Raw genomic sequence first — 56,451 nt, forward strand, 5'->3', positions numbered from 1 at the left:
CGTCGGCGTGATACAGATCGCGATTGATCAGACTCAGCATATAGCGGTCGCCAAAGGCATCGCTTTTGACGTGATCCTTTTCACTGATCTGCACATGCCGGCTGTGGCACTGGGCACATACCTGAGTCTGCTGGGTGTGTTCAATTTTTTCCGGTGACAGGGTGCTTTGCCCCTCTTTGGCCAGCCAGTTGTTTACCGCCTTGGCCAGCGTGCGATCGAAGCCCTTGTGCGGCAGGGCGCCGTCTTTATTATTGAGCCAATCCATATGGCCACTGGCCGGACCGTGGCAAGCCTCACAGCCAACATTGATCTCGCTAAAGGTGGTGTTGTAAGTATTGGTGTTTAAATCGTAATTTTTTTCCAGATTGGTGGAGTGGCAATCGGCGCACATGTAGTTCCAGTTCTGACCGGTGTTGGTCCAGAAAAATTCTTCGCGGCTGTCGGTAAATTCCGGATACAGATGGAACCAGCGCTGACCGCCTTCGGCTTGCGGGCGCGAGTCCCAGGCAAAGGGGATCAACTGCACCCGACCATCCTCAAACTCCACCATATACTGCTGCAATGGCGTATAGCCGAAGGTGTATTTGATTTGATAATCGTTGAACTGACCGGTCGGACCTTTGATATTGACCCAGTACTCTTTACCCTGACGATAAAAGCGATTGGCCTCACCGTTAAAATCAAACTCGACGTTATCAAAGTCACCCTGCACGGCATCCTCGCGAGCATGGCGCATGGACATATCGTGATGGGAACCCTGCCAGAGCTTATACTCCTGCTCGTGACACCCGGCACAGCTTTCCGTGCCCATATACTTGAGTTCACTGGCTTGCAGGCTCAGTGGCGCAAATAACAAACTGATGAAAAACAGGACTCTGGGTAAATTCATTTTTATTCTGCATCCTCTTGTACTTGCTCAGCATCCATTGCAAGTCGAAAACCGATATCCGGCATGCGGACATTACTGGTCGCGCCGTCGCGGCGATAAATCTTGGATTCTTCCGCGTCAAATTCGTAGCCACCGCCTCGAGTCACTTTCATGGCTTTGGCTTTCACGGGCTTACCGGCATCGAACATCGGATTTACTCGGGGTTGGTTACTGTATAGGCGCTGATTCATATCGTCGAGACAAAACTCCCACAGATTGCCCATCATATCGTAAAGGCCCAATTCATTGGGTTTTTTCAGCCCCACCGGGTGGGATTTGCGATCGGCGTTACCGGCGTACCAGGCCACTTCGTCAATATTGTCCGAACCACTGTAGGCATAGCCCCGAGACTGGTTGCCACCTTTGGCGGCGAAAGCCCACTCGGCCTCGGTGGGAAGTCGAAAATTCTTGCCGGTTGCCTGATTGAGCTTGTTCAGAAAGGCGTGAATATTCATCCAACTGATGTTATTGACCGGGCACTCCGCACAGGGATGGTAACTGACGTTCCAGCCCATCACCCGCTCAAACAACTGCTGAGTCACTTCGGTCTTGCCGATATAAAAGCTGTCCAGAGTCACCTGATGGGCCGGCTTTTCCCGAGCGTGGGCCTGCTCTTCATCGGACCCCATGGTAAAGGTGCCCGACTCGACCCGCACCATCTGTTGCATCAACTGTTTGATCTGCGCATCGGAGAACACCGTGGCTTCTGCGGTCTGCTTGGCCGTTTCGGCCAAGGTGGTAAAACTCAATGACGCACCCAGCGTCAAAGCCCCCATCCATGTTACGGTTTTTTGAAGCATTGTCCGGCCTCATCTGTTTTATGTGTGTGGTTGTTTTGTTTAGAGATATTACGCATCAGCATAGTTGTTTACCCAAAAAAAAGAGCCGCTATTGCGACTCTTTTTCGTGTTTACTTACTCTTACTTGTAAGTAGTGTTTTGCCAGATTTGCATTTGCTCTACAGCATCATCCAAAGACCAGGAGCCAGGCGCCTGAGTTGGCGGGAATTCTTTGAAGGTATTCAGGAATTCCATGGACTTCATTACCGCAGGGCCAAACATGTACATGCGATCCACGAACCAGCGATCAAACTGACCAGATTCTTCGTGAGCAATTTCGTATGGATCCTGACGCAGGTTGGTAATCAGCGGCATACGACGTGGTTGCAACTGACAAGCCCACACTTCCAGACCTTCACACTTCTGCTCCATGAACAGGAACTTCCAGTCATTGTAACGAAGAGCCGCTACATCACCGCTGTCGGTGGCGTAAATGTAAGTTTCACGCGGCCAATCGGGGTTGTTGTCGGCGGTAGTGTTCTTACCTTTCACCAGGTGTGGCAGCAGGTTATAACCATCCAGATGGTTTTTGTACTTGCGACCATTGATGGTAGTACCTTTTTTCAACTTGGCTTTGACTTTGGTATCGCCAGTCGCTGCCAGAATAGTAGGTACCCAGTCATTGTGTGCAGTCAGCTCGTTAACCACCTGACCCGCTGGGATCTTGGCTGGGTAGCGAACCATGGCCGGTACGCGGAAACCACCGTCCCAGGTTGTGTTTTTCTCACCTTTGTAGCGTGAAGTACCGCCATCAGGCCAGGAGAACTTCTCGGCACCGTTATCGGTGGAATACAGCACAATGGTGTTATCGGCAATTTTCAGATCGTCCAGTTTATCCAGCAGCTGACCGACGTGGCCATCGTGCTCAACCAGACCGTCACCGTAGAGACCACCGCGTACAGACAGACCTTCGCTTTCAGGCTTCAGGTGGGTCCAGACGTGCATGCGTGAGGCGTTAAACCAGACAAAGAAAGGTTTCTTGGCGGCGTGGGCCTTATCGATAAATTTCAGGGACGCAGACAGGAACTCTTCATCCACCGTCTCCATACGCTTCTTGGTCAGAGGACCGGTGTCCTCAATTTTGCCATCAGCCGTCGACTTAATAACACCGCGGGGCGCAAAACGCTCTTTCAAACCGCCAGCCATAAAGCTGTCATAGTCTCTGTTTTCCGGCTCTTCCTCGGCGTTCAAGTGGTAGAGGTTGCCAAAGAACTCATCGAAACCGTGGTTGGTTGGCAGATGCTCGTCCTGATCACCAAAGTGGTTTTTACCGAACTGGGCCGTCATATAGCCCTTGTCTTTCAACAGACCGGCCAAGGTCACATCGCGCTCGCGCATACCTTCTTTGGCACCCGGCATACCCACTTTGGTCAGACCGGTACGCATGGGGGTGCTGACCGGTAATAAACGCGGCACGACCCGCGGTACAGGAGTTTTCACCGTAGTAATCGGTAAAGATGGCGCCTTCTTTGGCGATGCGGTCGATGTTCGGCGTCCAGTGGCCGGCCTGACCCATGGTGTAGGCACTGAGGTTATCCATACCGATGTCATCACCCCAGATGGCGAGAACGTTTGGCTTGGATGGGTTCGTCGTCGCCATGGCGGCGGCCGACAGAGCAAAAATACTGGCACTCAGCAATGAGCGCTTGAGGAGATTATTTTTCATCGTAAAGATTCCCTGTTAGTACTTCTAAAAATGAATTTACTACCGTAATACTTACTTCTATTCAGCCGGTTCTAGATCACCAACTTGTGAGTGCAGTATTAACGCTACGGGCAACTTTGGATGTGTACTTTGTGTGAAAGTTTGTGACTTTACGAAAAAAAACGTTGCGGGTTTGCGCGCGCTGAAAAATCGTCTTCAGCCGCCAAGCAGGGCGCTACCCAACAGCCAGACAACGACAAAGGCGTCAGTCACTCCGACCCAAATAACCCAAGCTCATTGGGTATAGCACATAATGAAGGCACCATCAGACATCAGCTTTCAATTAGCGCCTCTCGACAAAGCTGCTGCAGCAGCTGCAAGGCATCTACACGGGAATAATTGGGCCTGACCAGAAACGCGATGCGGCGGTGAGGGCCGGGTTCACTCAGATGCACGGCACGCAACTGATCGTTTTCGGCAATCAGCTGTTCCAGCGCCATGGCCGGTACCAGCGTGGTGCCCAACTGACCTTTCACCATCTGGATCAGGGTGTTGAGACTGGTGGCGCCAAAGCCGTGATTGGCACTTTGAGCCTGCTCGAACTTACAGGCATCGAGAATGTGATCCTTGAGACAATGCCCCTCTTTAAGCAGCATCAGACTGGCCTGATCCAGCTCCTTGCTGGCAATTTCGGCTTGCCCCGCCTGCTGATTGCTGCTGTGAGCCACCCAGTAAAAATCTTCCTGCCAGAATTCAAACGACAACAGTCCCTCACAGGGATAGGGCAACGCCAGAATCGCAGTATCGATTTCGCCACGCCGAACCATATCCACCAGCACATGGGATTGCTCTTCCACCACATTGAGCTGAAACTCCGGATACTGCTGGTTAATGGCCGGTAAAATTTTGGGCAACAGATAGGGACCAATGGTAGGGATAATGCCGATGTCCATGGGATAGCCCAGCGGGCTTTCACCACTCTTGGCGAGGTTTTGCAGATCGTCTACCTGCAACATGATGGTTCGGGCCTGTTGCAAAATCTGACGCCCCAGGGGCGTTACCAGCACCTTTTTGTTGTCCCGTTCAAACAGCTGAACACCCAACTGCTTTTCCAGCTCATTCAGTGCGGTACTGAGGGCCGACTGGCTGACAAAACAATTCTCTGCCGCTTTTTTAAAGTGCAGTGTTTTTTCTACGGCCAATGCGTAGTGCAATTGCTTCAGGGTAATCACGACTCAATCTCTGTCATTAAATTTTTAGATCACAATAGCAATGACATCCTAATTAACCAAACAAAAATTGACCCTGTTGTGACTTAAGAACGTAACCGGATAACCGATATAATGTAGGGCTTTAACGATAAATCAGGAATTCACGTGACATCCAAGGCATCACATTCTCAGGGCTTACTGCTGTTTAAACTGCACAACGGCCACCCATTTGCACTGGGCACACTGAAAATCAGGGAACTGGTTCCCTATCAACCGGTGACGTCGATGATCAATTCCCCTGCGGGCGTGGTTGGCGCGGTCAATATCCGGGGCCAGACCCTGCCGATTCTGGATATGGCCGCCATCATTGGTTACGGCGCAATACCCGAAGATCGACTCAAGGATTCCTATATTCTGGTTACCGATTGTCAGCGCAAGACCGTGGGCTTTCTGGTGGATGGCATTGAGCGCATTGTCGATGCCGACTGGAAACACATTCAATCCCCACCCAAAAGCCTGGGCGGTCAGGTGTTTATCACCGGCACCACCGAAGTCAATGGTGAGATCATTCAACTGATGGACGTGGAGTTGCTGTTGAGCATGGTGTATTCCGGTGACACCAATCATCTGGATGTGGCCATCACCGACATCGAAAGGGAAAAGCTCAAGCCCCTCAAGATTCTGGTGGTGGATGATTCCGTGACCGCCCGCAAACAACTGACCGATGTCCTCAGCCACCTCAACATCCCCTTCGAGGTCACCGACAACGGCAGTCATGCACTGGAAATCATGCGCGAAAAAGCCAAGTGGGGAGAACCCATCGATCTGTTAGTGAGCGACATTGAAATGCCCGGTCTGGATGGCTACGAGCTGACCTTCGAAGTGCGCAACGATACGACTTTAAAAGACGCCTACATTATTCTGCACACATCGCTGTCGAGCGAAATCAGCGTGGGACAGGCCCATCAGGTGGGCGCCAATGAGGCCCTGGAAAAGTTCGACGCCCGCAATCTGATTGACGCCATGCTGGTGGGTGCCGACAGCCTGAACAAATAGCCGACAGCCTGAACAAATAAATGAGTCAGCAAATAGCCAGGCTCAACTGGATCCACTCGAGCGAAATTGTCCCGGCGCCATACCGGACCAGCGCTTGAAAGCCTGGCGAAAACTGCGCACATCACTGTAACTGAGGGCCTTGGCTACCGCCTCAAGACTCATGGTTTCGTCCTGAAGAAATTCCCGGGCCAGACCATAGCGATGATCATCGAGCAGGTGCTGGAAATTGCAGCCCAGAGCCGTCAACCGGCGACGCAGGGTTCTGGATGACATACTGAAGTGAGACGCAACCGCCTCAATGGAAGGTAGCTGCTCACAACTGTTCAAATAGCCGTTTACCGCCCCCAGTAAATCCTGCTCCTGAGCCAACTGCCGCAAGTGTTTTCTGCAAAGGGCTTCGAGCAGCGCCAGATGCTCCGGGTCGGCGTAGGGCAAAGGTCGCTGAACCAAGGCCGCCGCAAACTCGACACGATTGGCACCGGCCCGCTCTGCCACATCACAACAGACTGCCCCTTCGAAGTAATGCAGGACTTCAATAAAGACAGGCGTTGCGAATGCCAGTGCCTGAAAGGTCACCCGATCAACCAGAATGTCTTCCAACAGGGTGTGCAATGCCGCAAAACTGCTCTCCACCTCAAACTGCTGCGTTGTTTCATCCACCGGCGTGGGTAACAGGGTCAGTGCATAACCACCATGGTCCAGAGCTTGAAGTGATACCTGCATTTGCCAACTGAACAAGCCGACAAAGCGGGTAAACAATCGCAGTGCGTCCAGCACCGTCTGACTACTGAGCATCGCCTGCCCCAGTAACCCCCACTGACTCAAGCCCATCGAACGACCATGATGAAAGGCGAACAGCGGGTCGCGATTGAGATTGGCTATGCGGATATATACGGCCAGTTCCTGCTCCACCGTGACGCAACGGGTCGGGTCTTCAAGAAATTGCTGATCAACACCGGTACCCTGCAACACCGTTTCAACAGCCACCCCCTGCTCCCGCTGCAAACGCAGCAACAGCTTTTGTAACTCAAAGCTGTGCCAGGAAGGCGTGGAGTACTGCAACACATTCTGTTTCAACGCTCACTCTCGTCACTGTCCGAAATTATCCCCCATTGTCCGTTTTTCCCCCTGAATTTGCCACCACAGATTGTTTAAGCTGATGGCCACCGCCTTCGGGCACAAACCAATACTGACTATGACCCCAAAATACGACGCCATTGTCATTGGTGCAGGCCACAACGGCCTGACCAATGCCGCCTATCTGGCCAAGGCCGGATTGAACGTTCTGGTACTGGAAAAAAACGATTACATCGGTGGCGCTGCAGTCAGCCGCGAATTGCACCCGGGCTGGATTTACTCCAATTGCTCTTACGTTTGCACCCTGTTGCGCCAGTCCATTCATCGCGACCTCAACCTCAGTAAATACGGGCTGATGATTGTGCCTTACGGCAGCACCACCTTCCTTGGTGCCAATGGCAGTTATCTGGCCGAATACACCAACGAGGCCATGACCTATCGCGACATCAAGCGCCACTCGCCACGGGATGCCGATGCCTACGTCCGCTACCACCGGGATCTGATGCGCTACTGCAAACTGATCCGCTACTTTCTGCTGCGCACGCCCCCCGACCCGACCTCATTCAAACCCCGCGACATCAAAGAAATGATTTACATGGGTCGCAAGTTTCTGGATATGGGCGAAGAAACCATCTACGAATTTATCCGGTTTCTGACCATGAGTGCGGCCGATTTCCTCGACGAATATTTTGAGAGCGACTTGCTGAAGGCCGGATTGGCTTCAGCCAGCATCATCGGTACCGCTCTGGGAGTCTATTCACCGGGCACCGCTTACGTTTTGCTGCACCATGTCATGGGTGATGTGGATGGTAGCGTTGGCACCTGGGGGCTGGCCCGCGGCGGCATGGGGGCTATTTCCAACGCCATTGCCGGCGCCCTGCAGGACTTTGGTGGCAAGATAAAAACAAACGCCGAAGTGGCACAACTGCTGGTGCGCAATAACAGGACCTATGGCGTAACACTGACCAACGGCGATGAAATCCACGCCGACATTGTGGTTTCCAACCTCGACCCCAAGCGCACCTTCACCAAAATTGTCGACGCCAAAGACATTCCCGCCAAGCTGCGCAAAAAAGCGGAAAACTTTAAAATTCGCGGCTCTTCAGGAAAGCTCAATTTTGCCCTTACCGGCCGTCCCACCTTTCCGGCCCTGCCCCAGAACAGCGAACTGACCAAAGGGTCGCTGCAGTTTGTTGAATCACTTGAAGCCATGGAGCGCGGTTACGACGACTGGAAAAATAAACGCTGGTCACGCAAACCCTTTGTCGAGCTGACCCAGTCATCCATCTGGGATCCGACTCTGGCGGCCCCGGGCCATTACTTTGTCTCCACGTTTGTCCAGTACTGCCCGGCGGACGTTGAGGGCGGCTGGGATCAGAACAAAAAAGACGCCTTTGCCAAAAGCGTGATCGACACCATCGCGGAACATAGCCCGGACTTTGAAGACCTGATCGCCCACGTTGAAGTGCGCACCCCGGCCGAGCTGGAAAGCGAAGTGGGCCTTACCGAAGGCAATATTTTTCAGGGAGAACTGACCATCGACCAACTGCTGTTTAATCGCCCCTTCCCCGGTTACGCCCAGTACCGTGGCCCGATTCAGGGCATGTACCTGTGCGGTTCGGCTACACACCCGGGGGGCGGCGTCTCCTCGGCTTGTGGTGCCAACTCCGCGCGGGAAATCCTGCTCGATTTAAAACGCAGCAAAGTCAACGGCGCCGCCGTAGTGCCAGAGGAATTTGTCGATGACTGATATTTCAGCTAGCCATGACGTCATTATTATCGGTGCCGGCCACAATGGTCTGGTGTGCGCCAATTATCTGGCCCGTGCCGGCAAGCGGGTACTGGTACTCGAAGCGGCAGCACAAACCGGAGGGCTTGCAGCCAGCCGCCAACTCGATGGCGGCTTTCAGTGCGCCGTACCTCACAGCCTGCCGCAGCTGCAGAAGAAACTGGTTGATGATCTCAAACTCACCGATTTCGGCTTCCGCCTACCCGATACCACACTGCCCACCGTTGCCCTGAACCCCGACGGCAAGCACATCACCATCACCGCAGATCAACTGTGCGGCGCATCCGATGCAGACACTCTGGCCTACGGTGAATTCACCCGATTGCTGAATCGCTTTGCCAAAGCCATTGAGCCCTTCTGGTATAAGAGCCCGCCCCGTATTGGTTCGGGCAACTGGGCCGACACCCTGTCACTGGGCCAGTTTGGCTTGAATCTGAGATTGCTGGGCAAGCAAGATATGGCCGAATTTATGCGCATGATTGCTCTGCCGGCTCAGGACCTGACCGATGAGTTTTTTGACAGCGACCTGCTCAAGGCCGCCCTCAGCTGGGATTTTGTGATCGGCAATAAACTCGCACCCCGCTCACCCAACAATGCGGTACTGAATCAACTACTGAAACTCTCCGGCGATCTGGCTGGCAACAATCGCTATCACACCGGCGCGGTCACCCTCTTTCCCGGCGGTGCCAATTCGTTGATTCGGGCCATGGAGCAATCGGCACAAGCCGCCGGCGCAGAGATCTTGTGCAACGCCAGCGTAAAACGTGTTCTGATGCAGGATCAAACCGCTGTCGGCGTCGAACTGGACGATGGCCGAACCTATAAGGCCCATCATATTGTCTCCAATGCCGACCCCAAAACCAGCTTCTTCAAACTGCTTGGCGCGCGACATCTGCCCATCCAGTTTGCGCATCGAATTCGTCGCAACCGCAATCGTGGCATGGTGGGCAAACTGCATTTGGGGTTAAAAAACCTGCCCCATTTCAACCAGCTCAACAACGCCAATGGCCGTTTGTTGATCGCCCCCAGTCGCGAGTATATAGAGAGCGCTTTTGATCAGGCCAAATACGGCGAGGTCAGTGATCAGCTGGCCATGGAAATTGTGATCCCAACCCTGCAGGACCCGTCTCTGGCACCCACCGGACACCACCTGCTGTCGGCTCACGTGCAATATCTGCCCTATGACATCAAGGGTGGCTGGGAAGAGCACAAGCCCCGGGTACTGGAATCGTTACTCAATACCTTGCAGCAATACGCACCCACCATTCGGGAATCGATTGTCAGCGCCGAATTGCTCACCCCCAAAGACCTTGAACAGGAGTATCGGGTGGATGGCGGCCACTGGCATCACGGCGAATTCTGTATTGACCAATGGTGGGTCAATCGCCCCACCTATGGCGCGTCCCAATACACTACACCGGTGACCGGGTTTTACCTCTGCGGGGCTGGTTCTCACCCCGGCGGCGGCATTATGGGCGCGGCCGGGCACAACTGCGCGCAGCAGATATTGAACACCGGCAAAGGGGCAGCAACACCATGAACGTGAAAACCACCCACACGACGCCAGGCCTGTTGAAATCCCCATTTTATCCGCGCTTGGCGCCATTCAATGAAGCAGAGCAATGGGGTGACTGGAACGGTTACGCCAACGCCCTGTTTTACAAAGACGCCTACACCGAATATTTCACCACCCGCAACAGCTGTGGGGTTTACGACGTCAGTCCCATGTGCAAATACCGTATCCGGGGCGATGATGCCGAAGCCATGCTCAACCGCATGGTGACCCGGGACGTCAGCAAGCAGGGGATTAACAAAGTCGCCTACAACGTCTGGTGCGATGATCGCGGCAAGGTGATCGATGACGGCACTATATTCAGATTTGCCCAGAATGACTTTATTTTGATGTGCGCCGAACCGGCACTGGACTGGTTAATGCTTGCCTGTGAAGGCTTTACCGCCATCAGCGTCCATGAAGAGACCGAGGAGATCGCCGGACTGGCCCTGCAGGGCCCGACCTCCTGTGCGCTACTGAAAGCCCTGCAGCTGGCTGGAGTGGAAAATCTCACCCCCTTCGAGATTGGCCAGTTTGCCTTCCCGGCTGATAACCCCGTCACCCAACTGACCATTTCCCGCACCGGCTTCACCGGCGATCTGGGTTACGAACTCTGGATTGCTCCGGAGCACGCGCTGCTGCTGTGGGATCAACTGTTCGCCCGCGGCGAGCCCTACGGCTTGCACCCCTATGGCGAAGAGTCGCTGGATATGGCCCGCATCGAAGCCGGCTTTATTCTGCCCGAGGTGGAATTTCACGGCGCCCTGCACACGGTTAACCTCGATCACGATCACTCGCCATTCGAGCTGAGTCTGGACTGGATGGTTAACCTGAAAAAGCCCCACTTCAATGGTCGCGAAGCACTGATCAAAGAAAAGCAGCAGGGCTCCCCCTGGCGCCTGCTCAAGCTCGACATTCCCGGCGAAAAAGTGGCGGAGAACGCCATCCTCTACGCAGAGAAAATCTGTAAAACGGAAATTGGTTACGTAACTTCGGCACTCAATTCACCAGTAACCAAAGCCAATATTGCTCTGGCGATGGTCAAAGGCAGTCACATCGACAAGGACATTTTCGCCGAGATTTATTATCAGAAGGAGCTGCGCTGGAACCGCAAGGTGCGCAAATGCACCGTGCAGCAGAAACCCTTCTGGTGGCCAGATCGGGGACGGGCAACACCACCGGCGGATTACTGAAGCAGGCTGGAGCAAACAGGCTGCAATAACAGGGCGTCGGCGGCGTGGATGCCGACACCCTGCGATCTGGATCAGAAGTTGTAAGTCAGGCCCAGATTGTAGCGATCGCTGTCGTTTTCAATATCAAAACTGGCGGGCAGCAGAGTGGCATCCACCTCAACGTCGTCGCTGTTCCACTGGGTGTAATTGAACTGCACGTGCCACTGATCGGTGATGGCGTAGCTCAGGCCCAGCACGATCTGGTAAACCGTAACGGTATCGTCGTCATCGATAATGACCGTATTCGACGGGCTGTAGTCCACATCCACATCACTGGTCCCGAATCCCAAACCCACAAACGGGGTGACCGGCCAACCCAGATCGAAATCGTAATAGGCGCTCACCATCCAGGTATCGGATTCGATACTGCCCTGACCATCGGACACCAAAGCGCCGGTGGTAATACCCAAATCCGTTGCCCCGGTAATCAAAATGGCGGCGTCCACACCATCGAGAGCCAGACCCGCCGCATTCACGCCAGCGTGGGAATCCACATCGGTGCTGGAACTTACGTAGGCCAATTCAAGGCGCCACTGACCAAAGCGCTTGCCAAACGCGAGGGAGTAATTATCACCTTGGTCAAATTCTGTCTCCCAACCAACAGGAGAACCTGCCGGTATCAAGGCAGGACCGATTGGCACGGTGGTATCTGTACCGGTAGTAAAATCAGAAGTAAATGTGCCATCGTTACTGGAATCGTCCTGCTCGACAATCCCGTAGCCCAGAGACACGTAGTAGCCACTCATACCGTGACCATCGGCCTGCGCCATTGTTGAAAATGCCATGGCCGCCAGAGCCATACCCAGTGTACCGCCTTTCTTATAATTCATGATTGATACCCTTAAGTGAGGAAGACAAACTGCTGTTGCAGTGCCCCCTTTACGAAAGAGCGATCAAAAATGGATCAAATCGAACAATTAATAAAAACAAAGAAGTGTTAACGGCCTTCCCAGTCCTCAAAAATTCTCCCGTAAGCACTGCCCTCGAACTGCAGTTTTAACTCACGGTAATTGCGCAATTCCTGTTCCGGGCTGAGTGTCGCGATTTTCTTCAGTGCCGGCTGCACCCGATCAGGCACGGTGACACCCAGAAACCGAAACAGACGCGCCATGCAGCCGCTGAAGTCGGATTCAATAGCTTCATAATCGATAACCAAACGCCGTTGCGATGCCAGCCTGGCCAGCGCCGGGTGGCGATATTGAAACCGATCCGCCAAGCGCACGAATTCATCGGCCGTTATCACAAAGGTTACCGCAGCCTCTGGCGCCTTATTGGTGTGCCAGCACCGAGTCATACTGGCCCGGACAAACGAACAGATCACCGGCAACAAGTGACGGCGCCGGGTTTCGATAAACTTGACCTGTTGGTCTGCCACAAGACAATCCCAGACATCGCTGTTGCTGCCCCGCGTGGCCTGATCAGACAGCAACTTAAAACCCAGCGCCCGCTGCAGTGTCGGCTGCCCGAACAAGGCTTTGAGATAAGCTGCCGCCGGCATCTGCGGGGGGCAGCATTTGATGCCCTGCCCCGGGGGCGGATCCAGCTTCCATCCGGCCCCCAGAGTCCTGCGGGCAGCTTCTCCCGCCCTGACCTTGATATTGTGATGAAACAGCTCGCCATAAAACAGCACATCGGGATGATGCAACAGCGCGCCCGACAACACCGTGGTTCCCGTTCGGGGCATCCCGGTAAGGACAAATTTCTGCATGGGGCACTTCCTTGCTTGCCTGATTCCAATCTTCCAAGAATAGGCCAGACAGACTGGCGAGAGCGGGCGCTTCCCGATAAAATTGCTTCTTTTGCAAGAACACCGGACAGAGATCGCAATGGGAAGAGCCTACCAAAACCGCAAAGAATCCATGGCCAAAACCTCGGATGCCAAAGCCAAGGTCTACAGCAAATACGGCCGTGAAATTTACGTCTGTGCCAAAAATGGCGGCGTTGAACCCGAGGGCAATCTGGCCCTGCGCGGCATGATTGAACGCGCCAAGAAAGATCAGGTACCCGGTCACGTCATCGAGAAGGCCCTCAACAAGGCCAAAGGTGGCGGCGGCGAAGACTACTCTCCGGCGGTTTACGAAGGCTTTGGTCCCGGCAACTGCATGGCCATTATCGAGTGCCTGACCGACAACCCCAACCGCACCTTTGGCGATGTGCGTCAGGCCTTTACCAAGACCAAAACCAAAATCGGCACCCAGGGCAGCGTCAGCCACATGTTTGAGCACAGCGCCATTTTTGTCTTCAAGCACGACGACGAAGAGGCGGTACTGGAAGCGCTGATGATGGAAGACGTGGACGTATCCGACATCGAAAGCGACGACGGCATGATCACCGTATTTGCCCCCCACACCGACTTTTTCAAAGCCAAGCAGGCCCTGAACAACGAGTTTGGCGAGATTGATTTTGAAGTGGCGGAAATCCAGTACGTACCGCAAACCACCATGGCAATGCCGGAAGAAGCGCAACCCATGTTTGAGAAGTTTCTGGATATGCTCAACGACCTCGATGACGTCCAGAACGTTTATCACAACGTTGAGCAGTAATCGCCTAAAGCCGTCAATTCGCTGGTCATCCTGACGAACACGAAGCTCCTGTTAGCTTGTCATCCTGACGAGCACCGCGAGGAAGGATCTCTGCAATAACTCATGAAATTCCAGAGATCCCTCGGCGCTTCGCTTCTCGGGATGACTGAGTCAGCTAAGCGCTTCAGGATGACAGGGCTATGCGCCTTGCAATGATGGCGCCTGCTCAGGCAAACGCAGTGAAATCACCGCCGCCACGGCCACCAAACCACTGGAAATAAGCAGGCAGGCCTCCAGTCCATAGACCTGATAAACCCAGCCCGACAGCACCGTTCCCAGCAACCGCCCCATGGCATTGGCCATATAGTAAAACCCCACATCCAGTGACACGCCATCGCGATCGGCGTACTGCACAATCAAGAAGCTGTGCAGGGATGAATTCACCGCGAACACAAAACCGAATACCAGTAATCCCGCCAGTAAGGCCTGCTGCGCCTGCAACTCCCAGTAACAGGCCAGAGCGATGGCCAGTGGAACCAGCGCCAGCGCAGCAGCCCAGATGACCGCCTGATGGCGCCCCGGCGTTCGCCCCTGCTGGCCGGCACCGGTGAGGGCGGGGGCTATGCCCTGCACCACCCCATAGGCCATGACCCAGATGGCCAGAAAACTGCCTACGGTCCAGTGATCCCAACCCAACTGAGAGGCCATAAACACCGGCAGCGCCACCACAAACCAGACGTCTCTGGCTCCGAACAGGCACATGCGCGCCGCCGAGAGATAATTGATGGGGCCGCTCTTGGACAACATCTCGGTGAATTTTGGTTTGGATGTGGCCTTGCCCAAATCTTCAGTCAGAGTACAAACACTGAACAACCACACCAGCGCCAGACCAATCAGCATGGCCAGTACCGCACCACGAAAGCCCAGCAGTGTCAGCAACAAACCACCCAGAAAGAAACCGACCCCTTTCAGGGTATTTTTTGATCCGGTCAGCACCGCCACCCATTGATACAACTTGCTATCGGCGCCTTCCGGCACCAGCGCCTTGATGGAACTCTTGGCGCTCATCTTATTGAGATCCTTGGCAATGCCCGACAGGGCCTGAGCCGCCATCACCCAGGGTACGATCAGCAAAGACGGAGGCACCAGCAACATGGCCAGAGCCAGCACCTGCAGGAACAAGCCGATGTTCATGGTTTTGTTGAGTCCGATACGGGCACCCAGCCAGCCGCCTACCAGATTGGTGACAACGCCAAAGAATTCGTAAAACAAAAACAGCATGGCAATCTGCAGTGGGCTGTAACCCAGATCGTGAAAGTGCAGCACCACCAGCATCCGCAATGCGCCATCGGTCAGGGTAAACGCCCAGTAGTTACCGGTAACAATCAGATACTGACGGATGGCGGGGGAAAGTTGAGCAAACATAATCAATCAAACATCGGAGCCCGCTTCAAACGGGCGCCTGTAAACACGAATAGCCGGTAAATTAACCCACCCGTTGCACCAGTTCGGCGGTGCGATTGGCGTAGCCCCACTCATTGTCATACCACAGGTAGAGCTTCACCTGAGTGCCATTGACCACCATGGTCGACAGGGCATCGACGATGCTGGAGCGTGGATCGGTGCGGTAATCCACCGACACCAGTGGTCGCTCTTCATACCCCAGAATGTCTTTCAACTCATTTTCCGAGGCGGTTTTCAACAGCTGATTGACTTCCTCTTCCGTGGTCGCGCGGGACACCTCGAAGACGCAGTCAGTCAGAGAGGCATTCGCCAGTGGAATACGCACCGCATGGCCATTCAAGCGCCCCTTCAGTTCCGGGAAGATATGGGTGATGGCGGTAGCCGATCCGGTGGTGGTGGGAATCAGGCTTTCCCCGCAGGCACGGGCGCGACGCAAATCCTTATGGGGGGCATCCAGAATGGTCTGGGTGTTGGTGATATCGTGAATCGTGGTCATGGAACCGTGAACGATCCCCAGATTTTCATGGATCACCTTCACCGCCGGCGCCAGACAATTGGTGGTGCAGGAAGCCGCCGTCACAATCGGATGCTGCTCCGGATCGTACAGATGATCGTTGACGCCCAGCACCACATTGAGCACGCCCTCTTCTTTGACCGGTGCGGTGACGACAACCCGCTTCACGCCCTGATCGAGATAGCCTTGCAACAGCGCCTTGGTTTTCATCTTGCCGGAGGCTTCAATCACCAGATCGCAGCCCGACCAATCGCTGTCGGCAATGGCTTTATTCTGGGTGCAGATAATCTTCTGGCCGGCAATCACCATGTCAGCCCCGCTGGCTTCTGCCTGATTTTTCCAGCGCCCGTGTACCGAATCAAAATTCAACAGGTGCGCCATGGTCACCGCATCGGCGGCCGGGTCATTGATCTGCACAAACTCAATGTTCGGATTGTCGTAAGCCGCTCGAAAAGTCAGGCGGCCCATGCGGCCAAAACCATTGATACCTACTTTAATTGCCATTGCCTTAACTCCTGCTCAATTAACAACAATTGCTGAGACGCTCGGGCCGATTGCCCATATCCTGCAATCGCCCGGTCGCTTCGGCCACAAATGCGGCATTGGCCAAGGCCGCGTCATAAATGGTTTTGCGGCACCACTCCGGCAGCTCCGGGTTAATGCGATAAAACACCCACTGCCCCTGACGCCGATCACGCAGCAGACCACCGTTGCGCAACTGCGCAAGATGTCTGGAAATCTTGGGCTGAATATCGTCGATGGCCTCGACCAACTCACAAACACACAACTCCTGCTCGCGTTCAATCAACAACAAACTGCGCAGACGAGTCTCATCCGCAAGACATTTAAAAAACTGAACCGGATCCATAGGGGCGCTCACAACCAAATAATAATATATATGATATTTCATATGTACTACATCGTAAAACAATTTGTCACAGAGCGCACAGTGTCATTCCCTGCGTTGCTCTTTATAATGACCCTCCGGTAGCAGGGTTACCCCCTGAACAATAATAAAAATATCTGGAGAACGCGTTGTACCACCGTATATTCAGCCACCTGCTTTTGGCTGCCACAGCCCTGTTGCTGAATGCTTGCGATGACAAGCCGCCAGCTCCGGACAACACAGACACTGCAACCATCACCCAAGAACCCGCCAAAAAACCCACCATTCTCTGGGCGAAACCGGGTTTTGCACCGCTGTTTATTCACCAGCCACCCTTTCAGGGGCAAGGTACGGGCGACCTGATGTTCGATATATTGCAGCAAAAGTTGCCGCAATTTCGTCACAGCCAAACCAAGGCCAACTACGCCAGAATCATTGCCGAGATGCGCAAAGGCACCGAGATGTGTGCCCTGATGATTTACAAAAGAGAACGCGAGGCGTTTGCCTATTTCAGCCAACCGATTGCTGTGAACCCCAGCTACCAGCTGTACCTCAGTACCGAAGGCAAGCAGGCGATTGATCGAGCCTATGGTTATGACCTGAAAACCGCTTCATTTGATGAACTGCTCGGCAAGAGTCGTGACCTGACGCTGCTGATCACCCCCAACCAGAGCTATGGCATTGAGCGAGATGCCCTGATCGCAAAACACATCGACCATCTCAACATCAAACGAAACTTCAGTGACCAATCCGCCACCATGAAAATGCTGGCAGCCAACCGGGTGCAGATGTTGCTGGTACTGCCCTGGGTATTTAATTATGAGAAGGACGTCTCCGGGCTGCACGGTAAAGTCACCAAAGTGCAACTGACCGATGTCCCGGCAGACGACAGCTACACCATTGCCTGCACCCGAACCGAGCAAGGCAAACAGGTGGTTGATGCCATCGACCAAATCAAACCGGCAGCCCACACCCTGCTGAAGCAAGCCGCTGCGGCCTGGTTGGAACCCGAAGAAATGGGCAATTACCAGCGCGCCTACAACAAATATTTTCCAACCCGATAATCCATCCACGACCAAGGACGCATTGTAGATAAACGCGACTTCCCTATAATGCCCTGAAGGAAGCCCTGTAATGGAGAAGGATTTGTATCAGCAGACAACCCGAGTCCTGTGCCTGACACTGATCAGTCTGTTGATCAGCGCCTGCAGTCCTGATGGCAACAACAATGCGGTCAATGACAGCGCTCAACAAACCGCTGATTCATTCCCATCCCAGTCCTCACCAACACAGGCCGCGACAACACAGACTGCGATACCAGGGCAAGCCCCAGGCCAAGGCAGCGAGGAAAAACCCACTGTCATCTGGGCCAAACCCGGTTTTGCCCCATTGTTTATCAGCGAGGAACCCTTTAAGGGAGAGGGCACCGGAGACCTGATTTTTCAGACCCTGCAAACGCTGCTGCCCCAATTCAACCACGTCAACACCAAAGCCAATTACACCCGCATTATCGCCGAGATGAAGAAGGGCACCGACATCTGCGCCCTGCTGTTTTACAACGAGACCCGCGAGGACTTCGCCGTCTACAGCGACCCACTGGCGATCACCCCGAGCTACCATATTTACGCCAGCCTTGAGGGCAAAGCCGCACTCGACAAAGCCTTTGGCCGCAATCTGAGCCAAGCCCCACTGGATGAATTGCTGAGCAAAAGCGGGGACCTGTCACTGCTGATCACGCCACACCAATCCTATGGCAAAAAGCGTGACGACCTGCTCGCCAAGCACAAGGATTCACTCAATACCCAGCTGCACCTGACTGACCTGCCTGCCATGATGAAGATTGTCGCCACCAATCGCGCTCAACTGATGCTGGCCATGCCGTGGGTATTCAATTATGAGCAGGACAATCTGGGGCTGCATGGCCGCACCGCGAAAATCGAGTTAACCGATGTTCCGGCCTACCAGGCCTCTTATCTGGTGTGCAGCAAGAATCCGCTGGGCAGGCAGGTAGTGGCAACCATTAACAACATCGACCCGGCAGCCCACACAGTACTGAAAGACGCCATGGCCAGCTGGCTGTTGCCCGAAGAACATCAGGATTATTATCGGGCCTACCGGGAATACTTCGCCGCCTATGCGTCCGGGCAGGCGCCAAAGTAACGCCCCGGCTTGAGGCCTTTGGCGCATTTCTCTACAATCAACACCCCGACCGCAAGACCGCAAGACCGCAAGACTGAACAATGGGATACACCAAGCTTTGTTATCGCCTGATCAGGCTTACCTGCTACAGCCTGATATTCGGGCTTGTCACCGCATGCTCACAGGATGAGGCAACCCCCTCTCCAGCCATCGCTGCCAGTGAGCCACCGCAGACTTCAAACCAGCCCCAGAAATTACAGCAAGTGGCTCCACAGCAAGAGACGCCACAACAAAAACCCGTGGCGGTTTGGGGCACCTCCTTCCTCAAGCCGATGTTCTTTGTCGAGGAACACATGCAGGATCAGGGACTGGGCGATCTGATGTTCAAAAAGCTGCAGGACAACCTGCCGCAGTTTCAGCACACCCAAACCCGCGCCAGCTACCCACGAATGATCGCGGAGATGCGCAATGGCGTCGACATGTGCTCACTGCTGTTTTACAACACCGACCGCGCCACGTTTATGGCCTACAGTAACGCCGTTGCCATTACCCCGACCTACCAGATCTACACCAGCCTGCAGGGCAAAGCGGCACTGGATCAGGCCCTGGAGCGGGATGTCCGTGAAGCCTCTCTGGATGAGATACTGGCACACAGTCGTGAACTGACGCTGCTGATCACCCCCAATCAGACTTACGGCCCGGTCCGGGACAAAATTTTTGCCAAACACGCCAAGCAGTTAAAGATTCAACACCATCTGGGCAATCAGGCGGAAAAGATAAAGATGCTGGCCGACAATGAGGCGCAGATGCTGCTGGCCATGCCCTGGGTGTTCAATTACGAACAGCGAGTTCAGAAACTGCAGGGCCAGACCGCCAAGATTCACCTGACCGACGTGCCCACCTACCAGACGTCCTACATCGCCTGCACCGACAGTGAGCTCGGCAGAAGCGTGGTCGAAGCCATCAACGCCATCAAGCCGGCCGCCCATACCCTGTTGAAAACAGCCGGCTCCAAGTGGTTAAAAGTTGAAGAATTGCACTCTTACCATCAGTCCTATCTGGATCACTTTGCGCCCTGACCCCTGCGCCCTGACCCCTGTCACTGATTAATCGAACAACCCCGCCCACAGCATCTGCAGATAGGTGGCGGCGATACGCCACACGGACACCTCCGCCACCTTATCGGTGGCGGCAAACACCCGGCCTTCGTGCACCGTACCCCAGACCTTGATATCCCGGATGGCCATGGGCGCCACCGTCAGCGGATCGGCGTCGAGAATGGTCAGATTGGCCAGCTTGCCAACCTCAATAGAACCAATGCTGTGTTCCTGCTGCAGCGAATAGGCGGCATCGATCGTCACAGCCCGCAGCGCCTGCTCGACCGAGATCCGCTGCTCGGGCCCCACCAGATTGCCCTGCTGAGTCACCCGATTGACCGCTGACCACATCAGAAACAACGGTTTGCCCGGAGCCATCGGCATATCCGAGTGCAGCGAGAAAGACACACCGGCATCGGCTACCTCACCCAGACGCACCATTTGCTGCGCTCTGGCCGGGCCGATACCGCGCAGACTGTAGTGATCTGCCAGCACCACCGGATAGTAGGGGTTGGCACTCACTATCAATCCCAGATCCCGTATCCGCTGAATCTGATCAGAGGTTGAAAAGCCGAAGTGAACAATCACCGTGCGGTGATCCGGGCGCGGATTGCGCCGCATATTCTCTGCCACAACATCGAGCAACAGCTCCAACCCCAGATCGCCGTTCTGATGCACGTGAATCTGATAGCCGGCGTCCCAGTAATCGGCAAACGCCTTTTTAAAGCGCTTTGGCTGCATCAACCATTCACCGTGATGACCATCCAGATAGCCGTCCTGCATCTGCATCAACTGACTGAACATGGCACCGTCGGCAAACAACTTCACCTGTTTGGGCAAGAAGCGGCTCATGCCCTCACCCCAGGCCAGCATTTTTTCGGTTTCAAGTACCATCTGCTCGCCACTGAATTGGGTCGAGAAGGTTTTGCCGTCGGCGATGTAATCCATATGAAACGGCGTCGCTGCCGGCGCAAAAATCTGGTTTTGCATAATCTGCAAATTGCGATTCACCATACCACCCGGTTCTACCACATAGGTGCTACCGGCCGCCTGCCAGTAGGCCTTGACCATCTCAAGCGCCGGCAGATAGCGCTCCGGGGCGGCCAACTCCCGGAACAGTATGGGGGCCAACGCCAGTGCGCCCTGCTCCCAGAAATGACCGCGCTGAATATTGCTTTGCTGTTGCGCGTAGCGTGACCAGGCAGAAAGAGTGGCCGGGGTAATGTCGAAATACTCCAGCGCCCGGCTATTGAAAACAAACTCATGGGCTGAGCGCTGCCAGATTACAATGGGAAACTCTGAACTGATGACATCCAGATCGGCGCGACTGAGCTCGCCATGCCAAAGACGGTGATACCCCCAGGAAAATATCACCTGCTCGGGATCCGTTTTGGTAGCAACAATCTCCCGCAGTCGCGCTCGATACGCTTGCTGGGTTTCCGCCCGGGGATGAAATACTCCGGGCATAGACCAGTCTTCGATGGATACCACATCGGTAGCAAGCGTCAATGCCGCCAGCCACGGGTGATCGTGCTGGTTGATAAAGCCCGGCACAATCACCTTGTCCGCAAAGCGTTGGTCAACCTCTACCTGCGCCCCGGCCAGCTGCTCACGCAATGACGCCAGAGTCCCAACGCCCACGATTTGCTTGCCTTTGACCGCCACAGCCTCGGCGCGAGGCAGCTTGCGATCCAGGGTAATCACCGCAGAGGCGGGATACAGGGTCACCGTATTCTCGGCCCTGTTCTCGCCCTCCTGCCGGGCACACCCTGCCAGCGTCAACACCAGCAACACACAACTGCCCATCAAGGCTTGCTTTAACCAACCATTCATTCTGACCAACCTGTTTCTTTATGGCTCATTACAAATCGGCTGCAGAGGCTAACACGTTTAGCATGAGCCGGGCGAAGACATCTGCCCACGATATTATCTTGTACACAAAATAAATTTACGGCAAGATCCGGGTATGGAATTGCTATCTCCCGATGACTGTATTTTTCACCTGCTGGCCAAAGCCAGCCAGGCCGGCACCCGCTACTGGAAATCGGTGGTGGGGGATCTGGGTGTCACCGCCGTGCAGGCCAAGGTGCTGGTGCAGCTCAATGGCATCGAATCCATCGGCACCGGAGATTTGAGCCGGCTCACCGCGCTCGACAGTGCAACCCTGACGGGCGTGCTAGATCGGCTGGAAAAAATGACACTGATTACTCGAACCCCCAAACCGGAAGACCGCCGCGCCCTGTCGATTCAACTGACCGCCAAAGGGGCACAACTGGCAACAACCCTCTACCAGCGCATGCCACAGGCCAATGCCGATTTTCTTGAACCCCTGTCCGACAGCGAAAGTGCTCTGCTGCGCAACCTGCTGAAACGGCTTTAATTTTTTAACCATTTGTTTTGCGTGCAAAATATTATGAGGTAACCCCACATGAATCTGACCCAGCTACTGCAAGCCGTGCGCAATGGCACGCCCACCATCATCAATGAATCCTGGGCTCAGGGGCGCACCGCCTATGGCGGCATTACCGGTGCCGTCCTCTGCGAAGCCTGTCGCAAAGACGTCGACAGCACACGCCGGCTGCGCAATTTTGAAGTGGGCTTTTTAAGGCCGGTTGAAGCCAACAAAGCCTTTGAGATCGAAGTAGAGACACTGGCCAGTGGCAAGACCGCCACCATGAAAAGCGCCCGATTGATTCAGGAGGGTAAACTGCGCGCCACGGCCAAAGCCGACTTTGTCGCGCCACTGCAATCGGAGATTGAAATTAACACCTTCAAGCCACCTGCCATGAAATCGAAAGCCGATTCCATGTCCATGGCACTGGATTTCCTGCCACCATTTATGCAGCACTTTGACAATTATCTGACCACCGAGGCGCCGCCGTTTGCCGGCAAACCGATTGCCGAAATGGGCGGCTGGATTCGTCTGGCCGATGACATTGATGGCCTCACCGACAGCCATTTGGTGTGCCTGATCGACTCGTGGCCTCCCACCGCTTCCGTCCACTACAGCGGTTTCAAGCCGCTGTCGACCATCAGCTGGGGGATCCACTTTGCCGAACCGGTTGACCGGATCAATCCGAAGGATCATCTGGGCTATCTGGCCAAGGTTAACTTTGGCAAAAACGGTTTGAGTTCTTCCGAAGCAGAAATCTGGTCACCCAAGGGCCAATTGCTGGCTCGCAGTTATCAGACCAATATTATTTATGGCTAAAAAATGGGATCCCCCGCCAATTCGGGGGATCCCAAACTGAGTCCATCAACTGACTGGAATCAACCGTACCGGCAATTCACTGAAGCCCTTCACAAAGTTGGAGCGCACTCGCACCGGCTCACCCACAACCTCAATCTTTTCGAAGCGCTGCATGATCTCTTCCCAGAGAATGCGCAACTGCATCTCAGCCAGGCGATTACCCATACAGCGGTGCACACCAAAGCCGAAGGAGATATGACGGCGGGCATTTTTGCGATCAATCAAAAACTGGTTGGGATTTTCGATACTGCGCTCGTCGCGATTACCGGAGACATACCACATCACCACCTTGTCGCCCTTTTTGATGGTTTTGCCGCCCAGCTCAACATCCTCTGTGGCAATGCGGCGCATGTGCGCCAGCGGCGTCTGCCAGCGGATAATCTCTGACACCATATTGGGAATCAGGCTGTGGTCAGCTCGCAGCTTGTCGTACTCGGCCGGGTTTTCATTAAGTGCCAGCACACCGCCGCTAATCGAATTGCGGGTGGTGTCATTGCCGCCGACAATCAACAAACCGAGATTACCCAAAAATTCCATGGGGCGATCGAGAATATCCTTGGTGGCCTCACTGGCCTGCATCAGGGAAATCAGGTCATAGCTCATCTCACCGTCCTTGTTTTCCGCCAGACGCTGATGCCACAGTTCACTGAACACCCGGGCGCAATCCATTAACTCCTGAGTCCGATATTCCGGATCAATATCGGCACCGGTCATTTCCGGCAGAGCCGCCATCAGATCCGACCAGTGAATCAATTTATGACGATCTTCAAACGGAAAACCGAAGATGGTGGCCAGCATCTGAGCGGTCAATTCCACTGACACCTTTTCTACCCAGTTAAAGCTCTCACCCACCGGCAGACCATCGAGAATGGTGATCACCCGCGAGCGAATTATGCCCTCCAGTTCGGCCAGATTTTTCGGTGCCACCACCGATTGCACCGCGTTGCGTTGCTCATCGTGTTTGGGAGGATCCATGGAAATAAACATTTCAACCGGCAGATCTTCACCCCGGTCACCAATCACGACAAACGGCTCGGATGAGAATTGCTGATGGTGGCTGTCCACATAGACGATGTCATCGTAGCGGGTGATCGACCAAAACGGACCGAAGGGACTGTCCTCGATATAATGCACCGGGTCTTCATCGCGCAACCGGGCAAAGTAGGGCTCCCACAGGTTTTGCTCAAACAGACGCGCATCGCTGACATCAATTCGATCCAGTGGCAGTGTGTCTACGGGCGGTACCGCAGGCTCGGCAGAAGACGGCGTAAAAATAGCGTTCATGGCTCCCTCCTTACATCTGAAATTCAGGCAGTGACACACGGATACCGCTCAGCTCATCACTGAGCGATACCTGACAGGAGAGGCGGGAACCGGACTGCTGCTCCGGCGTCATGCCCAGCATCGAATCTTCCATGGCATCGGCCGCCTCCAGCTTACCCAGCCAGGCCTCGTCGACGATCACATGGCAGGTGCCACAGGCACAGCTGCCACCGCAATCGGCATCAATACCGGGGACGCCATTGTCCATCGCCGCCTGCATCAGGGTCTGGCCCGCTTCGGCCTCCACCTTGTGCTCGGAGCCATCGTGCTCCACATAGGTTACTTCGATCATTCTCCACCTCTCTGATGTCTTGTTATCGCTTGTGTTGTTATAGATTGGATTGTTATTAATTGGGTCATGCACCACTTGGCATGTACTCAGAATAGGAAAAGCCGACGCAAAGTCTCAGGTCATTAGAAGACATTATAGGGTCATTACAGGACACCAGAGAGTCATTAGCAGACACAACTCCAGTAACCCTGCTAGGCTAGCGCCATGAACGCCAACAGCAGCCACAGCAGAGACCTCACCATTCCCTCACTTCCGGTCAACTACACCCGGCTGATTGCCCGGGAGTTGCACCTACAGGAACGGGAGCTGGATGAACTGTTGCGCGGTACCGGATTGAAGTGGTCGGAGATCCTCAACGACGACACCCTGATCAGCACCGCCCAACAGGCCCAGATTGCCCGCAATGGCATTCGCATGTCGGGCGCTCCCTGGATCGGGCTGCGCATTGGCCATCAACTGACCCCACCGACCCACGGTCCCATCGGCTTTCTCGCCAACACCAGCCCCGACCTGAAAACCGCGCTAGAGGGGTTTCGCGATTTTCTGCCCTCAAGGGTCAGCTTTACGGAACTGAGACTGGAAGTCGAAGGCGACCAACTGGCCTGTTATCTCAACACCGATCTCGGCGATGAGCTGATCAACCGCGCGGTCTTCGAGGCCTTTGGCCTGTCGCTGATCACCTTGATTGAATACGTACTGGGGCGCGATTTTATCGAGGGCGAGTTGCACTACCCCTACCCCAAACCGGATTACGCCGAACGCTTTGCCGACTACAGCCAGTGCCCGGTTACTTATGACGCCCCACGCGGCAAAATCACCATCCCACTGGCCCTGACCGACACCCCCAACGCCACCGCCGATCACGTTGCCTACCAATACGCCCGCCAACAGTGTGAAGAACTGCAGCAACAACTGCCGCTGGACTCGGCCAGCACCAAGACCCGGGTGATGAGCATTCTGTTGTCGCGCCCACCCAATCAATGGTCGGAAAAAACCGTCGCCGCCAGTCTGTTTATTTCAACCCGCACACTGGCACGCCGACTGAAGCAGGAAGACACCGGTTTCTGGGCCCTGAAAGATCAGCTGCTGGCCTCCATGGCCGCCAACTATCTGCGTGACACCCAACTGTCGGTCGAGGCCATCGCCACCTTGCTCGACTACCATGACAGCCCCAATTTTCGTCGCGCCTTCAAGCGCTGGTATGGCATGCCCCCGGCCGACTTCCGTCAACGCAACGGTGTTGAGCGAAACCATTAACCGGTATGATGCGTACCCTTTTTTTAAATCAGCCTGACTTTTAAATCAGCCCAATTAGGTCAAACCATGCTCAAAGCCCTGTTTCTTGATATGGACGAAACCCTGTGTGATACCCAGGGAGCCAACCGCAAAGCCAAACAATTGTTTGCCGAGGCGGTGCGCCGCGAGTTCGGGCAGAACGTCAATGGTGCCGCCGTGGCCGATGCCTACGTCAGCGGTATTTACCGCGAGTGGGATGATCAGCAAAAAGCGCGCTACCTGCCATTGGCCCAGCGCAGCGAAGGCGCTTTTCGGGTGCAGCTGATACGCGATCTACTGAGTGCCCAAGGCGTGCATGAGGTGACCGCAGAACAGGCCCAAAGTCTGCAGGATGGCTTTGACAAGGATCGCCTCGATCATTTTGATTTTTACCCCGGCATTGCCGAGTTTCTGGCCGAAGCCCGCAAACTGTTTACTCTGGTGGTGATCACCAATGGCCCGGAATTTTCTCAGGTGCCCAAGGTGCGCGCTGTCAATCTGGCCGCCCATGTGGATCACATCATCATTGGCGGTCAGGAACCGGAAGAAAAACCGCACAAATCCATTTTTGAAAAAGCCATGAAACTGGCCAACTGCGAAGCCCACGAAGCCATTCATGTGGGCGACAGTCTGGCGGCGGATATCGCCGGAGCCCACAACAGCAACATCACGTCGGTATGGATTCAGCATCAACAACCCTTAGACGCCGAACTGGGCATTAACCCGCACCACACCCTGATGCACCCGTCGGAGATTCCCGAGCTGGTCCGCAGCCTGAAGCCATCCTGAAGACCGGACTGACATTAAAACCGGCTTGATTCAAATCAGGCGCGCGCCATAAAGCTCCGCTATGATTAAGGCTTTGAACGTTTGCAAAGCGGAGCAGTCGAGTGGCCGACATCCTCAGAAATATGTTGAGCTTTTGCGTTAAAAGCGAAGGCTCGGATCTCTATATCTACAGTGACGCTCGCCCCATGATCAAGATTCATGGCGAGTGCCAGCACCTCTCCACCAGTCCGTTGTCTCTGGCTCAGGTGGGTCAGATTGTCTCCCGCTTGCTGACACCACAGCAGCAGGAACAGTTTGAAGAAGAGATGGAATTGAGCACCTCGGTCACCTTTGAAGACATCGGCCGTTTTCGCATCAATGTTTTCAGAGAACGGGGCAAACCCACCGTGGTTGCGCGTCTGATCAAGGGCGACATCCCTGCCATTGAAGAGCTGGATCTGCCCAGTGTATTGGGCAAACTGTCATTGGAAAAACGCGGTCTGGTGCTGGTGGTTGGTGCCACCGGTCAGGGCAAGTCCACCACCCTGGCGGCCATGATCAAACACCGGGCGGCCAAGAAAAACGGCCACATAATCTGCATCGAAGACCCGATTGAATTTATCCATAGCCACGATCGCAGCCTGATCGGCCAGCGGGAAATCGGCGTCGACACCCGCAACTACAACACCGCCCTGAAGAACGCCATGCGCGAGAGCCCGGACGCTATTATGATCGGTGAAATCCTCGACGAGGAAACCATGTCCAGCGCCATCAAATTTGCCGACACCGGCCACCTGTGTCTGGCCACCCTGCACGCGGTTAACGCCAATCAGGCACTGGACCGCATCATCAATATGTACCCCGAATCCCTGCACGATCACGTACGTCAGGATCTGGCCATGAACCTCAAGGCCATTATTTCCATGCGCCTGCCCAAGGGCGTGAACGGCAAACGGGTTCCTGTGGTGGAAGTTATGCTCAACACCCCCCACGTTCAGGATCTGATTCGCAAGGGGCACATTGAAGAACTGAAAGAAGCGATACTGGAATCCATTGACGACGGCGGCCAATCCTTTGACCACGCCCTTTATCAGATGGTACGCGAGGAAAAAATCGACCAGCACGAAGCCCTGCGCTGGGCCGACTCGGCCACAGACCTCAGCCTGCGCCTGCGCTTTGATTGAGTTGGCGGCGCCGATCAGAGCTCTTTACTGAGCGTAAACGCTCCGCGAATATCGCCTTCGGCATAACCGCGGGCCTGATCCTGCGGATAGAGCTGATCCAGACGTGCGGCAACCGCATCACTGATATTGGCGCCGTGACAGGACAGACACAGCGAGCCCGTTGGAATCGCCTTCATAAACCGATAGGTCCCCTTGTCAGTACGGCTGGCCTGCAATTTGGCCATGGGCTCGCCCTTGGCCAAACGCGCTTCAAACGACTGCAATACCGACAGCTCCCAATCGTCTGGAGCATTATCACTATTGCGCAATTTCAATGAGGTTCGCCCCACCGTCCAGCCATCCGCCGAAGCAGCCTCGGCAATTTCCGGCGCCTGTTCATTACAGGCGGCAATCGCACCTTCGACACCGTCGCTCTGCATCCCCTGTTGCAAGGCGCCCTTGAGATTTTTGGCGAAGCCCGCCATGTGCTGTCTGGCCTCAAGCTCCAGATCACTGGCCAACACCGGCAGCACCCAGACGGCAGCCATACTCGCTGCAATGATTTTTTTCATGGTCACTCCCTTTTGCTGCATAAGCGTCATCATACTCACCAACCGTCGACAATCCATTCTTCAATAGTCGAACACTTTAGCGCTATAGTTAGGTAACTCGAAAGCCACCCAGATCAAATCCGGACCCGATAATGAGCGAAAAACAAAGATTGGATCTTGCCCACGCCATTTTTTATGTGGAACTGAAAAGCAACGCCCATCGCTCCCTGTTCACCGACCGCGAATCCTTTTTGCAGTTTGAGGCTCTGCTGCAACAATTGTTTGAAGAGACCGGCGCCACAACCTTGGGCTATTGCCTGTTGCAGGAAACGGTTCATCTGGTTTTAAACGCTGGCGACGAGGGCATCAAAAACGACAGTCGCTGGCTGACTCAGGCCTACACCAAATTCTACAACGATCATCATCAACGCAATGGCAGCGTGTTTAACAACCGCAGTCACACTCTGCTGCTGGAACCAAGGCGCTACCTGCTGGCGGTAATTCGGCAACTGCACCAATTACCCGTCACCGCCCAACTGGTGGCGGCGGCCAGCATTTACCCCTGGTCGAGTCATCATCATTATCAGGAAGATCGGCACGCCGATTGGTTCGAGAGTCAGCCACTGATCAATTTGGTGGGCAACCAGCGCCACAACTGGCGGCGCCGCTATGAGCAGGCCATGACCACTGCAACCGGGGAATTTCTGGATTGGCACGGGGGCAACCACGATCAGGTGATCGCTCTGGCCAGCGACCACTACGTCACTTCATTACTGGCAGCACAGGATCCTCAGGTGTACCAGGCTCCGACGCTGGAATGGCTGAAGGGCAAGGTCTGTGACGAATACACTTTGGACGATCAGGATCTGGCGCTGTGGCGGCGTCATCGACTGGCCGGCGAAGTCAAAGCCGTGATTGCGGCACTGGCCATTCAGTTTGAAAGCAGCGATCTGCCAACCGCGGCGGAGTTTCTGCAGGAAGACCCGGATGTTCTCGAAGGCGGCATTCGGGCGCTCAACACTCACCGCAGCCTGTTTTTACACAACCTGCAGTTACAGTTACAAACGGAGCTCTACAGCCGGGTCAATCCGGAGCAAGAGCCACCCTTGCTGCAACCGGCAGAATCCTGAATTCAGAAAACGCTGATCAGCCCCAGCACACACAGCCACAAAATCAGGGTACGTGACAACAACGGCTGCACCACCTCAACTTCCTGCTCGGTAATGCCCTCCTGAGTCAGTTCGCTGCTGTTGACGTTCAGGGCGCCGTGCACCATCGACTCCAGTGCATCTTCCGACGCGCAGTCAAAACTGAAGCAGCGATTACTGAGCGCATAATAACCGCCCATATAGTTTCCGGTAAGCGCCAGACTCAATCCCAGAACCCGGATAACCGGCCACTCCATCAGCCAGCACAAACGCGCCGCCAGCAGGCGTACAGCCTCGGAATTATCCGGCTCATCGCGGGCGAAAACCGCCAGGCGATACAACAGGGCACCGGCAATACCCAACAGAAAGAACCAGAAGATGGCGACAAACATCCGCTCCAGTGCGCCATAGGCAATCCTGCGCAACACGGCGCGATGCAAATCAGCCCAGCCGTTAAGAGGATCGGTATCCACACCCAGACGCTGAGCGTACTCTGCCGCCACCTCGTTATCCTGGCGGCGACTGGCCTCGAGATAACCTTTAACCCAGGGGGTAAAATCCCCGCGCCCCAGACAGTAGAGCAACATAGGAATGGAGATCAGCAACAGCAGCCACGATGACCAGCTCTCCACCAAAGCCAGCAGCCACCACACCAGCAATACCGGAACCAGTACCTGCAACAGCAAACTGATCTCCGCGGAAAGTTTCCAGCCATTGACCTGCCCCGCCCAACGCTGCCACCACTGATCGCGATGTAATGACGTCACCGGCCCCCAAAACTGCACAATTGCGAATACCGCCACGATCACCAAAAAACTCACCACCGCCTCCTTTGCCTGATGACAGCCTCTGCAGATAATTTATTGCGGCTGTGTCACCAGCATCTTTTTATAAAGTGACCAATCAAACGCTTCACCGGGATCGGTCTTGCGCCCCGGGGCAATATCACTGTGCCCTACAATTCTGTCGAAAGTGATCGCCGGATACTGCTGCTGAATAGCCCGGGTACAGGCAACCAACGACTGGTATTGAGCCTCAGTGTAAGCCTGATCATCGGTCCCTTCCAGTTCAATACCAATAGAAAAATCGTTGCAGTTTTCCCGGCCATCAAAACACGATTGCCCCGCATGCCAGGCCCGCTGATCCAGTCCCACAAACTGGGTCACCTGCCCTTGCCGGTCAATCAACAGATGGGCCGACACCTGAAGATTCTCGATCTCCCGAAAAAAGGGGTGGCGCTCGGTCTCCAGCTTATTACAGAAAAAATCTTCTACGCAGCCGGTACCGAATTCCCCGGGAGGCAAACTGATATTGTGAATCACCAACAGCGACACCGACTCACTGTCGGGGCGCTGATTGAAATTGGGAGAAGGCTGACAAGTGGCTGTTGCGAGCCAACCGTTATTCACAAGCTGTGTCATTCACACTCACCGTCCACTGTGATTAATTTCAACACCACCGCGATCAGATAGCACCTCACCTGATCTGCGGATAAATTATCATCCGACAGCCACCGAACCATCAGCCGATACGCCGAACCCATTAACACTTCATTGAGAATATCCGCCGGCAGCTCGGCCCATACCTCACCTTGCTGCTGACCATCGGACACGCGTTGATACAGCGCATCGTGCAGAGCCGACTGCACAAACTGTCGCTCTCCGACCCAGTAAGCCAATGGAATATTGAGAAACACAATGCGGGCCATGCCGGGGTTATCAAAATAGAAATCGCACCACACCGTCATGATCGCCCTCACCTGATCGGACAACTGTTGATGTTCTTGGGCCGCTGCAATCATGGTGGCATTGAGCCGGTCCAGATCCTGTTTAATACAGGCGTACAGCATCTCTTCTTTGTTACCAAAATATTTATAGACGGTCTGCGGGCTCACTTTGGCCCGACTGCAAATATCCCGAATCCCGACATCCTGATACAGCCCTGAGGCAAACAGTTCGAGAATGGTCACACGCAGCTTATCGAGTGTTTTGGCACTGATGGCACGCCGATCTGTGGCGGCTTCAGTCTGAGGAGTGGGTTGTTTACTGACGGCATTTTTATTCATGCCGTTATGGTACCCCAATCGGAGCAGCGCCAACAAAACCTCAGACCAACAGCACCTTATTCCAACAATCTCTCACTCCAACAGCAAGGCTTGACCCCACCAGAAAATAAACGGTAACATTGTTTCCATATTTTCCAGCACCGACAATAATGACTATGGAACTTGCCTCTGTATTACCCATTTACGCCCTGTGTGTGGCGACCCTGTTAACCTTTGGTGAAACGCTGGTGGTTATCCGCACCCGAAAATACTGGCCACTGTCGCTGGATGATTATCTGGCCTGTGCCCTGCTGGCCTATTGCGCCCTGACCTTTGAGCAACCCGCCAGTCAGCTGCTGATGCTGATCGCCTGGGCGTTTATGAGCGGCAACCTCTACGCCATGCTGTTTACGCGGATGGACCCCAACGGCGGCAGCCGCGAACGTCTGCCGGCCCTGAGCATCATGCTGCTGTTGAGCCTGATCGGCATCCTGATCAACGCCATCGTCATCTTGAATTAACCAGTACAGAGAAAGGCCATCATGAAAAAGACTGCCCAACAACCAAGTCCGTTAGACAACTCACAGATTCAACACTATCGGGAGCAGGGTTATCTCTGCCCGATTGATGTGCTCGATCAAACCGACGCCATTCGCCTGAGAGCGGCTCTGGAAGGAGCGGAAGATTTGCAGGGGCATCCCCTCGATCGGCTGCAATGCAACAAGAGTTATCTGTTGTTCGATTGGGCCGATGAACTGGTACATCACCCGGCCATTCTCGACGCGGTGGAATCACTGATCGGGCCCGACATTCTCTGTTACATGACCAACCTGTTTACCAAAGAAGCCGGCAGCCAGAGTTACGTCTCCATGCATCAGGATGCCGCCTACTGGGGTGTCGATGCCGATGACGTAGTAACGGCCTGGGTGGCCCTCAGCCCCGCCACCAAAAATTCCGGCGTGATGAAAATCGAGCCCGGCAGCCATAAAAAAATCCTGCCCCAGGTAAACACCTACGCCAAAGACAACCTGCTGACCCGCGGCCAGGAAATTGCCAGCGAGCACCTCGACAGTGATCGCCAAATCTATATGGATCTGCAACCCGGCCAAATGTCACTGCACCACTATCTGCTGGTGCATGGCTCGGACGCCAACACCACCAGCGATCGGCGCATCGGGTTTGCCATTCGCTATGTCGCCGCCAGCGCCAATAAAATTGGCCAGCCAGAATCGGCACTGCTGGTTCGCGGCAAAAACAGTGGTAACTTTATTATGGAAAAACGCACTCGCCATCTCAGCCACAAAGCCCGGATTCGAGAGCATACCCGCGCCCTCAGACGCCAGATGCAGAATATTTTTGAACCGGAAGAAAACGCCGGATTAAAAGAAAAGCTGCGCCTGCGCGCCACCAAAACACTGGGCACAGGTTTGAGCTACTGGAAAGAATTAACAGCTCGATAAAATTTCGCACAAGATGTGTCAGGCACTTAAAAATGATGTACCTTGCTCGCTCTGATTACTTTACAACAATAATTGAGCTTCCCCTGTTTTATGAGCCATACAACATCATCCAGCATTTCATCTTTATTTCGCGACCCGCTGGGCCACTTCCTGATTGGTGGCCTTCTTATTTTTTTTATCGTGGCCGCACTCAGCCCAGACCAAAATGAGAGTGACGACCCGCACACAATCGTAGTAGATCGCGAAGTGCTACTGAACCAACTGCAATACCGAGCCAAGGTGTTTGAACCAGCACTGGCCGAGCGCAAACTCGACAGCATGAACAAAGACGAACTGGAAACCCTGATCAACCAGTACGTTCACGAAGAGGTACTGTTTCGCGAGGCTACCAGTCTGGGCTTTGGTGACAACGACTACATCATCAAAAAGCGCATGATCCAGAAAATGGATTTTATTATTGATGGCGTGTCATCCCAATCGGCGGAATTTACCGACGCCGACATTCAGGCGTACTATGACAATAATCGCAATCTCTATATTGAGCCGGGCTATGTGACCTTTACCCATGTCTTTATTAACGGTGAAAATCGTGAAGAAACCGACATGGAGACTATGGCCGCGGCAACGCTCAAACAATTGCGCCGAGATCAGGCCGATTTTATTGATGCCCCAAAATACGGCGAGCGCTTTCCCTTTGGCCTCAACTACGTGGAGAAAACCCGCGACCTGATCGGCAGCCATTTTGGTCATGCCATGGCCGACACACTGTTTCAGTTAACCCCCGATACCGACAAATGGCAGGGACCATTCCGCTCCGACTACGGCCTGCATCTGGTGATGATGACCAAGCGCACCGAAGATCGCCAGCAGCCGTTGGACGAAGTGCGCACCCTGGTGACTCGCGAAGTCCAGAATGAAAAACGCCAGATAGAACGCGAGGCGGCCATCGATAACATTGTCGCCGACTACACCATTGTGCGCCGCCCGCTGACCAAGGACTGATCCAATGAATACGTCCTTGCTGTATCGCCTTGTCGCGCCACTGCTTATGTTGCTGCTGAGCAGTGTTTCCAGTCAGGCCCATGAGAGCCGTCCGCTGTATATTGAAATCAGCGAGCGCTCAGTCAATGGTTATGCCGTCAGCTGGCGCATCCCCCCCTCTGCCGCCAATGTAGCCTCGCCCAAAATCAACATGCCCGATGACTGTCAGGCTCGATCCAAGCCACGCGGCACCGCTATCTTGCAGCAGCAGTTTTTCCAATGCCAAAGCGACTTATCCGATGCCACACTGACCATCCATTGGCCCGAGTACAACCCCTCGATTTCGACCCTGCTGCGGTTTGAACGATTGTCTGGCGAAAACCACAGCGCCATTCTGGGTCCCGACACACTGCAATGGCAAATCCCAAACCGGGAAGACAGCGCCAGCGTTGCCTGGGAGTATCTGGTGTTAGGGGTAGAACACATCCTGCTGGGGCCGGACCACCTGTTGTTTGTCGCCTGTCTGGTGTTTATCGCCGGCAGTTTCAGACGGATATTGTTGACCATTACCGGCTTTACCCTGTCTCACTCCCTGACCCTGATACTGGCGACACTGGAAGTGGTAACGGTGCCCATCGTCGCGGTAGAAACCGTAATCGCCCTGTCGATTGTGTTTCTCGCCACCGAGATTGCCAGAGGCTATACCGGCGAACAGCCCGCAGCCCGACGCAACACTCTGACCTGGCGCTATCCGGTTCTGGTAGCCTCAAGCTTTGGCCTGCTGCACGGTTTTGGCTTTGCCTCGGTACTGACCGAAATCGGCTTGCCACAAACCGAACTGCCCATCGCCCTGTTGTTTTTCAACCTCGGCGTTGAACTGGGACAAATTCTATTTATTCTGATGCTGGTTATCACATTTAAGCTATTGATCAGGCTTGGCCAAACACAGGAACATAATGAAATCGTGGCTGGTTCAGACCATGACTTCTCCGCAATCGAAGCCATACCCCAACCGCTATTGATGGCCACCATTTACAGCATTGGCCTTCTGGCCTCTTTCTGGATGTTTGACCGATTGATCAACGGGTTATTATAAATACGAGTGAGACGGGGTCTGCAAAATAAAAAAGCCAACTGCATCGCAACAGTTGGCTTTTAGGTTCCGAACATTTCGATCACCAGGGATTGGCAACAATCACCATACCCACTACCAGCAGGGCAATGCAGCCTAAAACCATCAAGCGATCGGACATTTTTTCGTGGTTGAATTGAACATTCATCTTACACCTCCAAACAATTTATTGATTCTGGTGTTGAGGGCCTCTTTGCTCTCAACGTGGTGTCATTATTGGCGAATATCGTAATTCTGTATGTGTCCTGTTGTGTGGTCTTTGTGCCATTCCCGGCGGGGCATTGTTCTATTGCTGAGTTACAACCCAACAATCACTTATTGGGCTCATCAGTAACCCGTGAGCTTCGACATCAATTTATGACGCACGCGATCGGGTAAGTGCTTATCCAACTGCTGCCAGAGTTTGGCTTTTACGCCCAACACCTGGCTGCTGCCATTCGTTTGTGATGCCTTCCAAATGGCATTGGCCACATCTTCCGGTACCAGATCGACGGTTAAAAACTTCATCAGCTGTTCCGGCATGCCATCGACCATTGCCGTTTTTACAAAGGGCGGCTTCACCGAGACCACGCGAATATCATCGGCTTGCCACTCAAGGCTGAGCGCTTCGGTCAAACCATTGACATAGAACTTGGTGGCACTGTAAACCGCCAACAATGGCACGCCGTGAATACTGGACGCCGAACAGAGATTGACCATTACCGCATTCTCGGTTTGCTTCAGATAGGGGTGGGCCAACTGTGCCAGATGGGTAAAGCCTTTGACGTTAATGTCGATCATCAAGTCGTGTTTGACTGGATCCACATCGGCAAAATCGCCTGAGCTTAAAACGCCTGCATTATTGACCAGAACATCGAGGCGACCGCCGGTCTCCGATGCAAAATCTGCCAGTGCAGCCGCAATGGAATCCCCTTGAGAGACGTCACAGAAGCCACCACAGGCATGGGCGAATTCACCACTGATCAAAAGCGCCTCGATACCTTGTTGATTAATGTCGTATAAGCCAACAAAGTAGCCTTCTTCGGCAAAACGTCTTGCGGTTGTCAAACCGATGCCTGCAGCGGCACCGGTAATAAAAACGGTTTTCATACTTTTTATTTTCCTGTCATCTCGGTAGTAACCCATTGTTTGCTATTAATCACTATAGCGACAAAGCAACAGCAGAGAATGTGACTTGCGGCCAGCAATTATGAATTTCGGCCGTAAAGCCACCGCTGTATCTCGGCAGGACCAAAGCCAAAATATTGCTGCAGAACATCGGCCAACGTCTGAAACCGGGCCGGCAACGCCCGACCTTTCTTTTTCAGTAGATACAGCGGCTCCATGACCTTTTTCCTGGGTTGATATATGCGCAACCGTTCAGATGAGTGGAAACTGTCGATGGCACTCATGGGCAGCACAGTAAAGCCCAATCCTCTGGCAACCGGTTCAAGAATCTGACTGATCTGATTGATGCTTGCCGTTACCAGCAGCGCTTCAATGTTCAGATGTTCAAATAGCGGGTCTCGACTTTGGGCACAATAAATTGAGAGATAATGCAGCGCATCCGGGTGCCCCACCAAGCCGATATCAGACAAGGCTTCAGCGGTTAGCTGTCGAACATCGAATGCCGCGGGCAGGATCAGGCATAACGCCTCCTCGCCCAGTGTCAGACAATCATAGATCGTGGAGGCAGGTAACTCCGTCACCACGGCAATATCCAGCAACCCTTGTTTTACCTCTTCAAGGATTTGCCGATTGGGTGCCGCCTTCAGCGTCACCGACAGATCCGGATGGGATACTTGCAGATCCAGTATTTTCGGGTACAGGGATAACGCCATGGCCCCCGAGCAGGCCATTGAAATAGCACCGGCAAACGGGTCATCGAATGCCAGATTCTCCAGCAACTGCTGTTCGCTCTTTAGCAACTGTCGCGCGTACTCATACACCAGTTTTCCCTGCTCGGTAATCTCAAACCCTTTGTTTTCACGCTGTATCAACGCATGCCCGCAGGCCTGCTCCAGCTTATTGAGATGCTGACTGACACCGGGCTGCGTCATAAACAGCTTTTCAGCGGCCCGGGTAAAGTGCCCGGTATCAATCAGGGTAATAAAGGTTTTAAGCCACACAGGATTCAGCATCAAACAACCATAACGGAACATTATCATTTTCATTATAGATGATAATTTCACCTAATATCTTTGCGTTCATATACTGGCCACATACAAACACACACAACCGAGACAGAAGATTCTGGAGCAGATTATGAAGATGAATCACGTGGGCATTATGGTCGGCGACATGGACCAAGCCGTCGAGTTTTACACCAAGGCACTGGGGCTCAAAATCGTTATGGACAACACCCCGGTAATCGAAGAACGGGAAACCGCTATTGGCCGTATGTGCATCGCCGTATTTGGTGAAGGTTTCAAAGGATTCAATATCGCCCACCTGCTGACCAGTGACGGCATTGGCGTTGAATTATTTGAAATGAAAGAACGGCAGGCACGTCACAAAGTGGACTTTACCCGACTGGGCATTTTTCATCTGTGCCTGCAAACCGATGACTTCGATGACGTCATTGCCAAAACCGAACAATACGGCGGCAAGGTTCGCATGGACATCATGCGCTACCACCCGGAAGACGACAGCAAACCGGCGAAAATGGTGTACCTGGAAGACCCGTTCGGCAATTTGTTTGAACTCTACTCCCACTCTTACGCAGAAACTTACGCCTCAGAGTACGAATAAGCCGTTACTGCAGGGCTTAGTAAAATCGAAATCAAAGGGGTGGCCCATCTGCAACTCAGACAGGCTCAAACTGCACCTGATTGCGGCCACCCTCTTTGGCCTTGTACAACAGGTCGTCAGCTCGGGTCAGGGTGCGCTCGATGGGCTCATCCACCTCACGCATGGCCACCCCCAGAGAGATGGTAAAGCCATTGGGCAAAATATCTTTGCAGACGTCCTGAGTTTCAACCACATGGCGCAATCGTTCTGCCAGTTTTACCAGCGAATCCTGAGATTCTCCACCGCATAAAATAATGAACTCTTCACCACCAAAGCGATAAACCAACTCACTTTTGCGGGTTTCATTTTTCATCATGGTTGCCAAGGCTTTCAGTACTTCATCGCCAACGCCATGGCCATAGGTGTCGTTGATCGATTTAAATTTATCGATATCAATGGCGATCACACCGATATCGCTCACCCTTCCGCGATTGTGCAATTCCAGCATACCTTCAATATTGGCAACAAAATGGCCACGATTTAACAGCCCGGTCAATGGATCAATGTGAATCAGCGATTGCACTTTGAAATGGTAGTGAAGCAACAGACTCAGCACCGCCAGTGACACCAGCGTCATCAAGATCGACGACAAACCCTCTTCCACCTCCACTTCAAACTGATACTCAATCATTGAGGCGTCGGAAAACAGCAACATGCGCATCCCGGTACGCAGTCGGTATTCAAACATCAGATAGGGAATATGATTGCCTTCAAAGTACAGATATTCGAATTGGCCATCGGCTTCAGAGTGTAATGAAAGCGTTTCCGCAGGATTGTAATTCAGATGTTTTTTTATCTCGGCCATATCCGAGTTCAATGTCAGCCCCTGATACTCAAGTAACATGGGCTGGAGTAACTGGTCCTGAATGCTGATGGCAATGTTATTGCTTTCAATAAAAACAATCTTCTGACCGGGCACCTGATACTGCTGAATATTAACGGGAGTATCGACACGCACAATGACGTGAAACAGCTCTCCCGCTTCCGACTGCTGCTTCATCAGTGCGTATATACCCAGGTGATTGGACTGATCGGTAAACAATGCCTCCCAGTGAAAGTCCTGCTCGTAATCCGCCTCAACCCAGCTCAGGTAGCGATCCAACTGGTAAGCCCAGCGCTCATCCGAATCCGTTTCGTGAGCGTGAATGTAGTTTGTCGCCGTGCCAATAAAGACAATTTCCACCCCCAGTGCCAACTGAGACTGGCTGTTCTTGCGAGTCATCCAGGGCAGCAGTTGCGCTTGGATATCGGCGGTGCTTTCCAGCAGCGGCAGATCCGCCAGCACCAGCTCGGATTTCTGTCGTACGCGCTTGACGTCGAGGTGCACCCGATCATCGAGTCGCTTGGCCAGCAGATCGGCTTCGTGCTCAATAAGATAAGCCTGCTTCGTGCTTTCCGAACTCAACTCAATGGCAACATCGACACAAACAGCACCGAGAATACCGATCGCAATGACCACCCAAGTCCTGATCACCGTGACTTTTGACGAAAACTTCATTAACTCTCACTCCCGGGAGTTCTGATGACACAAGGATTAAAAGGCGTAGTCCAACAGGATTTCAATTTCACCCGAATGATCCACCCCTTGCTCCACCAGATCATCGGCAAAAAACAGGCGCCCAAAATTCAATTCAATTTCAAACCGTTCACTCAGTTCCCACTCGCTAGCCACCGCGAAGGCCACGCCCACAAAAGCGTCCTCCAGATCCGCGGAAAAAGCCTGCCGGCGTCCCGGGTTATAAAGTGTGTCATCCTCGCTGTAGCGCCAATACAGACTGGATTCCAGCTTCACTTCGAGCCCGCCACCCAGATCAAACTGCAGATGAGGATTCAGGGTAATCAGATTACTTGCCGTGAACGATGACAACTCTGACAGAAAACTGCCTCGCATGTACATCGAATCAAAGGTTTTAATTTTGTCATCGCTGATACCACCACTGGCAACATCCAGGGCCAATACCAGCTCGGCATCATTGCCCAGGTCACGGACCAATTCACCACTGTAGCGCCAGGCCTGGATATCTTTTTCAGCATCCCGTCCCCATTGCAAAAACACATGGGTATTCAACTGCCACTGCACCAGTTGTTGTTCGTGCGCCAATGTCAGCATATGCCGATAGGCGGTACCCTCGCCCACAAACGGATCGTCATTTTCATAAAAATAATACCCGCCCTCCAGATCCTGATACTGCCAACCGAGATGGTAATAGCGCTCGTCATGGTTGACCTCGCTCTCCCATGAGCCGCGGCGATTATCGATGGGCGAACCGGCCATTAAACGGTAGCGATGCCCAGCGGACAGATATTGACCTCGAAACGCCATATGAGTTCGCCGCACATTGGTCCCATCGCGGGCACTGAACAGGCGTTTGCCGCCGAAGATGATTTCCTGCTTTCCCAAGCGGATTTCGAGAGCGTCAGTCAGATATTGATAGATACCCTGATGCAACTGCAGATTGCTCTCATCCACCGGTGACGGCCGGACGTTGGCATCGAGTTCGTCGGCATAGATCAGTTGCAAAAACAGTCGCGAGCGTTCGCTGGCATACCAATCCAGATGAGCGGTGTAGCGTTGCAGCAACTTTTCCTCATGGCGAACGCCATCCTCGGGCTCAAATAACTCAGTGTATTCGTACTGCAGACGGGCATTGCCGCCAATCACCAAAGGCACAGATTGCAGGGGCTGTTTCCAGACGGGCAGTTCAATACCCTGTTGAAAATGCTGCCGGTAGTCTTCATCGAAGCGCAGATTTTCCCACAGCAGGCTGGGACTGGCGGCCACAGGCATCATCGAACACAGCCCTACAACCACAACAAGGCAACCCGAGACAGACTGCTTCATAGACGTTCACTCAAGCCTTTAAAAATATGCCGCAAGTATAGCTTGTAGTGATTAATGGAAAGAATAATTGTGAATCCGTTCAGCCCGGGAGCCACTGCAGCCTGAACGGATTCACTTAGGGCTTAACCCTTGGCCAGCTCCTCGCGAATAAAATCGAGGCGATCCTGACCAAAATACATTTCCTCACCAATAAACATGGTGGGCGCACCGAAGCAGCCTTTTTCCACGGCTTTGGCGGTATTGTTCTTGAGTTTGTCCTTGATGGCCGGGTCGGCGATCAAGCCAATCAGGGCATCGGCGTCAATCCCCTTCTCCTCAAGCACTTGTTTGAAGATTGATTCGTCACCCATATTCAGGCCTTTCACCCACATGGCATCAAAGATGGCATCCACATACTGATCAAACACCCCCATTTGCTGAGCCGCATAGCAACCGCGCATCATGGACAGGGTATTCACAGGGAAAAACGGGTTCATCTGAAACGGCACGCCATAACGACGGACAAAGCGAGGCAGGTCCTGCAGCATCATGTACTTGCCTTTTTCCGGCACCAACCCCGGAGGAATATTATTGGTGGCCTTGTGTACGGCACCCAACAGCATCGGCTCATAAACCAGCTCGGCGTTGTATTCGCTGGCAATTTTTGGCAACTCTTTGTGGGCCAGATAGGCCGTGGGGCTGCCCACATCAAAATAGAATTCAAGGGTCTTGCTCATAAGGTTCTCCTTTATCAATGTTTACCAGTTCTCGACCCAGGGCCGCACGTCCAGCTCAAAGGTCCAGGCGTTGCGTGGCTGCTCGTGCAGCATCACATAATTTTTGGCCAGATCGCGAGGCTGTACCACCCCATCGCGCTCGGCCAGCTCTTGGTATTTCGGATGATTGTCGCGAATCCATTGTGTCTCCACCGCGGCATCAATGATCACGTGCGCAACATGAATGTTTTGCGGCCCCAACTCCCGCGCCATGGATTGCGCCAACGCGCGCAAGCCGTGTTTGGCACTGGCAAAGGCACCAAAAATGGCCCCGCCGCGGACACTGGCCGTGGCACCGGTAAACAGGATGGTGCCCCTCTGTCGTTCGACCATTTTACGCGCTGCCTCGCGCCCCACCAGAAAGCCGGCAAAACAGGCCATCTCCCAGATCTTGTAAAACTTTCTGGCCGAAGTATCGAGAATGCTCATGGGGACGTTGGCGCCAATATTGAACACCACCACCTCAATCGCACCGATCTCGGCTTCAACCCGGGCAAACAGTGCCTCGACCGCCTCCTCATTGCGCGCATCGACACCAAAGCCATGGGCCTCAAAACCCTCGGCACACAGCTGCTCGGCATAGGCCTCTACCGGCTCGGCATTGCGGCGCACCATACAGACGCTGTAGCCCTTCTCGGCAAACTCTCTGGCAATAGCGCTGCCAATGGCATCGCCCGCACCTACAATCAGCGCTACCTGTTTCTCACTCATAACCCCGAACCTCCCGTTGCTGCGCAACGCTTAATCAAACACACAGATAAGTTAAACTAATCAAACGAGCTTTAAAATTTGCCATTTATTAATCTAAAATAAGATTTACTTATCATAAACGAGAGCTTTCAAGTTCGTGAACCCGCCCCCCATTCAATGGCTACCCGCCTTCGCCCGCGCCGCCGAAGCACTCAGTTTTCGCAAAGCGGCCGAGCAACTCAATGTCTCACCACCGGCCATCAGCCAGCAGATCAAGGCACTGGAGGATTATCTGGGGGTTTTGCTGTTTAAACGGCATGGGCCGCGACTGGAGCTCACCGAAGCGGGCGAGTTTTACTACGGCCCGGTACAGGACATGCTGAAGATCCATCAGACCGGCTTTGAGGAACTGGATCGCCGCTTTAATCGCCGCGCCCTCACCCTCAATACCCCTCTGTTTATCGCACAGGAAATTCTGATCCCCAACTACATGGACTACAAACAGCGCCAACCGAACGCCGAACTGAGAATCACCACCGGTACGGAATACATCGACTTTACTGCCAATACCGCCGATGCCGCGATCCGCTTCGGTAGCGGTGACTGGCCCACACTGGCGTCGCGGCTGCTGTGTAAAACCCTGACGACGCCGGTCTGTTCACTGGAATATTATCAACGCCATATTCCAGACGATGGCGATCTGTTCAGCCGGGTCAATCAGCAAACCCTGCTGACCACCAACGAAGCCAACAGGGAGTGGCTGCAACTGTTTCCCGAAATCGAAGCCCGCGAGGTGATTGTCTGCGACTCCTATTTTTCGGTCATAAAATCCGCAGAGAAAGGTCTGGGCATTGGCCTGGGGCTGTTCCCGGCCATCAACAACTGGGTCAACGATCGGCGCCTGAAGACACTGACAACAGACATGTTTGATACGGGGGCCGGCTACTGGTTAGTGCACCCCAAACAACGGGGCAGTAGCGAACTGGTAGAGTCTTGCTTTGAGTGGGCCAAAGATTTGTTCGAGACGCTCCCCGAGCTGTCGCTGCCCGGGTAAGCGTCACCATCAACCTTTGATAATCAGCTTTCCATCTGGAACGTCAGGCCGGCATTTTGCTGTAATCGATCAATCAGCAAACTGCCCAGCGCAGACGCAGGAGTCCAGATACCACCGCTGGCAGCCTCCGGATTTTTCAGCAAACACACGGCACTTTCACTGATCATTTTGCAGGTTGAACCGTAACCGGGATCCTTATCGCCCTGAACACTGGCCATCAGGGTCTTGCCCTCGGCATTAGAACCCACAAACAACACATCGTAAAAACCGGTTTCGCGCTCTTCTTTGCTGGGGCCTTCACCCGGCTTGGTCTGATCCTGCGCCATGGACTTGTCCTCGGCCACGAACTTGGCCATGGCCTCGCCCTGCTCACCGGGACCGGTCAGCATCATCTCGTCGTAGACAAAATCTTCGCCGTACTCATGGCCCAGCAATTTATTGGAGCGATGAATGTTTTTGGTGTTGATGGTGGCCATCACAAACGGTGCCGACCAGCTATTGAGATCCTCTTCAAAGATCGGGCTCATGCCATCGGGCTGCTGTGGCCCGGAAAAACCTTCGGCCAGAGAAAACGGATTCATCAATCGCTCCACCAAACCCGGCGTCTTGGCGGCCGCCGCCATGGTGGCCTTGAAGCTGGCCAGAGTGCCGCCGGAGAAGGTTCCCTTCATGGCCCGCACCCGCCCCTTGATTCGGGACATGGGCGCACCCAATGTGGCTTTGGCCTGCTGCTGCAGATAGTAGGCGCCGAGATCAAAGGGCACTGAATCAAAACCGCAGGAAAACACAATCCGGGCGCCACTGGCCTGAGCAGCGGCCTGATGCTCGGCGATCATGTCGTACATCCAACCCGGCTCGCCGCACAGATCCACGTAATCGGTACCCGCCTCGGCACAGGTCTTGACCAGATCCGAGCCATACAACTGATAGGGGCCTACCGTGGTGAGCACCACGCGAGTGGACTCCACCATCGCCTTGACCGATTCCGGATCGGACGCATCGGCCACCACCAGCGGCACCGCTGCATCGATGCCCATTTCATCGCGAACCTGCTCCAGTTTGGCCTGACTGCGCCCAGCCATGGCCCAAACCACCTCACCGTTAACGCCGTACTGTTTATTCAGGTATTCCGCCACCAGACGCCCGGTGTAACCGGTCGCCCCATATACGACGATGCCGTACTGTCTCTGTTCGCTCATGTGATCCTCTCCGAGTGTTATTTGGAAATTTTTTTCTGGAAACACTGATCAAGGTAGCAAACCCACACAGGGCGACCAATTACTTGGCAGGTAATAAAACCATTTCAGATCTCGCCGAACATATGGTTTTAGAAACTTTGAAAATTATCGGTTAAGAGTGCTGACCCACTGCGGGTTAGACGGAGTGATTAACCGAGTGAGATGAGTGCCATCCCCCGTTAATGGGGTAGAGCCCGTAAACCAAATTCCGAGCATTAAAAAAGGGCTGACTCTTACGAATCAACCCTTTTGAAATATGGTGCCTGGGAGAGGGAGGTTCTCACCGTTTGCAAAGCAACGCTTTGCGGTGAGGTTCTCGACAGCAGCTAGGCTGCTGGCCGGAGTAGTCCTCTCGGCGCTTCGTAGAAGCGGCGCAAACTGAATCCCAGAAATAAAAAAGGGCTGACTCTTGCGAATCAACCCTTTTGAAATATGGTGCCTGGGAGAGGACTTGAACCTCCACGGGGTTGCCCCCACTAGCACCTGAAGCTAGCGTGTCTACCAATTTCACCACCCAGGCTAGGTAATGAACAACAGGTGTTGCCTGCTGAGGACGCGCATAATAGGGAGGTCTCCCCACTTTGTCAAACCCTTAGCGGGACTTTTTTTACAATTTTTGCTTCTCCCAAATCCACTCTTAAAGCGAGATGCGCTTGCAAGACGACACCAGATTAATTTTGCTGAAATTATAGCCAGTCAGAACGCTAACCGGGCTCTCCTTACCCAGCAACCGATGGGTGATTTGTCGATCCGACATGCCCTCGCGGTGCAGCGCCTGTACCTTACCCGCAAACTCCAGAATATAGTCGCGCTTATCGGTCAGACGTTGCTTCCCGCCTTCAACCACTCCGCGATGGAGGCAAACAATCACCTCAAAATCCTGCTGCAACACCTGATTGATGCTATCGACAAGAACCTGGGCATTTTCGTCAGAGCGCAACATTTTCAGGTAACTGGCCAGATACAGATCGGCACTGAACAACCAGCCACGCTCAGGCAGTAAATAGCAATGCATATCCTTGGCATGACCGGGGGTAAAAATGGGGGTTACGGCTTCGCCGTTGGCCAATTGCAGCTGATCCGGCAAGGGATCACAACTCAATTTTCCGGACTTACCCCACATCATTTTTTGCCAGGGCGGAATTTTAAAACCCCGCTTGAGAATGTCACAGGTGGTTGCCGGCGCCAGCGGCGTGATACCCGTCATGCGTTTGATGTTGGCAGCGTTACCACTGTGATCCTCATGGTGATGCGTAATCAGAACCTGCTCTACCTGCTTCTGTTTTACAAAAGGCCGCACGTACTTCCACTGATTGGAAGGCGCACAATCGATCAGAGTGCCCCCCAGACGATACAGAATAAAAGACGCCGTCATGGCGCCGCCGACGCGACCCACGCGAATGGCTTCAAGGTCTTGATAAGTAAAAGTTTCGTGGATGGACATAACACACTACCGCAAAAAAATGACTCATTTTACCGACCAAGTCACAGGTAAGTACTGACAAAGCGAGAGGCTTTTCCATGTCACAAAACTTTAATGTGACGGAATCTTGTCTATTATTAATAAAACAAGAAAAAAAGCGCCACAGAGCGCCAAACAGACAATGCCTCCCATCCGACTACTCTGCACACTGTACCTGCTACTGAGCTTGCCAAACTGGGCCGGCGCAAACTCATTTACAGAAAAGAGCAAAGTGAATAGCGGACACAATGAGATGCAATCAATTCGAGTCGCCGTAGTGCAATCGGCCCCCTGGGGCTGGACTGATGCCAGCGGCACTCCCCGGGGCAGCATTGTGGAAGGGGCCAGACGTCTGGTCAGCCATGTGGCACCAGACCTGCCGATCAAGTTTATCCTTGCCCCCCTTGAAAGAGTCACCCATCTGATGACAACCGGCGAGGCCGATCTGTCCTACAGTCTGAATGATCCAAGGCTCAGCGAAGGCGCCGTCAAGGTAGCTAATTTGGGCGACTTTCATATGGAGGTTTGGCGACTGCCGTCACAATCAGAGCCACAGCCGTTCACTATTGAAGAGCTCCGAGGCGCTAAAGTGGGCATCGCCATAAAAGCCCTGCAACAAACTAATGTCCTCGAACACTCGCAGGTCGTGGCATTGAGCCGCCCCAACCGTCTGCTGCAAATAATGATGGCCGGCCGTATTGATGCCGTGATGGAGTTCGATGTACTGCTGAACTATTCTGCGGCACAAATCGGACTGCAGCGGCGCGATTTCGATATTTTACAAACTCAGGCTCTAACAGCTTTTATATGGATGAGTAAAAAATCTCCGTTGATTGACGCCCGTCAACTGTGGGCAGAAGCCGCCGCCGCAATTGGCGCTGACCAACACTTTCAGGAGAGCACTCGCAAAAGTAATTATCGGGCACGGCAACAGTATGCCGCCACACAAACCAGCCACAAACTTGGGAGTGCACTGATCGAAAACTGACGCACAACACAGGCAAACAGCAACCGGTATGAGTTAACAAAGGCCGGCAAAATACAGGTTTTGGGTCTATGATGATTGAACCCATTCAACCTTAATCGTAATATGCGCTCCTTCTAATATAATAAGAAAAAGCTTTACTTAAAAAATGATAATAAACAGTTTCTTTGGTGTGGTTGGCTTGGTTCTGAGCATCTATGCATCAGCACAAACCAGCACCACACCATCCAGCCAGACAAATAATTCACTGATGGATCTGACCCCCATCAGAGTCGCCACGGTTGATTCAAAACCCTGGGGCTGGGTTGACGACAAGGGACAGGCACACGGAAACGTGGTGGAGAGCATCGGCCATCTGATTGCCGCAGCCGCACCGGGCCGACCCATCATCCACATGCTGGCGCCGGTTGAGCGCGTCACCCATATGATTCTAACCGGCGAAGCGGACTTGGCGTACAACATCATCGACCCAAGACTTATGGAAAGCGCGGTCAACATCGGCTCTATAGGCCCCCTCAATCTGGAAGTGTGGTCATTGAAACAGCCAGAACCTTTAACTCTGGAAGAGTTGAATGAGGCCCGGGTCGGGATCGCTTTGCGCATTCTGAAAAACTATCCGTTTATCGCCAACAGTCAACTGGTGCAGTTAAGTCGCCCCAATCGCCTGTTCCACATGATGATGGCCGGACGCATTGATGCCGTGGTCGAGTTTGACACTCTGCTGAACTACTTTGCCGCCAAAGTTGGCAAAACCCGCGACGACTTCGATATCCTGCTGGTCGACAAAATCCCCACCTACATCTGGATGAGTAAGAAATCCCCCTTGGCCAGAAATCGCGATCACTGGCAAACCGTGGCCCAGAATCTGGACATGAAGCAAAATTTTATTGACAGCCAGCTCAACGTCAATGAACGCGAATACAAGTCTTTTATTGCCAACAAACTCAATTCCCTCAGGCCGCACAATTGAGCGCAACACAAAGTAAAGCCTCGCCCCCAATGGCCGCTAACCTTATAAACCCATCACTAAAAAATATTGACGCAAGCAAAAAAGGATTTATCAGAAGAACAATTACCGGTTAAGGACGACTGTAAAAAACAAAAAAAGAGCAGAGACTATGCTAAGCCAACTACATCAATGGGCCATCTCAGAGAGCCTCACCCATAACCCCACCGTCCACAGCAAAGCCAAACTCAGCTTTAACTTTGCCCTGCTGCTATTACCCACCGCAATCGTGGTCGCCAGCCTGTATCAAGCACTTGGCGCCACCGCCAATGCCATCGGCGTCAGCATTGCCGGCAGTTTGATGTTTCTGTCCATGTTAATATTGCGATTGGGCTCGCTGCGCCTCGCCGGTGTCACCATTGCCTTTTCCATTCTGGTTCTGGAAGGCTTTGAGACCTATCTCAATGGTGGCATCTCTGGCCCCAACATCGCCTGGTTTCTGACCATTCCCACCGCCGCCGCTCTGCTGATGGGTTGGGTACAGGGGCTTATCTTCGGGGCATTGAGTGGCGCCACCCTGATTGTTCTCTATCTGGTGGAAACCAGCAGCGGTGTGGCCACACCGACCCTGCCGGAGGAATACCAGAGCGTTATGAAAATCGTACTGACCGTGGCCGCACTGATTTTCAATATGACGATGGTGGTGCTGATGGAATACCAGCGCCAGACTTCGCAAAAACAGAATACCGTAGCCTTTGAGCAGGCCCGCACCGCACGAGAGGCAGCCGAAGCAAGCGCCACTCAAACTCGCAACCTGTTTGAAAACGTCCAGCGCAACTCCGAACAACTGGCCACCGCCTCTGAAGAACTGGCAACCACCGCCCGCCACATTCAACGCCATGGCGAAGATATGAAGCAGGGCGCGGCGCAGCAGGACAGTGCATCCGACCAGATCAGTTCAACCCTCAAGGATCTCGCCAGCGGCATCAACAACAGCACCCAGCAAATGCAAGACATCAACCAGCTGGCGCAACAGGCGGAGGGCAATGCCGCCAATGGCGCCAGAGCCGCTGAACAGACCCGTGCCGCAATGGACGCCATCAAATCCAGTAACGATGCCATCAACGAAGCCGCCCAAATGATTTCCGGGATTGCCGAACAGACCAATCTGCTGGCATTGAACGCCTCAATCGAGGCCGCACGCGCCGGCGAACAGGGCCGAGGCTTTGCAGTGGTAGCCGACGAGGTTCGCAGTCTGGCTGGCCGAAGCAGCAACACCGTGCAGGAGATTCAGGAGAGTCTGGAGCAGGCCACCCGCAGCATCGAAAAAGGCCAGACCGTGGTCAGCGATACCGAGCAGGTTCTTGGTGAAATCAGTACCGCGATCAACGCCATGTCCCAGCAGGTGGGTGAAGTAGCCAGCGGCATGCTGGAACAAAATCACGGCGTCGAAGAAATGGTCAACGGCATGAGCGACCTTGCGCAAACTTCAGCTCAGACTCTGACCAGCGCCAGTGAGGTTGCGGACGGCTCCCATCAGATTGCCGACACCACCGAGAGCCTCAGCCAAATGGCTCAGGAACTCAACGACATGGTCAACCGCAGCTGATGCGCAGCCGCGCATCAGAAAAGCAGCAGGGCCTCATTCGTTAGATGATCATCAGGAACCTAATCTTTGCCCTGTGCAGTCTGATCAGTCTGCCCAGCTGGGCAGAGACAACTCCCCCCATTCATGTCGCAGTAGTACAAACCGAGCCCTGGGGCTGGAGCGATCAGCATGGCTCCCCTCAGGGCACTATTATCCAGAACGCTGATTATCTGATTGATCACGCCGCTCCGGGGCGCAGCGTCCAGTTTACCTTTGCCTCTTTTGAGCGGGTTTTACGAATGATCATGGCTGGCGAAGCGGACATCAGTTACAACGTCTCAGACCCTCGCCTTGTTAACGGCGCCATCAATGTCGGTTCACTGGGCGAGTTCCAGATGGAAGTCTGGCGTCTACCCCAGCCAGCGGAATTCACCGAGCGCTCTTTGCATCAGGCCCCGGTGGGGATTGCCCTCAATGTCCTCAGGCAGCACCCGACACTGGCACAATCGAAACTGATATTTCTAAGCCGTCCCAACCGCCTGCTGCACATGCTGTTGGCCGAGCGGGTGGAGGCGGTGGTCGAACTGGGCAGTCTGCTGGGCTACTTTGCCGCTCAGGCGGGAAAATCCAGAGACGACTTTGACATCCTGCCCATTGAATCAACCACCGCGTTTATCTGGATGAGCAAAAAATCGCCTCTGGCCGACAGCGCCAGTCACTGGCAGCAAACGGCCAGCCGCATCGATATTCCACAACACTTTAAAGACGTCACGAACAAAATCATCACCCAAACCCGTGACACCTACTACCAGAACAACCAGAACAACCAGAACCCGGAGTGATACTCCAGCCTGAAGCAATCAGATATTGCTGAGCAGATCCCTTGCAATTATCACGCGCTGTACTTCGCTGGTGCCTTCATAGATAGAGGTCACACGGGCATCACGGGCCATACGCTCCAGCGGACACTCCTGGGTATAACCAATGCCGCCCATCAACTGAATGGCGGTGTAGCAGACCTGATTGGCGGTTTCGGTGGCGTGCAATTTGGCCATGGACGCCGACTTGGAAAAATCCTTACCCGACTGTTTCAGAGACGCGGCACTCATCAACAGCAGACGCGAACATTCCAACTGGGTGTAGGCATCGGCCATCATCCACTGGGGCCCCTGCAAGCTGCTGATGGTGGTACCAAACTGCTCGCGCTCAGTGGTGTATTTGGCCGCATAATCCATGGCCGCCTGACCAATACCCAGCGCCAGAGAGCCCACTCCAATGCGACCGCCGGCCAGCTCGCTGACCGCCACTCGAAAACCGTCATTAAGCTTGCCCATCAGCGCCGATTCCGGAATGCGACAGTCTTCGAAAATGACCGGGCAGGTGGAGGAGGCATTTTGCCCCATCTTTTCTTCGGGCTTACCAATGATCAAACCGGGGGTGCCGGCCTCGACCAGAAAACAGGAAATGCCCTTGCCCTTTTTGGCCTCGGCATCGGTGACAGCCCAGACCACAAACACACCGGCGTATTCGGCGCTGGTGATCCACATCTTGGTGCCATTGAGCACCCACTCATCGCCGTCTTTGACCGCGCGGGTTTTCATCCCGGCCGGATCGGAACCGGCGCCGGCTTCCGAAAGACAGAAGCCACCGGCGGGGTATTCACCGGAGCACAGCTTGGGCAGGTAATATTGTTTTTGTGCTTCGCTGGCGACGGTCTGAATTACTTCGCCCACCATATTGGTCACCGACATGGTAACGGCGGTTGAGGCACAGGCGCGAGCCACTTCGGTCAAGGCAACACTGAACGACACCACGCCGGCTTCGGCGCCGCCGTATTGGGCATCTACATTCAATCCCATAAAGCCAAGCTCAGCCAGACTCTTGAGGTTGGCCAGAAAGGTTTGACGACACTTATCTTTATCCTCAGCGCGATCCAGTTCGGCCGCCACCGGCTCCAGTTCACTGACCGCAAAACGGCGGGCCATGTCCTGAATCATCTGTTGCTCTTCGGTCAATGCAAGATCCATGTCTTACTCCTTCATAGGTCAATCGGTTGGGTCAAAGGTTGTAATGGCTGAATATTAATCACCACAACCGATGAACAACAGGGCCGCAAACCACAGATAAACTCACAAATATTATCACCTCTTGCTATATAATTAGTTTATATAGCGCTAAAAGTCGGTTTTATTCACTAAAATGGCCACCATCTCATCTCACCACGCCAAAGCTGCCCTGTGGGCCGCCACTCAGCAGGGGCATGATCCGCAAGCCATCCTGATGGCATCGGGTATTAACCCGCAACTGGTGAATATCCCTTTTTCCCGGGTCAATGAAAAACAGATGACCCGTCTGGTACAACACATCTGGCGATTGCTACGCGACGAGTTTATGGGGTTTACCCGAACGCCCTGCAAACCGGATAGTTTTGCCTGCATGCTGGAATCAATTCACCGCTGCGACAACTTGCGCGAAGCCCTTGAGCTGGGACTGCGATTTTACAATCTGCTCACCAGCGACATTGATACCCGGCTGGTGGAAGGCAGCGAACAGGCTCGGATCGAAATTCAGTTTCGTCATCCGGAATTGGATCCACAGCATTTTTATCTGGAGTTCTGGATGGTTATCTGGCACCGGCTATCAAGCTGGATCACCGCCACTCGGATCCCTCTGCTGCACACCGACTTTGCCCACCGAAGACCTTCTCACGCCGAGGAATTGCACTTTATGTTCCCCGGCGAGCACCGCTTTGACAGCCCCATCAATGCCCTGGTGTTTGATCGCACCCACCTTAATGCGCCACTGGTCAGAAGCCCGCAAGAGGTTCGCCACTTTCTCGACAGCTCCCCGCTGATATTGCTGACCATTCCCGGCATTGATAAAAGTCTCAAAGGGGATATCCGTCAGCATCTGTTCGAGCACATGCCCGAGACCATGCACTTCCCGGATATTGATCAGCTGGCTGCCGCCATGGCACTGTCACCGGCCACCCTGAATCGACGGCTGAAAAAGGAAGGCACCAGCTATCAGACCATCAAGGACGAAATCCGCCGCGACACCGCGCTCACCAAACTGGTCAAGGATCGCCTGCCGGTTTATCAGGTGGCGGAGCTGGTGGGATTTTCGGAGGCCCGATCATTCACTCGCGCGTTTAAGCACTGGACCGGCCTATCTCCCAGAGAATACTGTCGCTATCTGGACGCACCAACTCCACAGGAAGCCCCCTATGCCCGCTAGCCAAACCAAAGCCGACACTGCCATTGTGATTCTCGCCGCGGGCGCCTCCAGCCGCTTTCAGGGCTGTAAGCTGCTGGCCGAAGCCGGGGGGAAAACCCTGCTGGAAATCGCCATCACCAACGCGCGCCAATGCGTGGGGGAGCATGTGTATCTGGTGACCGGTCGCTGGCACCATGACATTATTGCCGCGTTGCAAGCACCTGCAATGCCCGAGGCAAAGTGGATAGCCAACCCCGACTGGCAACAGGGCATGGGTCACTCCATCGCAACCGCCATCGGACAATTACAGCATAACTATCAGCGCCTGTTATTGATCGCCGGCGATCAGGTCGCCATCAGCCACTACGACCTGCAAGCCATGATCGATCTGGCGGATGACAAGCGGATTGTTGCGTCTCAATATCAGGGCATTCTGGGCATTCCGGCACTGTTTCCGAAAACCGTGTTTGGCCAGTTGCTGCAATTGAATGGGGATCGCGGCGCCAAGGCCATTCTGAAAAACAACCGGGATCAATTGATTGTCTACGACAATCCGCGGGCGGCCATAGACATCGACACCCGCGACGATCTGCAGCACTGGCTAAGCCACCAGCAAGCGTCGTCTAGACCAACAAATCAATAACCGCCAGCAGCGCAGCCACCAGCATAAACTGCGCGGTTTGAACCAACTGGCGGTTCAGGGTTGGCCCTTCACGGGTCATAAACGCCTGCCCCAGCCACAGAGCCAGAGGCAGAGCCAGCCAGACCAATACGGGAGCAGTGACCGCTCCCACCATGGCCACCAGAGCGCCACTGGCAATCCCTATCATGCCCAGATAAAGCATCCGACTGGCGGGCACGCCGAGGTAATAAACCAATGTGTGTTTGCCCGCAGACAAATCCGAATCCAGATCGCGAATATTGTTGGTGAGCATAATGGCCGCAGCAATCAAACCACTGAACAACACCCCGTAAGCCAGTGCTGGCGACCACCAGCTTGCCGTTTGTGCAAAATAGCTGCCCATCACCGCAATGGGGCCAAACACAATAAACACCGCCAGCTCGCCCAGCGCGTTATAGGCCAGAGGAAAAGGCCCACTGGTGTAAGTGACTACCGCCAGCACACAGAACAGACCCGGCAGCAGCAACTGCCAGCTCGTCAGCGACAGCAACCACAACCCGAGCATTACGCCAACGGCCAGGGCGACGATAAAACCCCAACGCATTTGCTGCGGTGTCATCCAGCCGCTCTGGGTGGCCCGATCCGGCCCGATCCGGGATTCGCCATCAACCCCCGAGAGCAAATCAAAATAGTCATTGGCCAGATTGACCGCCACCTGCAAAGCCACGGCGCAGCCAAGACACAACCACGCCACGCCCCAGGAAAAGTTCTGCGGTCCGGAAACAGCCGAAGCACTTGCCAGTTGCGCGGTTGAATCCGTATCCTGCAAGGCAACCAGAGCCAGAGTCTGACTGAGCACAATCGGCACCACCGAGATCAGCAAGGTTTGTGGCCGGGTAGCCAGTATCCAGTGTTTCATTAAAAATCCTGTTCAACGTCAGGCCCTTTTCAGGCCGTGCACACGAGTCATTAATACGTTATGAGCGCCCAACTACTTAACACAACCCTTTTGCCCATATGCCTCGGACTGATTATGTTGGCACTGGGACTATCCCTTAAGCCCCGCCACTTTATCAACATAGCGAAACAGCCGGGAAGCGTTATTCTGGGTCTGATCATGCAATTGGCGCTGCTGCCTGCCATTGCCCTGCTATTGGTGCTGGGGTGGCAACTCTCTGGAACGCTGGCCGCCGGTTTGATCTTGCTGGCACTGGCACCCGGTGGTGCAACATCCAATGCCATCAGTTTTCTGGCCCGGGGGGATACGGCGCTGTCCATCAGCCTGACCGCCATCACATCACTGATCGTACCTTTTACTTTACCGCTGCTGCTGGCTATTCAATACCAGTGGCTGGGGCTGGACAGTCAGTCGTTTCAAATTCCCGTCGGCCCCACCACCAAGCAGTTGGTTGTGGTGACCCTGATTCCCATTCTGATAGGGATGGCACTGCGACATGCGTTTGATCAGCCGGTAGCGGCCGCGCACCAACACATTCAACGCTTGGTGGGATTTCTGTTTATCGCTCTGGTAGCAGCCATGGCCTGGGTTAATCGCGCCCAGTTGCCGGAGCTGTGGTCGCAAGCCACGCTGGCGGTGTTAAGTCTGTGCATTATCGCCATGTGCTGTGCGGCTGTGATTGCCCGCATCGCCAGGCTCAATGCACAAACGCAAACCACGCTGGCTATTGAAGTGGGTATTCAGAATGCCGGTACCGCCATGATGGTCGCTGCAACCCTGATGCAGCAACCGGCTCTGGCCATGATCGCCCTGCTCTATGGAATTGTGATGAACCTGCCTGCGGCGCTGATTATTTTCTGGCGCCGCCGGCTTAAAACCCGATGACAGAATGACGCGACCGGGCCTGTCATCCCGAGCCAGGCGAGGGATCTCGTTACGAGCTCATAAACTCAGGCAACTTCACTTTCGGCAAATGCATTTCCATTTGCGGGTAGGGAATGCCGATGCCCAGCTCGTCAAACTTGACCTTGATGGCTTCGGTCAGATCAAACTTCACACCCCAGTAGTCGCCACTCTTCACCCAGGGACGAACCACCAGATTCACGGAAGAATCCGCCAGTTCGGATACCGCAATGGTACAGGCGGGGTCTTGCAAAATGCGCTCATCGGCATCCACCAATTCCTGCAGGGTTTGCTTTACCAGAGACAAATCGGCGTCGTAACTGACCCCCACCACCATATCCACGCGACGCTCGGGCAACGCCGAATAGTTGGTGATATTACCGCTCATAATGGTGTTGTTGGCGATGATGATTTGCTTGTTGTCACCAGTGGTCATAATGGTGGAGAAAATGGAAATTTCCTTGACCACACCGGAGGCGCCACCGGCTTCAATAAAATCACCCGCTTTAAATGGGCGAAACAGAATCAGTAGAACTCCGGCCGCAAAATTCGCCAGCGAGCCCTGCAGAGCCAAGCCTACGGCCAGACCCGCCGCACCGATAATCGCCACAAAGGATGTGGTCTGCACACCCAACTGCCCCAGTGCCGCAACCACCACCACAGCGAACATGACGTAGTAGGAAATATTGCGTACAAAACGCGCGACGGTGTGATCCACATTTTTCGCCGACATGCCACGCTCGAACAGGTTGGCCAGCTTTTCCGCAATCCATTTACCGACAACATAAATCACAATCGCCAGTAACAACTTAATACCATAAGTCATTACAAACGCCGTTGCCGTGGCCATCATCGCTTCTGCATCCATTTCAAATCATCCTCAAAAGTAAAAAACAACGTGAGTATAGTCGCGTTTAAGAAAACCAGCGCCCCTGAACATAAGCACCGGCGAACATGGCCAACAGGGTAACCAGAACCGGCCAGTTACCAGAACCCAGTGCCGCAATCGCCGGGCCGGGACAAACCCCGCACAACCCCCAGCCGATACCAAACAGCAGCGCGCCGAGCAACGTTCGCTTCAGTCC

Annotated in this window: 57 protein-coding genes and 1 tRNA gene (2 of these 58 only partly in view); 27 read left to right on the forward strand and 31 right to left on the reverse strand. The window is 54.0% G+C overall.

All coding sequences use genetic code 11. The features are described 5' to 3' along the window. From ACPXV9_RS00815 to ACPXV9_RS00835, 5 genes are all read right to left on the reverse strand, one after another. Window positions 1-889, reverse strand: the 5' end (the start) of a protein-coding gene (locus tag ACPXV9_RS00815) for a multiheme c-type cytochrome (protein ID WP_423893771.1). Its footprint begins 1,370 nt before the window's first position; 889 of the gene's 2,259 nt are visible here — the first part of the coding sequence; it begins with the start codon at window positions 887-889; its stop codon lies off the left edge, out of view. A gap of 2 nt (window positions 890-891) precedes the next feature. Continuing rightward, window positions 892-1,728: a formylglycine-generating enzyme family protein gene (locus ACPXV9_RS00820; protein WP_423893772.1), complete on the reverse strand. Its 837-nt coding sequence runs from the start codon at window positions 1,726-1,728 to the stop codon at window positions 892-894. A gap of 120 nt (window positions 1,729-1,848) precedes the next feature. Continuing rightward, window positions 1,849-3,153, reverse strand: a complete 1,305-nt coding sequence (locus ACPXV9_RS00825; RefSeq protein WP_423893773.1) for a sulfatase-like hydrolase/transferase — start codon at window positions 3,151-3,153, stop codon at window positions 1,849-1,851. Next, window positions 3,035-3,433 carry a sulfatase-like hydrolase/transferase gene (locus ACPXV9_RS00830; protein ID WP_423893774.1) on the reverse strand — a complete coding sequence of 133 codons (399 nt, stop codon included), beginning with the start codon at window positions 3,431-3,433 and terminating at the stop codon, window positions 3,035-3,037. Before ACPXV9_RS00830 ends, ACPXV9_RS00825 begins: the two co-directional genes overlap by 119 nt. A gap of 311 nt (window positions 3,434-3,744) precedes the next feature. Then, on the reverse strand, window positions 3,745-4,644 hold the full coding sequence (locus ACPXV9_RS00835; RefSeq protein ID WP_423893775.1) for a LysR substrate-binding domain-containing protein: 900 nt from the start codon (window positions 4,642-4,644) through the stop codon (window positions 3,745-3,747). Between the two features lie 144 nt (window positions 4,645-4,788). On the opposite strand from ACPXV9_RS00835, the gene ACPXV9_RS00840 reads away from it, so the two are divergent. Next, entirely contained in the window at window positions 4,789-5,679 is an 891-nt protein-coding gene (locus tag ACPXV9_RS00840; protein WP_423893776.1) for a chemotaxis protein, read from the forward strand. A 42-nt stretch (window positions 5,680-5,721) separates the two neighbouring features. Here the strand turns inward: ACPXV9_RS00840 and ACPXV9_RS00845 are convergent, their stop codons facing one another. Then, window positions 5,722-6,756, reverse strand: coding sequence for an AraC family transcriptional regulator ligand-binding domain-containing protein (locus ACPXV9_RS00845; RefSeq protein WP_423893777.1), 1,035 nt, complete (start codon window positions 6,754-6,756; stop codon window positions 5,722-5,724). A 118-nt stretch (window positions 6,757-6,874) separates the two neighbouring features. Between ACPXV9_RS00845 and ACPXV9_RS00850 the strand changes: the two genes are divergently transcribed. The 3 genes from ACPXV9_RS00850 to ACPXV9_RS00860 are packed head-to-tail and all read left to right on the forward strand — an operon-like array spanning window position 6,875 to window position 11,290. After that, window positions 6,875-8,506 carry a phytoene desaturase family protein gene (locus tag ACPXV9_RS00850; RefSeq protein ID WP_423893778.1) on the forward strand — a complete coding sequence of 544 codons (1,632 nt, stop codon included), beginning with the start codon at window positions 6,875-6,877 and terminating at the stop codon, window positions 8,504-8,506. Beyond that, window positions 8,499-10,085, forward strand: coding sequence for a phytoene desaturase family protein (locus ACPXV9_RS00855; protein WP_423893779.1), 1,587 nt, complete (start codon window positions 8,499-8,501; stop codon window positions 10,083-10,085). The genes ACPXV9_RS00850 and ACPXV9_RS00855 overlap by 8 nt, the downstream gene beginning before the upstream one ends. Beyond that, window positions 10,082-11,290, forward strand: coding sequence for an aminomethyltransferase family protein (locus ACPXV9_RS00860; RefSeq protein ID WP_423893780.1), 1,209 nt, complete (start codon window positions 10,082-10,084; stop codon window positions 11,288-11,290). Before ACPXV9_RS00855 ends, ACPXV9_RS00860 begins: the two co-directional genes overlap by 4 nt. 71 nt (window positions 11,291-11,361) lie before the next feature. On the opposite strand, the gene ACPXV9_RS00865 is transcribed toward ACPXV9_RS00860, so the two are convergent. Next, the gene (locus ACPXV9_RS00865) at window positions 11,362-12,159 is read right to left on the reverse strand and encodes an outer membrane protein (protein ID WP_423893781.1); all 798 of its coding nucleotides are present in this window, start codon (window positions 12,157-12,159) and stop codon (window positions 11,362-11,364) included. 107 nt (window positions 12,160-12,266) lie between these two features. Beyond that, complete coding sequence (locus tag ACPXV9_RS00870) at window positions 12,267-13,037, reverse strand: hypothetical protein (protein ID WP_423893782.1); 771 nt, start codon at window positions 13,035-13,037, stop codon at window positions 12,267-12,269. 118 nt (window positions 13,038-13,155) lie between these two features. Between ACPXV9_RS00870 and ACPXV9_RS00875 the strand changes: the two genes are divergently transcribed. Then, the gene (locus ACPXV9_RS00875) at window positions 13,156-13,872 is read left to right on the forward strand and encodes a YebC/PmpR family DNA-binding transcriptional regulator (RefSeq protein WP_423893783.1); all 717 of its coding nucleotides are present in this window, start codon (window positions 13,156-13,158) and stop codon (window positions 13,870-13,872) included. Window positions 13,873-14,049: 177 nt separating this feature from the next. On the opposite strand, the gene arsJ is transcribed toward ACPXV9_RS00875, so the two are convergent. The 3 genes from arsJ to ACPXV9_RS00890 all read right to left on the reverse strand — a co-directional run bounded on the left by arsJ (window position 14,050) and on the right by ACPXV9_RS00890 (window position 16,697). Beyond that, window positions 14,050-15,276, reverse strand: a complete 1,227-nt coding sequence (gene arsJ / locus ACPXV9_RS00880; RefSeq protein ID WP_423893784.1) for an organoarsenical effux MFS transporter ArsJ — start codon at window positions 15,274-15,276, stop codon at window positions 14,050-14,052. A 61-nt stretch (window positions 15,277-15,337) separates the two neighbouring features. Further along, on the reverse strand, window positions 15,338-16,333 hold the full coding sequence (locus ACPXV9_RS00885) for an ArsJ-associated glyceraldehyde-3-phosphate dehydrogenase (RefSeq protein ID WP_423893785.1): 996 nt from the start codon (window positions 16,331-16,333) through the stop codon (window positions 15,338-15,340). 19 nt (window positions 16,334-16,352) lie between these two features. Further along, entirely contained in the window at window positions 16,353-16,697 is a 345-nt protein-coding gene (locus ACPXV9_RS00890; RefSeq protein WP_423893786.1) for a metalloregulator ArsR/SmtB family transcription factor, read from the reverse strand. A gap of 167 nt (window positions 16,698-16,864) precedes the next feature. Here ACPXV9_RS00890 and ACPXV9_RS00895 point away from each other — a divergent pair, with 167 nt between their 5' ends. The 3 genes from ACPXV9_RS00895 (at window position 16,865) to ACPXV9_RS00905 (ending at window position 19,933) form a co-directional block, all read left to right on the forward strand. Continuing rightward, the gene (locus ACPXV9_RS00895; RefSeq protein WP_423893787.1) at window positions 16,865-17,779 is read left to right on the forward strand and encodes a hypothetical protein; all 915 of its coding nucleotides are present in this window, start codon (window positions 16,865-16,867) and stop codon (window positions 17,777-17,779) included. A 70-nt stretch (window positions 17,780-17,849) separates the two neighbouring features. Continuing rightward, entirely contained in the window at window positions 17,850-18,875 is a 1,026-nt protein-coding gene (locus tag ACPXV9_RS00900) for a hypothetical protein (protein ID WP_423893788.1), read from the forward strand. 80 nt (window positions 18,876-18,955) lie between these two features. Then, on the forward strand, window positions 18,956-19,933 hold the full coding sequence (locus ACPXV9_RS00905; RefSeq protein ID WP_423893789.1) for a hypothetical protein: 978 nt from the start codon (window positions 18,956-18,958) through the stop codon (window positions 19,931-19,933). 27 nt (window positions 19,934-19,960) lie between these two features. Here the strand turns inward: ACPXV9_RS00905 and ACPXV9_RS00910 are convergent, their stop codons facing one another. Then, window positions 19,961-21,784 carry an amidohydrolase gene (locus ACPXV9_RS00910; protein WP_423893790.1) on the reverse strand — a complete coding sequence of 608 codons (1,824 nt, stop codon included), beginning with the start codon at window positions 21,782-21,784 and terminating at the stop codon, window positions 19,961-19,963. Window positions 21,785-21,917: 133 nt separating this feature from the next. Here ACPXV9_RS00910 and ACPXV9_RS00915 point away from each other — a divergent pair, with 133 nt between their 5' ends. Both ACPXV9_RS00915 and ACPXV9_RS00920 read left to right on the forward strand, forming a co-directional pair. Next, complete coding sequence (locus ACPXV9_RS00915; RefSeq protein ID WP_423893791.1) at window positions 21,918-22,331, forward strand: MarR family winged helix-turn-helix transcriptional regulator; 414 nt, start codon at window positions 21,918-21,920, stop codon at window positions 22,329-22,331. A gap of 48 nt (window positions 22,332-22,379) precedes the next feature. Beyond that, window positions 22,380-23,162, forward strand: coding sequence for a thioesterase family protein (locus tag ACPXV9_RS00920; RefSeq protein ID WP_423893792.1), 783 nt, complete (start codon window positions 22,380-22,382; stop codon window positions 23,160-23,162). 45 nt (window positions 23,163-23,207) lie between these two features. On the opposite strand, the gene ACPXV9_RS00925 is transcribed toward ACPXV9_RS00920, so the two are convergent. After that, window positions 23,208-24,485 carry a cytochrome P450 gene (locus ACPXV9_RS00925; RefSeq protein ID WP_423893793.1) on the reverse strand — a complete coding sequence of 426 codons (1,278 nt, stop codon included), beginning with the start codon at window positions 24,483-24,485 and terminating at the stop codon, window positions 23,208-23,210. A gap of 10 nt (window positions 24,486-24,495) precedes the next feature. Beyond that, window positions 24,496-24,816: a 2Fe-2S iron-sulfur cluster-binding protein gene (locus tag ACPXV9_RS00930; protein ID WP_423893794.1), complete on the reverse strand. Its 321-nt coding sequence runs from the start codon at window positions 24,814-24,816 to the stop codon at window positions 24,496-24,498. A gap of 204 nt (window positions 24,817-25,020) precedes the next feature. Here ACPXV9_RS00930 and ACPXV9_RS00935 point away from each other — a divergent pair, with 204 nt between their 5' ends. The 3 genes from ACPXV9_RS00935 (at window position 25,021) to ACPXV9_RS00945 (ending at window position 28,043) form a co-directional block, all read left to right on the forward strand. Further along, the gene (locus tag ACPXV9_RS00935) at window positions 25,021-26,073 is read left to right on the forward strand and encodes an AraC family transcriptional regulator ligand-binding domain-containing protein (protein ID WP_423893795.1); all 1,053 of its coding nucleotides are present in this window, start codon (window positions 25,021-25,023) and stop codon (window positions 26,071-26,073) included. A gap of 66 nt (window positions 26,074-26,139) precedes the next feature. Continuing rightward, window positions 26,140-26,880, forward strand: coding sequence for an HAD family hydrolase (locus ACPXV9_RS00940; protein WP_423893796.1), 741 nt, complete (start codon window positions 26,140-26,142; stop codon window positions 26,878-26,880). Between the two features lie 101 nt (window positions 26,881-26,981). After that, complete coding sequence (locus tag ACPXV9_RS00945) at window positions 26,982-28,043, forward strand: PilT/PilU family type 4a pilus ATPase (protein WP_423893797.1); 1,062 nt, start codon at window positions 26,982-26,984, stop codon at window positions 28,041-28,043. A gap of 14 nt (window positions 28,044-28,057) precedes the next feature. On the opposite strand, the gene ACPXV9_RS00950 is transcribed toward ACPXV9_RS00945, so the two are convergent. After that, window positions 28,058-28,594, reverse strand: coding sequence for a Tll0287-like domain-containing protein (locus ACPXV9_RS00950; protein ID WP_423893798.1), 537 nt, complete (start codon window positions 28,592-28,594; stop codon window positions 28,058-28,060). A 131-nt stretch (window positions 28,595-28,725) separates the two neighbouring features. Here ACPXV9_RS00950 and ACPXV9_RS00955 point away from each other — a divergent pair, with 131 nt between their 5' ends. Then, complete coding sequence (locus ACPXV9_RS00955; RefSeq protein ID WP_423893799.1) at window positions 28,726-29,703, forward strand: transposase; 978 nt, start codon at window positions 28,726-28,728, stop codon at window positions 29,701-29,703. 2 nt (window positions 29,704-29,705) lie between these two features. On the opposite strand, the gene ACPXV9_RS00960 is transcribed toward ACPXV9_RS00955, so the two are convergent. Genes ACPXV9_RS00960 through ACPXV9_RS00970 form a run of 3 tightly spaced genes read right to left on the reverse strand, consistent with a single transcriptional unit; the run spans window position 29,706 to window position 31,786 of the window. Next, window positions 29,706-30,542 (reverse strand): histidine kinase, encoded by an 837-nt coding sequence (locus tag ACPXV9_RS00960; RefSeq protein ID WP_423893801.1) that lies wholly within the window; start codon window positions 30,540-30,542, stop codon window positions 29,706-29,708. Between the two features lie 39 nt (window positions 30,543-30,581). Continuing rightward, window positions 30,582-31,142, reverse strand: a complete 561-nt coding sequence (ampD, locus tag ACPXV9_RS00965; RefSeq protein ID WP_423893802.1) for a 1,6-anhydro-N-acetylmuramyl-L-alanine amidase AmpD — start codon at window positions 31,140-31,142, stop codon at window positions 30,582-30,584. Beyond that, the gene (locus ACPXV9_RS00970; protein ID WP_423893804.1) at window positions 31,139-31,786 is read right to left on the reverse strand and encodes a TetR/AcrR family transcriptional regulator; all 648 of its coding nucleotides are present in this window, start codon (window positions 31,784-31,786) and stop codon (window positions 31,139-31,141) included. The genes ampD and ACPXV9_RS00970 overlap by 4 nt, the downstream gene beginning before the upstream one ends. A 149-nt stretch (window positions 31,787-31,935) precedes the next feature. Between ACPXV9_RS00970 and ACPXV9_RS00975 the strand changes: the two genes are divergently transcribed. The 4 genes from ACPXV9_RS00975 to ACPXV9_RS00990 all read left to right on the forward strand — a co-directional run bounded on the left by ACPXV9_RS00975 (window position 31,936) and on the right by ACPXV9_RS00990 (window position 35,302). Next, window positions 31,936-32,286: a hypothetical protein gene (locus ACPXV9_RS00975; protein WP_423893806.1), complete on the forward strand. Its 351-nt coding sequence runs from the start codon at window positions 31,936-31,938 to the stop codon at window positions 32,284-32,286. 21 nt (window positions 32,287-32,307) lie between these two features. Continuing rightward, window positions 32,308-33,225, forward strand: coding sequence for a phytanoyl-CoA dioxygenase family protein (locus tag ACPXV9_RS00980; RefSeq protein ID WP_423893807.1), 918 nt, complete (start codon window positions 32,308-32,310; stop codon window positions 33,223-33,225). Between the two features lie 90 nt (window positions 33,226-33,315). Further along, window positions 33,316-34,227 (forward strand): peptidyl-prolyl cis-trans isomerase, encoded by a 912-nt coding sequence (locus tag ACPXV9_RS00985; RefSeq protein ID WP_423893809.1) that lies wholly within the window; start codon window positions 33,316-33,318, stop codon window positions 34,225-34,227. Window positions 34,228-34,231: 4 nt separating this feature from the next. After that, window positions 34,232-35,302 (forward strand): HupE/UreJ family protein, encoded by a 1,071-nt coding sequence (locus tag ACPXV9_RS00990; protein WP_423893810.1) that lies wholly within the window; start codon window positions 34,232-34,234, stop codon window positions 35,300-35,302. Window positions 35,303-35,665: 363 nt separating this feature from the next. Here the strand turns inward: ACPXV9_RS00990 and ACPXV9_RS00995 are convergent, their stop codons facing one another. Then, window positions 35,666-36,427 (reverse strand): SDR family oxidoreductase, encoded by a 762-nt coding sequence (locus ACPXV9_RS00995; protein ID WP_423893812.1) that lies wholly within the window; start codon window positions 36,425-36,427, stop codon window positions 35,666-35,668. Between the two features lie 98 nt (window positions 36,428-36,525). Next, window positions 36,526-37,491 (reverse strand): LysR family transcriptional regulator, encoded by a 966-nt coding sequence (locus ACPXV9_RS01000; RefSeq protein ID WP_423893814.1) that lies wholly within the window; start codon window positions 37,489-37,491, stop codon window positions 36,526-36,528. Between the two features lie 91 nt (window positions 37,492-37,582). Between ACPXV9_RS01000 and ACPXV9_RS01005 the strand changes: the two genes are divergently transcribed. Continuing rightward, window positions 37,583-38,068: a VOC family protein gene (locus ACPXV9_RS01005; protein ID WP_423893816.1), complete on the forward strand. Its 486-nt coding sequence runs from the start codon at window positions 37,583-37,585 to the stop codon at window positions 38,066-38,068. A 55-nt stretch (window positions 38,069-38,123) separates the two neighbouring features. Here ACPXV9_RS01005 and ACPXV9_RS01010 read toward each other — a convergent pair whose 3' ends face one another. From ACPXV9_RS01010 to ACPXV9_RS01025, 4 genes are all read right to left on the reverse strand, one after another. Then, complete coding sequence (locus ACPXV9_RS01010; RefSeq protein WP_423893817.1) at window positions 38,124-39,605, reverse strand: GGDEF domain-containing protein; 1,482 nt, start codon at window positions 39,603-39,605, stop codon at window positions 38,124-38,126. Between the two features lie 36 nt (window positions 39,606-39,641). Then, window positions 39,642-40,949, reverse strand: coding sequence for an alginate export family protein (locus tag ACPXV9_RS01015; RefSeq protein ID WP_423893819.1), 1,308 nt, complete (start codon window positions 40,947-40,949; stop codon window positions 39,642-39,644). Between the two features lie 122 nt (window positions 40,950-41,071). Continuing rightward, entirely contained in the window at window positions 41,072-41,665 is a 594-nt protein-coding gene (locus ACPXV9_RS01020) for a 2-hydroxychromene-2-carboxylate isomerase (protein WP_423893821.1), read from the reverse strand. Between the two features lie 21 nt (window positions 41,666-41,686). Then, window positions 41,687-42,415, reverse strand: coding sequence for an SDR family NAD(P)-dependent oxidoreductase (locus tag ACPXV9_RS01025; RefSeq protein ID WP_423893822.1), 729 nt, complete (start codon window positions 42,413-42,415; stop codon window positions 41,687-41,689). Window positions 42,416-42,551: 136 nt separating this feature from the next. On the opposite strand from ACPXV9_RS01025, the gene ACPXV9_RS01030 reads away from it, so the two are divergent. Further along, window positions 42,552-43,448 carry a LysR family transcriptional regulator gene (locus ACPXV9_RS01030; protein WP_423893824.1) on the forward strand — a complete coding sequence of 299 codons (897 nt, stop codon included), beginning with the start codon at window positions 42,552-42,554 and terminating at the stop codon, window positions 43,446-43,448. A 23-nt stretch (window positions 43,449-43,471) separates the two neighbouring features. On the opposite strand, the gene ACPXV9_RS01035 is transcribed toward ACPXV9_RS01030, so the two are convergent. The 3 genes from ACPXV9_RS01035 to ACPXV9_RS01045 form a co-directional block, all read right to left on the reverse strand. Next, window positions 43,472-44,647 (reverse strand): saccharopine dehydrogenase family protein, encoded by a 1,176-nt coding sequence (locus ACPXV9_RS01035; RefSeq protein ID WP_423893826.1) that lies wholly within the window; start codon window positions 44,645-44,647, stop codon window positions 43,472-43,474. A 472-nt stretch (window positions 44,648-45,119) separates the two neighbouring features. Further along, window positions 45,120-45,206 (reverse strand) — tRNA-Leu (locus ACPXV9_RS01040). A 117-nt stretch (window positions 45,207-45,323) separates the two neighbouring features. Continuing rightward, window positions 45,324-46,130, reverse strand: coding sequence for an MBL fold metallo-hydrolase (locus ACPXV9_RS01045; protein WP_423893828.1), 807 nt, complete (start codon window positions 46,128-46,130; stop codon window positions 45,324-45,326). A 271-nt stretch (window positions 46,131-46,401) separates the two neighbouring features. Between ACPXV9_RS01045 and ACPXV9_RS01050 the strand changes: the two genes are divergently transcribed. From ACPXV9_RS01050 to ACPXV9_RS01065, 4 genes are all read left to right on the forward strand, one after another. After that, the gene (locus tag ACPXV9_RS01050; protein WP_423893829.1) at window positions 46,402-47,136 is read left to right on the forward strand and encodes a hypothetical protein; all 735 of its coding nucleotides are present in this window, start codon (window positions 46,402-46,404) and stop codon (window positions 47,134-47,136) included. Between the two features lie 145 nt (window positions 47,137-47,281). Next, on the forward strand, window positions 47,282-48,103 hold the full coding sequence (locus tag ACPXV9_RS01055) for a substrate-binding periplasmic protein (protein WP_423893831.1): 822 nt from the start codon (window positions 47,282-47,284) through the stop codon (window positions 48,101-48,103). Between the two features lie 982 nt (window positions 48,104-49,085). Beyond that, window positions 49,086-49,688, forward strand: coding sequence for a methyl-accepting chemotaxis protein (locus tag ACPXV9_RS01060; RefSeq protein ID WP_423894312.1), 603 nt, complete (start codon window positions 49,086-49,088; stop codon window positions 49,686-49,688). A 44-nt stretch (window positions 49,689-49,732) separates the two neighbouring features. Further along, window positions 49,733-50,509 (forward strand): hypothetical protein, encoded by a 777-nt coding sequence (locus tag ACPXV9_RS01065; RefSeq protein WP_423893833.1) that lies wholly within the window; start codon window positions 49,733-49,735, stop codon window positions 50,507-50,509. 18 nt (window positions 50,510-50,527) lie between these two features. On the opposite strand, the gene ACPXV9_RS01070 is transcribed toward ACPXV9_RS01065, so the two are convergent. After that, complete coding sequence (locus tag ACPXV9_RS01070) at window positions 50,528-51,694, reverse strand: acyl-CoA dehydrogenase family protein (RefSeq protein WP_423893834.1); 1,167 nt, start codon at window positions 51,692-51,694, stop codon at window positions 50,528-50,530. 172 nt (window positions 51,695-51,866) lie between these two features. Between ACPXV9_RS01070 and ACPXV9_RS01075 the strand changes: the two genes are divergently transcribed. Together ACPXV9_RS01075 and ACPXV9_RS01080 are read left to right on the forward strand one after the other, a co-directional pair. Next, window positions 51,867-52,904 (forward strand): AraC family transcriptional regulator, encoded by a 1,038-nt coding sequence (locus ACPXV9_RS01075; RefSeq protein ID WP_423893836.1) that lies wholly within the window; start codon window positions 51,867-51,869, stop codon window positions 52,902-52,904. Beyond that, window positions 52,894-53,526: a nucleotidyltransferase family protein gene (locus tag ACPXV9_RS01080; RefSeq protein ID WP_423893838.1), complete on the forward strand. Its 633-nt coding sequence runs from the start codon at window positions 52,894-52,896 to the stop codon at window positions 53,524-53,526. Before ACPXV9_RS01075 ends, ACPXV9_RS01080 begins: the two co-directional genes overlap by 11 nt. Here ACPXV9_RS01080 and menA read toward each other — a convergent pair. Next, on the reverse strand, window positions 53,507-54,424 hold the full coding sequence (gene menA / locus ACPXV9_RS01085) for a 1,4-dihydroxy-2-naphthoate octaprenyltransferase (RefSeq protein ID WP_423893839.1): 918 nt from the start codon (window positions 54,422-54,424) through the stop codon (window positions 53,507-53,509). The genes ACPXV9_RS01080 and menA overlap by 20 nt on opposite strands. Before the next feature lie 60 nt (window positions 54,425-54,484). Between menA and ACPXV9_RS01090 the strand changes: the two genes are divergently transcribed. Further along, a complete protein-coding gene (locus ACPXV9_RS01090; RefSeq protein WP_423893841.1) occupies window positions 54,485-55,348 on the forward strand; it encodes a bile acid:sodium symporter family protein in 864 nt (287 codons plus the stop codon). Between the two features lie 49 nt (window positions 55,349-55,397). Here the strand turns inward: ACPXV9_RS01090 and ACPXV9_RS01095 are convergent, their stop codons facing one another. After that, the gene (locus ACPXV9_RS01095; protein ID WP_423893842.1) at window positions 55,398-56,234 is read right to left on the reverse strand and encodes a mechanosensitive ion channel family protein; all 837 of its coding nucleotides are present in this window, start codon (window positions 56,232-56,234) and stop codon (window positions 55,398-55,400) included. Between the two features lie 46 nt (window positions 56,235-56,280). After that, window positions 56,281-56,451, reverse strand: partial view of a DUF6691 family protein gene (locus ACPXV9_RS01100; RefSeq protein ID WP_423893844.1) — the end only. The gene runs 243 nt beyond the window's last position; the window shows 171 of its 414 coding nt (coding positions 244-414); its start codon lies beyond the right edge, outside the window; it ends in the stop codon at window positions 56,281-56,283.

It is taken from the genome of Candidatus Pelagadaptatus aseana (genome assembly GCF_040362265.1).
GTDB classification, from domain to species: Bacteria; Pseudomonadota; Gammaproteobacteria; order Pseudomonadales; family Cellvibrionaceae; genus Pelagadaptatus; species Pelagadaptatus aseana.

Coding starts and splice junctions, on each gene's coding strand:
- ACPXV9_RS00820 (WP_423893772.1), bottom strand. CDS start 1,728: ATGCTTCAAAAAACCGTAACATGGATGGGGGCTTTGACGCTGGGTGCG.
- ACPXV9_RS00825 (WP_423893773.1), bottom strand. CDS start 3,153: ATGCGTACCGGTCTGACCAAAGTGGGTATGCCGGGTGCCAAAGAAGGT.
- ACPXV9_RS00830 (WP_423893774.1), bottom strand. CDS start 3,433: ATGAAAAATAATCTCCTCAAGCGCTCATTGCTGAGTGCCAGTATTTTT.
- ACPXV9_RS00850 (WP_423893778.1), top strand. CDS start 6,875: ATGACCCCAAAATACGACGCCATTGTCATTGGTGCAGGCCACAACGGC.
- ACPXV9_RS00855 (WP_423893779.1), top strand. CDS start 8,499: ATGACTGATATTTCAGCTAGCCATGACGTCATTATTATCGGTGCCGGC.
- ACPXV9_RS00860 (WP_423893780.1), top strand. CDS start 10,082: ATGAACGTGAAAACCACCCACACGACGCCAGGCCTGTTGAAATCCCCA.
- ACPXV9_RS00865 (WP_423893781.1), bottom strand. CDS start 12,159: ATGAATTATAAGAAAGGCGGTACACTGGGTATGGCTCTGGCGGCCATG.
- ACPXV9_RS00870 (WP_423893782.1), bottom strand. CDS start 13,037: ATGCAGAAATTTGTCCTTACCGGGATGCCCCGAACGGGAACCACGGTG.
- ACPXV9_RS00875 (WP_423893783.1), top strand. CDS start 13,156: ATGGGAAGAGCCTACCAAAACCGCAAAGAATCCATGGCCAAAACCTCG.
- arsJ (WP_423893784.1), bottom strand. CDS start 15,276: ATGTTTGCTCAACTTTCCCCCGCCATCCGTCAGTATCTGATTGTTACC.
- ACPXV9_RS00885 (WP_423893785.1), bottom strand. CDS start 16,333: ATGGCAATTAAAGTAGGTATCAATGGTTTTGGCCGCATGGGCCGCCTG.
- ACPXV9_RS00890 (WP_423893786.1), bottom strand. CDS start 16,697: ATGGATCCGGTTCAGTTTTTTAAATGTCTTGCGGATGAGACTCGTCTG.
- ACPXV9_RS00900 (WP_423893788.1), top strand. CDS start 17,850: ATGGAGAAGGATTTGTATCAGCAGACAACCCGAGTCCTGTGCCTGACA.
- ACPXV9_RS00905 (WP_423893789.1), top strand. CDS start 18,956: ATGGGATACACCAAGCTTTGTTATCGCCTGATCAGGCTTACCTGCTAC.
- ACPXV9_RS00910 (WP_423893790.1), bottom strand. CDS start 21,784: ATGAATGGTTGGTTAAAGCAAGCCTTGATGGGCAGTTGTGTGTTGCTG.
- ACPXV9_RS00915 (WP_423893791.1), top strand. CDS start 21,918: ATGGAATTGCTATCTCCCGATGACTGTATTTTTCACCTGCTGGCCAAA.
- ACPXV9_RS00920 (WP_423893792.1), top strand. CDS start 22,380: ATGAATCTGACCCAGCTACTGCAAGCCGTGCGCAATGGCACGCCCACC.
- ACPXV9_RS00925 (WP_423893793.1), bottom strand. CDS start 24,485: ATGAACGCTATTTTTACGCCGTCTTCTGCCGAGCCTGCGGTACCGCCC.
- ACPXV9_RS00930 (WP_423893794.1), bottom strand. CDS start 24,816: ATGATCGAAGTAACCTATGTGGAGCACGATGGCTCCGAGCACAAGGTG.
- ACPXV9_RS00935 (WP_423893795.1), top strand. CDS start 25,021: ATGAACGCCAACAGCAGCCACAGCAGAGACCTCACCATTCCCTCACTT.
- ACPXV9_RS00940 (WP_423893796.1), top strand. CDS start 26,140: ATGCTCAAAGCCCTGTTTCTTGATATGGACGAAACCCTGTGTGATACC.
- ACPXV9_RS00950 (WP_423893798.1), bottom strand. CDS start 28,594: ATGAAAAAAATCATTGCAGCGAGTATGGCTGCCGTCTGGGTGCTGCCG.
- ACPXV9_RS00955 (WP_423893799.1), top strand. CDS start 28,726: ATGAGCGAAAAACAAAGATTGGATCTTGCCCACGCCATTTTTTATGTG.
- ampD (WP_423893802.1), bottom strand. CDS start 31,142: ATGACACAGCTTGTGAATAACGGTTGGCTCGCAACAGCCACTTGTCAG.
- ACPXV9_RS00970 (WP_423893804.1), bottom strand. CDS start 31,786: ATGAATAAAAATGCCGTCAGTAAACAACCCACTCCTCAGACTGAAGCC.
- ACPXV9_RS00975 (WP_423893806.1), top strand. CDS start 31,936: ATGACTATGGAACTTGCCTCTGTATTACCCATTTACGCCCTGTGTGTG.
- ACPXV9_RS00980 (WP_423893807.1), top strand. CDS start 32,308: ATGAAAAAGACTGCCCAACAACCAAGTCCGTTAGACAACTCACAGATT.
- ACPXV9_RS00985 (WP_423893809.1), top strand. CDS start 33,316: ATGAGCCATACAACATCATCCAGCATTTCATCTTTATTTCGCGACCCG.
- ACPXV9_RS00990 (WP_423893810.1), top strand. CDS start 34,232: ATGAATACGTCCTTGCTGTATCGCCTTGTCGCGCCACTGCTTATGTTG.
- ACPXV9_RS00995 (WP_423893812.1), bottom strand. CDS start 36,427: ATGAAAACCGTTTTTATTACCGGTGCCGCTGCAGGCATCGGTTTGACA.
- ACPXV9_RS01000 (WP_423893814.1), bottom strand. CDS start 37,491: ATGAAAATGATAATGTTCCGTTATGGTTGTTTGATGCTGAATCCTGTG.
- ACPXV9_RS01005 (WP_423893816.1), top strand. CDS start 37,583: ATGAAGATGAATCACGTGGGCATTATGGTCGGCGACATGGACCAAGCC.
- ACPXV9_RS01010 (WP_423893817.1), bottom strand. CDS start 39,605: ATGAAGTTTTCGTCAAAAGTCACGGTGATCAGGACTTGGGTGGTCATT.
- ACPXV9_RS01015 (WP_423893819.1), bottom strand. CDS start 40,949: ATGAAGCAGTCTGTCTCGGGTTGCCTTGTTGTGGTTGTAGGGCTGTGT.
- ACPXV9_RS01020 (WP_423893821.1), bottom strand. CDS start 41,665: ATGAGCAAGACCCTTGAATTCTATTTTGATGTGGGCAGCCCCACGGCC.
- ACPXV9_RS01025 (WP_423893822.1), bottom strand. CDS start 42,415: ATGAGTGAGAAACAGGTAGCGCTGATTGTAGGTGCGGGCGATGCCATT.
- ACPXV9_RS01035 (WP_423893826.1), bottom strand. CDS start 44,647: ATGAGCGAACAGAGACAGTACGGCATCGTCGTATATGGGGCGACCGGT.
- ACPXV9_RS01045 (WP_423893828.1), bottom strand. CDS start 46,130: ATGTCCATCCACGAAACTTTTACTTATCAAGACCTTGAAGCCATTCGC.
- ACPXV9_RS01050 (WP_423893829.1), top strand. CDS start 46,402: ATGCAATCAATTCGAGTCGCCGTAGTGCAATCGGCCCCCTGGGGCTGG.
- ACPXV9_RS01055 (WP_423893831.1), top strand. CDS start 47,282: ATGATAATAAACAGTTTCTTTGGTGTGGTTGGCTTGGTTCTGAGCATC.
- ACPXV9_RS01060 (WP_423894312.1), top strand. CDS start 49,086: ATGCAAGACATCAACCAGCTGGCGCAACAGGCGGAGGGCAATGCCGCC.
- ACPXV9_RS01065 (WP_423893833.1), top strand. CDS start 49,733: ATGATCATCAGGAACCTAATCTTTGCCCTGTGCAGTCTGATCAGTCTG.
- ACPXV9_RS01070 (WP_423893834.1), bottom strand. CDS start 51,694: ATGGATCTTGCATTGACCGAAGAGCAACAGATGATTCAGGACATGGCC.
- ACPXV9_RS01075 (WP_423893836.1), top strand. CDS start 51,867: ATGGCCACCATCTCATCTCACCACGCCAAAGCTGCCCTGTGGGCCGCC.
- ACPXV9_RS01080 (WP_423893838.1), top strand. CDS start 52,894: ATGCCCGCTAGCCAAACCAAAGCCGACACTGCCATTGTGATTCTCGCC.
- menA (WP_423893839.1), bottom strand. CDS start 54,424: ATGAAACACTGGATACTGGCTACCCGGCCACAAACCTTGCTGATCTCG.
- ACPXV9_RS01090 (WP_423893841.1), top strand. CDS start 54,485: ATGAGCGCCCAACTACTTAACACAACCCTTTTGCCCATATGCCTCGGA.
- ACPXV9_RS01095 (WP_423893842.1), bottom strand. CDS start 56,234: ATGGATGCAGAAGCGATGATGGCCACGGCAACGGCGTTTGTAATGACT.